This is a genomic window from Oceanobacillus alkalisoli, assembly GCF_022213125.1.
Lineage (GTDB): Bacteria > Bacillota > Bacilli > Bacillales > Amphibacillaceae > Oceanobacillus > Oceanobacillus alkalisoli.
This window is the reverse complement of sequence record NZ_JAKNRA010000001.1, coordinates 865,071-922,741: the sequence shown is the minus strand read 5'-3', so window position 1 is coordinate 922,741 and position 57,671 is coordinate 865,071. Positions and strand designations below refer to the sequence as shown.

The window sequence follows — 57,671 nt, the reverse complement described above, 5'->3', positions numbered from 1 at the left end:
AAATTGTCTACACCATTACAGAAAATACAGTAGAAGATTACACGCAAACCATCGATGGATTCGATATCACGAATGAATACACACCAGGTGAAACAGCAGTAACCGTAACGAAAGACTGGGATGACGCCAACAACCAAGATGGTATCCGCCCAGAAACGATTGAAGTTCAACTAACAGCTGATGGGGACGACCAAGGCGAACCGGTAGAGCTTTCTGAGGATAACAACTGGACACACACTTGGACGGAACTAGATGAAAAGGCTGCAGGTGAATCAATTGTTTATTCCGTTGTTGAAGTTACCGAATTACCAGAATATGAAACAAGTGTAAACGATGAAAACCATGGCAACATCATCATTACAAATAGCTACACACCAGAAACAACAGAAGTAGCTGGAACGAAGACTTGGGATGATGCGGATAACCAAGACGGTATTCGTCCTGAATCCATTACAGTAAACTTGTTATCAAATGGCAATTCAATTAAATCCGTAGAAGTAACCGCAGAAGAGGATTGGAGCTATCAGTTCAACAACTTGCCGAAATACGAAGCAGGTGAAGAGATAGCTTACACGATTACGGAAGATGCAGTGGAAGGCTATGAAGCATCGGTGGATGGATTCGACCTAACGAATACACACACACCTGAAGTAATCGAATTAAATGGCACGAAAACATGGGATGACGCTGATAACCAAGACGGTATTCGTCCAGCGTCCATTACAGTAAATCTTCATGCAAATGGAGATGAGGAAGCAATTGATTCTGTAGAAGTAACAGCAGATGACAACTGGGAATACAGCTTTGATAACTTACCGAAATTTGAAGCAGGCGAAAAAATAACCTACACGATTACAGAAGATGTTGTAGAAGGCTATAACACAATAATCAATGGCTTCAACATTACAAACAGTTACACACCAGAAACAACAGAAGTAGCTGGCACGAAAACATGGGATGACGCTGATAACCAAGACGGTATCCGTCCTGCATCCATTACAGTGAACCTAGTTGCAAATGATGAAAAAGTTGATTCTGTAGATGTAACCGAAGAAACTAATTGGAGTTACCATTTCGATAACTTGCCGAAATACGAAGCTGGTGAAGAAATCGTCTATACGATTACGGAGCAACCTGTAGAAGGCTATGACACCATAATCAACGGCTTCAATATCACAAACAGCCACACACCAGAACTAACCGAAGTAACCGGCACGAAAACCTGGAATGACGGTGACAACCAAGATGGCATCCGTCCAGACTCAATCACGGTCAATCTTTTAGCAAATGGTGAGCCAGTTGATTCCGTCGTAGTATCAGCAGAAGATAACTGGAACTACAGTTTCACGGATCTACCAAAATACGAGAATGGCAAGGAAATAAAGTATACGGTAACCGAAAATACAGTCAAAGATTACTCACAAGAAATCAATGGTTACGATATTACGAACCACTACACACCAGGCGAGACTGCAGTAACCGTAACAAAACATTGGGATGATGCCGCTAACCAAGACGGCAAGCGTCTCGAAGTGATTGAAGTTCAGTTAACAGCAAATGGCGATCCGGTAGGTGACCCTGTTGAATTATCAGAAGCGAATAACTGGACACATACATGGACAGAACTTGATGAGAAAGCAGCAGGCGAAGCAATTGTTTACTCGGTGGAAGAATTAACAGAGGTACCGGAGTATGATACAGAAATAAATGATGAAAATCATGGCAGCATCGTTATTACGAATTCCTATACCCCAGAAGTTATAGAAGTTTCTGGTGAGAAGACGTGGAAAGATGCAAATAACCAAGATGGGATTCGTCCAGACTCGATTATGGTCAATCTTTTAGCAAATGGTGAGCCAGTTGATTCTGTCGAAGTATCAGCAGAAGACGATTGGAGCTATAGCTTCATAGATCTGCCGAAATACGAGAATGGCAAGGAAATCAAGTACACTATAACGGAAAACACGGTCACAGATTACTCGCAAGAAATCGATCGTTACGATATTACGAACCACTACACACCAGGTGAGACAGCAGTATCTGTAACAAAACATTGGGATGATGCGGGTAACCAAGATGGCAAGCGCCTTGATGCAATCGAAGTACAATTAACAGCAAACGGCGATCCGGTAGGTGATCCTGTTAAACTATCAGAAGAGAACAACTGGACATACACATGGACAGAACTCGACGAAAAAGCGGCAGGTGAAACAATCATCTACTCTGTCATCGAACTTACGGAAGTGCCAGAGTATGACACGGCAGTAAATGACGCAGATCATGGAAATATCATCATCACGAATGCTTATACGCCAGAAGTTATAGAAGTTTCCGGTGAGAAGACGTGGGATGATGCGGATAACCAAGACGGTATTCGCCCAGACACTATCACGGTGAATTTATATGGTGACGGTGAGTTTATTGCATCCGTTGAAGTGACGGAAGCAGACGACTGGAGATATAGTTTTACAGATTTACCGAAATATAGTGAAGGCACAGAAATTGAGTACACGATCACTGAAGTTCCGGTAGAAGGCTATGAAACGGAAATTTCCGGATTCGATATTACAAATATTCACGAACCGGAAGTTGTAGACGTTTCTGGCACGAAAACGTGGAATGACGAGAACGACCAAGATGGTGTACGGCCAGATTCCATCACGGTCAATCTTTTAGCGAATGGCGAACTCGTTGATTCTATAGAAGTAACCGCAGAAAATGACTGGAGCTACGAGTTCAGTGACTTACCGAAATACGAAAATGGTGTAGAAATTAAGTACACCATTACAGAAAATACGGTCGCAGATTACTCGCAGGAAATCGATGGTTATGATATTACGAACCATTACACACCAGGCGAGACAGCCGTAACCGTAACAAAACAGTGGGATGATGCGAATAACCAAGATGGCAAACGACTTGATGCTATCGAGGTACAGTTAACGGCAAATGATGATCCGATTGGGGACCCTGTTGAATTATCAGCAGCGAATAACTGGACATATACATGGACAGCGCTTGATGAGAAAGCAGCGGGCGAAACAATCGTCTATTCCGTAATTGAGTTAACAGAAGCAGCAGATTATGTAACGGAAATCAATGATGAAAATCATGGCAATATCATCATTACAAACAGCTACACACCAGAAACTATGGACATTTCCGGTGAGAAGACGTGGCTCGATGGTGACAACGAAACGAATGATCGACCGGAAGAGATTACAGTTAATCTCTTGGCAAATGGTGAAGTTCTTACGAGCACGAATGTGACGGAGGCAGATGACTGGAGCTACCAGTTTACAGACTTGCCGAAGTATAGCGCTGGTGAAGAGATCACCTACACGGTTGAAGAAGTACCGGTAGAAGGTTATGAAACTATCATTGATGGTTATAACATGACGAACCTTCGAGTAGGTACGATTGATGTAGAAGGTGTGAAAACATGGGTTGGTGACAGCGAGGAAGTTCGTCCAGAATCCATCACCGTCCATCTTTTACAAAATGATGTCGTCATTGATACGGAAGAAGTAACAGTGGCAGATGACTGGAAATACAGCTTTACAGATCTTCCGGCGTTTGACGAAGTAGGTGCAGCTTATGTTTATACCATTGAAGAAGAAGCAGTAGAAGGTTACGAAACAACAATCAATAGCTATAATATTACGAACACGTATACCGTAGAAGTTGATGAAGGCGGAGAAGATCCGACAAGCGGAGATGAAAAAGATAAAGATAAAACTCCGAGCACACCAGTTGATAAAGAGGATACAGAAACATTAGCGGGTGTGGACAGTAAAGATTTAGACCCTGGAAAAGGAAGCAAGCTTCCGAAAACAGCGACAAACATCTTTAACCTGTTAGCAATCGGAATCGCCTTAATTGTATTAGCAATCGCGATTACAATTTACCGCCGTAGAAAAGCTGCATAAACAAACAAAAAGGACTCTAATCGTCTTAACGACGGTTGGAGTCTTTTTTTGTGCCGGACATGAGGTGGGGGCGGGACAAATGCTCTGATCCCAGTGTCCCGCTGTTTAAATTAAAATTTTTAGTAAAAGGTCTTGACAAATGTGGGGAGAGGTAATATTGTGGTGTTTAGAACATAATGTTGCGTGAGGGAAACTTTGGGGGAGGAAGTAAAAATGAAGGTGTTCAGTAAAAAGTTGTGTGTAGTTACAGCATTAGTTTTTACGCTTTTACTAGCCGCTTGTAGCGGAGAAGAAAAGTCGGCAAATGATTCTGAAGCCTCTTCAGATGAGAAGATTCAAGTTTTAACAACGATTGCTCAAATTGGTGAGCCGCTTTCGGCAATCGGGGGTGATCGTGTAGATGTCGAGAGTTTGATGGGGCCATCGGTAGATCCACATTTATACAATCCGACCCAGAGTGATATGACCAAGGTCGATGAAGCCGAAGTTATTTTTTATAATGGCTTGAATCTGGAAGCGAACATGGTAGATATGTTCCAGTCCATCCGTGATTCGAAACCGGCATTGGCGATTGGGGAAACACTTCCTGAAGAAAGCCTTTTAGATGATGAAGACGGGGCGCGTGACCCGCATATATGGTTTGATATTGATCTGTGGGAAGCGGCACTGGATGCGGCTGTAGAGGAGCTTAAAGCTTATTCACCGGATGATGCGAATTACTTTGAAGAGAATAAACAAAATTATTTTGCAGAACTGGATGAGTTGAGGGAAGAGGCGAAGAAGTTAGCTGAGATTCCGGAAGAAAACCGGGTTCTCGTAACTGCGCATGATGCTTTTGGCTATTTCGGAAATATGCATGATATTGAAGTTGTTGGTTTACAAGGTTTAAGTACAGAAGATGAGATTGGCATCTCTGATATTGATGAAACAATTGGAATTATTAAAGAACGTACGGTACCAGCGATTTTTGTAGAGAGCAGTATTAATTCCAATACGATTGAAGCAGTACTCGAAGGTGCACAAAGTGAAGGGGTTCCGGTTGAACTCGGCGGGGAGTTATTTTCCGATGCAATGGGAGCGCCCGATTCGGAAGAAGGCACATATATTGGTATGTACCGCTATAATGTGAATACGATTTATGAAGCACTAAGTGGAGAGTGAAGGAAATGAATGAAATCGTGTTAAACGTGAACAATTTATCCGCTTCTTACCGGAAGACGAATGTGTTGCACAGTATCAACTTTGATGTGCATGCGGGATCATTAACAGGGATTATTGGTCCAAATGGAGCGGGTAAATCCACTTTAATCAAAACAATATTGAATTTGCATCCACCGCTTACCGGTTCTGTGAAGTTTTTCAATGAACCTTTCCGGAAAGCGAAAAGGCGTATTGGATATGTCCCACAGCGCGGGGCGGTGGATTGGGATTTTCCGACCGATGCATTAGATGTCGTGACAATGGGGCTATACGGTAAAATCGGCTGGTTGAAGCGGCCGACGAAGAAAGATAAAGCGAAGGCATACGAAGCATTGGATAAAATGGGGATGGCTGACTTTGCTGATAGGCAAATCAGCCAGCTCTCAGGAGGTCAGCAGCAACGTGTGTTTTTAGCAAGAGCCCTTGTACAGGATGCTGATTTATATTTCATGGATGAACCGCTTGCCGGTGTAGACGCGGCAACAGAACGGGCGATTATGACGATTCTCCAGGAATTAAAGGCAAAAGGGAAAACCATGCTCGTCGTTCATCATGATTTACAAACCGTTGAGGATTATTTTGACCATGTCCTTTTGCTGAACCGTACAGTCATCAGTCATGGACGGACCGCAGAAGTTTTCACAAGGGATAAGATTGCGGAAACGTACGGCGGAAATATGCGCTGGATGGGAGCGAGCAGTTAAGATGCTGTCAACTTTATGGAATAGTAATCTTGGTTGGGTGCTTCTGAGTACGATGACTTTAGGGATTGCGGCTGGTGCAATCGGCTGTATCGCTTACTGGAAACGGCAGAACTTGATGAGCGATGCCCTTTCCCATGCGGCACTCCCGGGTGTAGTGATTGCATTTTTCATTTTGGGAGAGAAAAATCTCCTCGTTATCATTATAGGTGCTGCGATCAGTTCCTTGATTGGGGCGCTATTTATCCAATGGATCACCACCTCCAGCAGGATTTCAGAAGACTCGGCAATGGGCATGATTTTAGCTGTGTTTTATGGCTTCGGTATTATGCTTTTGACTATTGCGAACCGGTCAGCTGGAGGAAATCAGAGTGGACTGGATAGCTTTATCTTCGGTCAGGCGGCAGCAATGGTACGTTCGGATGTCATAACGATGCTTATTCTTGCGCTCATCGTATTGTTTATTGTGTTCATTGGATTTAAAGAGTGGAAAATATTTCTGTTTGATCAGCAATTTGCGGGGGGAATCGGCCTATCCGTTAAAGGGATGAATACGTTATATACAATTGTACTTGTGCTGACGATTGTGATTGGAATCCAGGCTGTTGGAGTGATTTTAATGGCGGCATTGCTTATCATTCCTGCGGTGAGTGCCCGTTACTGGACGCAATCCTTTCGAACGATGATTCTTTTATCAGCAGTAATTGGCGGTTTGTCAGGAGCAATTGGCACGTTGATTAGTTCCTATGGGCGTGGATTACCGACCGGGCCGTTCATCGTTGTGATCGGTGCAGGATTTTTTGTATTATCGTTAGTTTTTGGAAAGGAAAAGGGAATACTGATCCATTATGTACAGTATAAACTTCAGCGGAAAAATCAGCTGCAAGGTTGGAAACAGGAGGTGGGAGGACGATGAGTTATACAGCATGGATTCTGTTGACAGCTTCATTAGTAGGCTTATCTTGCGGTATTATCGGCGTCTTCCTCATCTTGCGGAAAACGGCGATGATGGCAGACGCGATCAGCCACACTGTTTTACTTGGAATCGTACTAGCGTTTATTGTAACAAGGGAAGTAAGCGGGACGGCGATGTTAATTGGTGGAATACTTGCAGGGTTACTGACAGCTTTTCTTGTGCAGGCCCTGCATACCCTCGATGTGCAGCATGATGCCTCGATGGGGATTGTGTTTACGACATTGTTTGCAATTGGTGTGATTTTAATTGCTACATCAATCGGGAATGCCCACTTGGACGTTCAGCATGCATTAATGGGGGAAATTACCTTCATTCCATTCCATACGATTACATTGCCGATTATCGGGGAAATTCCCCAAGCGACTGCGATGTTGTTATTTGTATTTCTCGTTGTTTTAATTTCGATTGTGGCATTTTATAAAGAGTGGAAGATTACCACTTTTGATCCAGCATTGGCAGCAAGTTTGGGAATTCCGGTGCTGTTGATGCATTATGTATTTATGGGGTTAGTTTCCGTGACAACGGTCGCTTCTTTTGACGCGGTGGGGGCGATCATGGTCGTTGCGATGCTCATCACTCCAGCAGCATCTGCCTATTTATGGACCGATAAATTGTCGCTTATGATTGTACTAAGCGGCGGTTTCGGAGTTGTGTCCGCTCTTGTCGGTTACTGGATTGCTGCATGGATTGACACATCGATTTCAGGCTCCATGGCCTTTGCTACCGGACTGGTCTTTCTATTAAGCTTCATCTTCTCACCAGCCCATGGCCTCATCGCCAAACGAATGAAACCAGAAATCGGGACATAGGGGGTCAGAGCATTTGTCCCACTGTGCGTCGGGACAAATGCTCTGACCCCGTGTCCCGCCTACCACAACTGGGACAGCTGCACTGACCCCAATGTCCCGCTTTAATATGGTTCGGCGTCGTGTCCTTTTTCGATTGCTTCTTTAACAGCTTTGTCTGCGTTTTTTGCGCCGAGGGGATGCATTTCTTCCGCAGCTTCCGCCATAGTGGAAGCTTTTTGTTTATTTGCTTGTTCCAGACCTTCGCGTAATCTTCTGCCATATTCTTCATCCGCTGCCTCCGCAAGAGCAATCATTTTATCCTGGATGACTTGCGCACAAGTTGCAAGGTCGTTCACGAGGTTATGGATGAGCTCATCTTTTTCCCATTGTTCGAATTTACGATAGGTTTCTCCAGCTTGTTTCGTATTATCATCCCGGTCGATCGATTTGCGGACAATATTACCTTCTACATATGGAGTGTACTCTTTCCCGGTCTGTTCAGCTTCTTCAAGACCGCCTAAGCTGGAAGGTTCATAGTTCACATGTAAGTTTTGTTTGGATCCTTTATCATTATCAAAACGCATTTGGCCGCCTTCCTGATTCGTTGCGACACGTCTTTTTGCGGCATTAATTGGCAATTGTAAGTAGTTGGCGCCAACGCGGTAACGCTGAGTGTCAGAGTAGGAGAAGGTACGTCCCTGCAGCATCTTGTCATCGGAAAAGTCTAACCCATCGACAAGTACCCCTGTTCCAAAAGCGGCTTGTTCTACTTCTGTAAAATAATTCTCCGGGTTGCGATTTAAGACCATTTTTCCAACTGGAAGCCACGGGAATTGGTCATCCGGCCATAATTTTGTATCGTCAAGCGGATCGAAATCCAGTTCTGGGTGTGGGCCGTCTTCCATAATTTGGACGAACAGCTCCCATTCAGGATATTCTCCTCGTTCAATCGCTTCATATAAATCCTGTGTTGCATGGTTAAAGTTTTTTCCTTGGACTTCTTGCGCTTCTTTCGTAGTAAGGTTCTTGATTCCTTGTTTCGGTTCCCAGTGATATTTAACGAGAACCGCTTTACCTTCCGCGTTTACCCATTTATACGTGTTCACGCCGGACCCTTGCATCATACGGTAATTGGCAGGAATGCCCCAAGGTGAATAAATAAATGTCACCATATGGAAAGATTCCGGTGAGTTCGCGCAGAAATCAAAGAAACGCTCACTGTCCTGAACGTTTGTCACAGGATCTGGTCGGAAAGCGTGGATCATATCAGGGAACTTCATCGCATCACGAATGAAGAATATTTTTATATGATTTCCGACTAAGTCCCAATTTCCATCTTCTGTGTAAAATTTTACGGCAAAGCCTCTTGGGTCACGTACGGTTTCAGGGGAATGATTCCCGTGTACAACGGTTGAGAAACGGACAAAGACAGGGGTTTGCTTCCCTTTCTCTTGAAAAACTTTCGCCCGGGTATACTTAGCAACAGGTTCATCTCCGACGGTACCGTATGTTTCAAAATAACCATGAGCTCCGGCACCTCGGGCATGTACAATCCGCTCCGGAACTTTTTCGCGGTCGAAGTGGCTGATTTTCTCAATAAAGTCATAGTTTTCAAGCATCGCCGGTCCGCGGTTTCCAACGGTTCGGATATTCTGGTTATTCGTAACCGGATGACCTTGCCGCGTCGTTAGCGTGTTCTCGTCTTCTTTATGTGTCTCGTAATTGTCTTTGGGTGGTTCTTTACTCATTGTTCATCCCTCATTTCGTAAAGTTAACAATGATTAGCCTGCCCTAGTAAGAAAAATTCATGCAAAAAGGAACGAGAGGCTCAGAGCAGTTGTCCCACTGGGACAGTTGCTCTGACCCTCACGTCCTGCTCCCAAATGGGACAAGTGCTCTGACCCCAATGTCCCGCTCAAGGGAACATTTTCCAGCTTTCGATGCCGAATGTTTCGTAGGGGACGCTGATGCGGAAGGCGAGATTGTTTTCCTTCAAGTCAAGACTTTCGACGGCAAGTTCGAAGTTACTGCGGATATCCATGTCTGTAATTGCAATATAAATTTCTTCTTCATTTGGATCGACAATGACCCAATCTGGCATTGGTAAATATCTGTCCAAGTATTGCATAATTCTTCGGTTCGGTAGTTCCAATAGTCCAAGTGAAATCGATTCCTGTCGCAAAATAATATCCCCGTTTTCCACGACTTCCGGTTCAAAGCGCATGGAAAGAGGAACGGTGGTTGAGAAAACCGGAAGTTCACCGATTAAATGCACATCCTCCTCTAACTCAATGCGGTACTTATGACGCGTATTTTCAGTTAAATGTTCAATATATGCGTTAATCAAGCTATTTAAATTTTCCTTGGATGTCCGGACGACGAATTCGGAGCTTTCCTGTTTCACTTTTTCTGTTTCGCTAGGCAGTTCCACATCTTCCGCCGGCCAAAAAATCAAGCTGATAAGCAGCAGGAAGCCGGCAATATTTAACGCTAGAATCAGGAAAAAACCTTTTTTCCAATTTAGTTTTGGTTTATGCTTATCGGTTCTTGTCATGAGTCAACCTTCTTCTCTAGAAATATAGTCTAACACGCGCTCTGCCATCAAATAATAACCAGCATAATTTGGGTGAAAATTATCATCGGCAAATATAGGATCCTCATTCCCGGCAAATAAATCGATGATCGGGATGAACGTAATATTATCCATTTCGTTCGCCAAGCTGCTTCCTGTCTCATTCCAGGTATTTACAATCTGATTTAATTCCTCGATATCTTGGAAATACCTTTCAAAGGGATTGTAAATTCCGAGCAGATAAATATCGGCATTCGAATTAATGTCAGAGAGCGTTTCAAGAATTTCCTCAAGCCGTTCTTCGTAATCGCTATGTTCTTGAATGAAGTCTTCTATTTCCAGGTTTGTAATATTTTCCTTCGCCACTTCCATAATGTCATTCGCACCAATTGTGACAAGAACAATATTCGCTTCTTCCAGCGCTTCAATGATTTCAGGTTGCCCTAAACGGATTAAAAGCTGATCCGTCCGGTTACCAGGTATACCAAAGTTTTCAAATGTCGCAATTTCTTCTTCCTGGTTTAATGAGCGTTCTAAAATTCCTACATAACCGCCGCTATTTGTCGTATCACCGACTCCGCGGGTGAGTGAATCCCCAATCGCGACTATTTTTACTTCACGCTGAAAAATCCTTCCGAACGTATCTTTAACGACGTGGGATAGCCGTTGGGAAAAGCTGTTTTCTTCCTCTGCCGTTTCCTCTACCTCATCCTGGTCATCTTGAATTGGTTCAGTTTCTTCCATTAATTCTTCTTCGTTCTCCTCAGGGATTAAAGGCTGGTTTAATGCCGGGGGCTGACTATCTATATAATAAAGTATTCCTATTGTTAAAAGAATGATTGCAAAAAGGATAAATAATATTTTTTTCATCGTATCACACCTATAATCTGTCTACTACCAGTATAAAACGTGGATTTAATTTGTCTACTATTCTCTACTTACCCTATTATACTACTCCTAAAAAACTTAAGTTAAACAAGAGGAAGGGAGGAGACAAAAAAAGAAACGAACGCACCTGGCATTCGTTTCTTTCTGAAAGCTCCATTTCTATATTTCAATTGTCTCTTTTGCTGCTTTACTGCCGCGAATACGGTCCAATTCACTCGCAATGGACTTGCTTTCAACCACCTGAATGCCTGCAGCTTGCGCATGTTCAGCTGTAGCGTCATCAGCGTTAGTTTCAAGCCAAAGAATCTTGCTTTCTTTATTGATAAGCTGCTCGATGATTTCTTTTGGAAGCTCCTCTGCGTTTACGACAAGTGCATCAAGGGATCCGGAAACATCGCTCAATTGTTCCGCATTTTCAACAGCTATTACTTCAAAACCGTAGTTCCTTAGTTTTTTCTCTGTCGCATCTTCAACGCCAGCAACCGCAATTGCTTTCTTGCGTAACCCTTCTGAACGATCAAAAGGCGAATGGAGCAGCCAGTTTACTGCATCTTCTGCTGTCGGTGTGATTTGCGGTGCCTCGCCAGTTGCTTTTGCAATTGCTTGGTCAAGGTCTTTTAAAATATCTTTTGTTGATTCAAGACCAATTGACAAGCGGACGAGTTCTTCCGGTGTACCGCTCTTTTTCAAATCTTCCGCATTTAGCTGCTGGTGTGTCGTTGAAGCAGGGTGGATGATCAAGGATTTCGAATCTCCAACGTTTGCCACATGGGACCAAAGCGTAATGCTATCGATGAGTTTACGTCCCGCTTCCCGACCACCTTTAATACCGAATGTAATGATGGAACCTGCACCGCGTTTTAAATATTTCTTCCCTAATTCATAGGAAGGGTGCTCTTCAAGACCTGGATAGTTGACCCATTCTACTGCCGGATGGTTTTTCAAATAAGAGACGACATCTTTCGTATTCTCCAAGTGACGGTCGATTCGCACTTGTAAAGACTCAAGCCCTTGGATGAACGTGAAAGCACTCTTTGGACTTAATGAAGCACCAATGTCACGTAATAGTTGGACACGTAACTTTGTTGCAAATGCAGCTGGTCCAACGTCAACGTATTTTAAGCCTTTATAGCTCTCGTCCGGTGTTGTGAACTCAGGGAAACGCGGGTTATCCCAGTTGAAGCGTCCACCGTCTACAACGACTCCACCAATAGTTGTACCGTGACCGCCAATCCATTTCGTTGCGGAATGGATGACGATATCGGCACCCCAGCTAATTGGTTTTGTAATGAATGGGGTTGCGAACGTGTTGTCGATGATGAGCGGGAGTCCATTTTCATGTGCGATTTCGGCAACTGCTTCAATATCGAATACGTTTAAGCTCGGGTTCGTGATCGTTTCACCGAAGATTGCTTTCGTGTTGTCGGTAATTGCTGCACGGAAATTCTCTGGGTTTGTCCCGTCGACTAGTTTGAAGTTGATTCCGTATTTTGGCAATGTATTCAGGAAAAGGTTATACGTTCCACCGTAAAGGTTGCTATCTGCAATAATTTCGTCACCTGTTCCAGCGATATTTAAAATAGCGAGTGTAATGGCAGCCATTCCAGAAGATGTTGCTACTGCTCCAACACCATCTTCAAGATCTGAGATTCGTTGTTCAAAAGCTGCCACCGTCGGGTTCGTGATCCGTGTGTAGACGTTTCCTGGAGTTGTAAGTCCAAAAACACCCTGCGCATGCTCTGTACTTGGGAAAACGTAGGAAGTTGTTTCGTAAATAGGTACTGCTCTTGCTCCGGAAGCTGAATCTGGCTCCTCTTGACCTGCGTGAAGGGCTTGTGTTTCTAAATCGAAAATATTGAATTCTGACATTGTATTTCCTCCTTGGTTTTTTAAAATATGTAGTTCGTTTGTTCTGGAGAGAGGGATAATGAAAACGCCCTCTTCCTTAAGAAGAGGGCGTATAGTTTACTATACATGTCCTCTTCTTATCTTCCAGATCAGGTTAGATCTGTAGGAATTAGCACCATTAAAAGTAAAAGTTGCTTACTTCAAGGTTGCCGGGCTTCATCGGGCCTAATCCCTCCGCCGCTCTTGATAAGAAGATTTCTAACTTAAAATTTTCAGGAAAAGCGCTAACTGCGCTACTTGAAAATCTTTTATAAATTTACTGATGATTATAACGCCTTCCTCAACCGAATGTCAACCCCTTTAGTTGGTTTTCTTAAAAAAGATTTTAGCGTGGGGACAGATGGAGACAAGGGGGTCAGAGATCTTGTCCCAGGCGTCGCGGGACATTGGGGTCAGAGAAACTGTCCCGCTGGTGACTGGGACAAATGCTCTGACCCCAAGACCCTAAGCAAAGTTTTTCCTCAGTTTTATGTTTTTGCACGTTTTTTTGCTGGGTGATGATAAACCGAACTTAAATAAAGAATGAGTGCAAACCAGATAAATAAGAAGGCGATAAAATTTTCCATTGAAAAAGGTTCATGATAGACGAACACACCGAGGAAAAGCATCATTGTCGGTGTGATAAATTGTAAGATCCCTACCATGGATAATGGAATTGCCCTGGCACCACTTGCAAATAATAAAAGAGGAATCGCAGTGGCAATTCCTGCTCCGACAAGTAACAGATTTGTCCCTGAAATAGCTGGTGAGAGTGTGAAAGCTTGAGCCGGAAGCAGGAAAAGATAGCCTGCTGCAATCGGGGTGACAAGCATTGTTTCAACCGTAAGCCCGTGAGTTGCACTAATGTTGATTTTCTTTTTTAACAGACCGTAAATTGCAAAGCTTGTAGCAAGGGCAAGAGAGACCCAAGGGAATACGCCGCTAGAAATTGTCAGATAGAGAACACTTACGATACAGAGCAAAAAAGCGAACCCTTGCCGCATCGTAACTTGTTCCCTTAAGACGACAATACCTAAGAAAATGCTCATTAATGGATTAATATAATAGCCGAGACTTGCTTGGAGGACGTATCCATTCGCGACTGCCCAAATAAATAAAAACCAATTGGTCGAGATGAGGACGGAAGCAGCTGCAATAGCTAATAAGTTCTTGGGATTTCGTAATAAACTCTGGCACGTAGCGAGGAATGACCAAAATTGCTTGAGTGTGAGCAGTAAAGCGATCATGAAAATGAACGACCAGACAATCCGATGGGCGAGCGTTTCCATCGGATTCACATGGTCAAGAAGTTTCCAGTATATGGTCAAGAAACCCCAGAGCAAATACGCGCTAAGCGTATATAGCGTACCTAACTTCATCTCCTTTGACTCCATCGCCACAACCTCCTTCCGATTCCTCTGTTAAGTATAAAAACAATATTAAGACTAATTACGCAAAAACTCAAGAATCGGGACACGGGGTCAGAGGTTTTGTCCCGGCTATCGTGGCGGGACATTGGGGTCAGTGTAGCCGTCCCACTGGGACAAATGCTCTGACCCCAAGTCCCACTTCCAACTATAGAAACCGCTTTCATTAAAGGCGTTTTTCTTGTATGCTAGTAATAGAAGTAATGCTTCATGAATTGTCATATTTTCGAGTAGGAGAATAAAGGGGAGGAAGCACATGGCAAACAAATATCAGAGATTTGAAACGGCAGTGATTCACGAGGGATATGATGAGTTGGAAATGCTCGGAAGTCTTTCCGTTCCACTCTTTCAAACATCCACCTATGTCTTTAATTCGGCGGAACAAGGCGAAAGACGCTTTAGCGGGGAAGAGGAAGGATTCGTTTATTCTCGTTTAGGAAATCCGACTGTTCGTGTTCTCGAGGAGCGGATTGCCCGGCTTGAAAATGGGGAGAAAGGTCTTGCGTTTGCTTCGGGTATGGCGGCTGTTTCAGCTGTTTTATTGTCTTTGACGAAAGCGAATGATCATGTTCTGTGCTCTGCAGGTCTCTATGGTTGTACGTATGGCTTGTTGATGATGCTGAAAGAAAAATACAATATTACTTCAGATTTCTCCTTGCTCGATTCAGAAGACGAAATCCACGCTAAAATAAAACCGGAAACTACATTGATTTATGTTGAAACCCCGATTAACCCGACAATGAAGCTCATTGATTTAGAACTTGTTAGCAAGGTTGCGAAACAATATGGTATACCAGTCGTCGTTGATAATACATTCTCTACCCCCTATTTACAGCGGCCGATAGATTTAGGATGCGATATCGTGCTCCATAGTGCTACGAAATATATCGGCGGTCACGGAGACGTGATTGCCGGTCTTGTCGCAGGGAAGGCCGATTTTATTGATGAACTTGCTATGTCTGCACGCAAGGATATAGGCGGGATTATGTCTCCATTTGATGCATGGTTGCTGCTCCGAGGTCTCAAAACTTTGCCAATCCGCATGGACCGTCACTGTAAGAATGCAACCCATATTTTTAAAAAGTTAAACGGACATCCAAAGATTGGTTCGATTTACTTCCCAGGGAATACCGATGCTGAAGACGGAAAAATTGCAGCAAAGCAAATGCATAAGGGTGGCGGGGTGATTTCTTTTGAAATAAAGGGAAGTAAACGAGATGCCCAGCGCTTTATGAATCGGCTCAAATTTATTAAAATCGCAGTGAGCCTTGGCGATGCGGAAACTTTGATTGAGCATCCGGCAACGATGACACATGCGGTTGTGCCGGAAGAATCGCGCTTGGAAATGGGGATTACCGATCAGTTGATCCGGCTTTCAGTTGGTCTGGAAGCATGGGAAGACATTTGGGATGACTTGGAACAAGCGTTAGCTGCGAGCACTTAAGTTATCCGTAGCATTTATTATAGTACGCTATGCAATAAAAAAACATCATATTCCAACCTGGATTAAGATGTTTTTTTGTGTTCATATTGTCTTCTAGGGGTATAGTAATTGGGACAAATACTCTGCCCCTCTTGTCCCAACCAAAACCGGGACAAATGCACTGACCCCCTGTCCCACCAGCACAGACCGGGACAAACACTCTGACCCCGTGTCCCGCTCGAAGTGGTGGGGGAGTTGTGCTATATTAGAGGTAGTTATGTTGGTTTGATTTGATTGATGAAGAGGGCTGGTTAGATGAGCTTAGTTGCAATTTTGTTGAATATTACGATATTAATTAATATCATTCTCGGGTTGTCGATTATCTTTCTGGAGCGGAAGAACGCTTCATCCACCTGGGCTTGGCTCATGGTTCTTTTATTTATCCCTGTTGCAGGATTTATTCTCTATTTAATATTTGGAAAACCAATCAGTAATGGGCGGATTTTCGTCTGGGATACGAAAAGCAAGCTCGGTCTAAAGGCTGCCGTCCAGTCTCAGCTTCGTGACATTGAGAATGATGAGCTTGAGTATAGTGACCAGGACATGAAGAAATATGCAAGCTTGACTTATTTAAATTTACGAACAGACTCATCCCTCTTCTCCCAGAATAATGCAGTTGATATCCTCCTTGACGGAAAGGAGAAGTTTGACCGTTTGATGCAGGACATGCGGCGGGCGAAAGAGCATATCCACTTGATTTATTATATTGTCCGGAACGATGAGCTCGGCACGCAACTAGCCGATGTTATGATCAAGAAGGCAAATGAAGGGGTCACCGTCCGTTTCCTTTATGATGCGATGGGTGCACGTCGGTTAAGTAAAGGCTATATTAAACGGCTCCGTGAAGCTGGCGTCCATGTCGAAGCGTTTTTCCCGGCGAAGGTCATCAACTTTAAAATCAATTACCGGAATCACCGGAAACTCGCAATCATTGACGGGAAAATCGGCTACATCGGCGGTTTCAATATAGGTGATGAGTACCTTGGTAAAGATAAAAAATTCGGTTATTGGCGTGATACCCATCTCCGTGTGAAAGGTTCTGCTGTAGAAGGGATGCAGACACGGTTTATCCTTGACTGGAACCAAGCAGCGAAAGATAATATTCATTACGAAGACCATTATTATCAATCGGAAAAAGCAGGAGATGCCGGTATGCAAATCGTCTCTAGCGGACCCGACCAGAATCTAGAACAGATTAAGAATGCATATATAAAGATGATCCTCGAGGCGAAGGAATATATCTACATTCAAACACCTTATTTCATTCCAGATGAAAGCTTGCGGGATGCGTTAAGAATCGCCGCCTTATCGGGCGTGGATGTAAAGGTCATGATTCCGAATAAACCGGATCATCCATTTGTTTACTGGGCAACATTATCCTACAGCGGAGATTTGCTCGAAGCAGGCGGAGAAATTTACATTTACCAGAACGGTTTCATGCACGCGAAGACATTAATTGTCGACGGAAAAATATCCACGGTCGGAACAGCGAATATTGATGTACGCAGTTTTCGCCTGAATTTTGAAGTGAATGCCTTAATTTATGATAAAGAAATTACTGAGGGGCTTGTTGAAGCATTCCATGACGATATTCGCCGCTCCACGCAAATGACGAAGAAATTGTACGAAAAACGTTCCATCGGAATTAAATTGAAAGAATCAATTTCGCGGCTTTTATCACCAGTTCTGTAAAAGCTTAAGGAGGACACCATGAAAGCAAAACCATGTGCCAATTCATTGGCGATTAAAACGACCCATGTTCACCCACCGGATACGAACGTCCATAACACATTATTCGGTGGAAAGCTTTTAGCACATATTGATGACCTTGCAGCAATTTCAGCTGTAAAACATTGCCGAAATCCTGTTGTGACAGCTTCAATTGACTCGGTTGACTTCTTAACTCCGGTTCGTGCAGGAGATGCGATCTTAATCGAATCATTTGTGACGTGGACACGGAATACATCGATGGAAGTCTTTGTCCGGGTCATTACGGAAAACCTTGTTACAGAAGAGAAGGAAGTATGTAACACTGCATTTCTCACCTTTGTAGCGATCGACGAATACGGCAGACCGACCCCTGTTCCGCCCGTTTACCCGGAAACCGATTATGAAAAGACGCTGCACGAGTCCGCACCAGAACGTGCTGAACAACGCGGGGAACGCCGAAGTAAATCGAAAACCTTCGCTCAAAAAATCGGTTCCGAATATATTTGGGACAGAAACTGAAAAAAGAGTGTGCCTAAGCACCTCTTGCATTTCTGCCTGAAAGCGATTACGGTTAAGTGTAACAACGACTTCATAGCCAAAAAACGAGGTGTTCTTATGTTTAAAAAACAAATTTCATACGCAATAATTCCAGGAGGCATCGGTTTTCAACCATTGCCTCCTTTTCTCATGCTTCTTTACTAAAGTAATGCCGTGGAGGTGTGAAAGGATGCGTCACATTCTTACCGGAAGCAAGCTTGTTACAAGACAAGGGGAACGACGGGTGCAGAATGCTTATTCTTTACGTTGCATCCCGCAAGTGCTCGGGGCATGCTCGCAGGCGTTACACTATGCAACAGAAAAGCTTGAAATCGAAATGAACGCCGTAACAGACAATCCGCTCATTTTTTCTGATACGAACGAAATAATTTCAAGGGGCAATTTCCACGGGGAGCCGATCGCTTTTGCAATGGATTTTTTAAAGCTCGGGATTGCCGAACTTGCTAGCATTTCCGAACGCCGGAATGAGCGCCTTGTTAACCCGCAGCTAAATGATTTGCCAGCATTTTTAAGCCCGAATCCTGGCCTGGAATCCGGAGCAATGATTTTACAGTATACAGCAGCACCCCTCGTCTCGGAAAATAAAACATTAGCACATCCGGCAAGCGTCGATTCCATACCTTCATCCGCCAATCAGGAAGATCATGTCAGCATGGGAACAATCGCTGCCAGGCATGCACATCAAATGCTTCAGAACACACGCCAAGTCATTACTATTGAACTCATCTGTGCCCTTGAAGCATGTACGTACCGCGGTCCAGAGAAATTAGCTGAAACGACACTAGCTTTCTATGAAAAGGCACGGGAAATTATCCCTGAGATCACCCCAGGTTTCCCGGCAAATGGACCAGGAGGAATGCATACCGATACGCTTATTGAAGCAATTGAAATCGCTGCAAAACATCCATTTGTAAAAGTGATGGACGTCGTGGAAATTGAGCCTACCCAGGATATCCGCGATATGACGAGTAAAACAGCTGCTTATCTCTTGTTAAGTTTAATGAATTTCATAGTACGTATTTAATGCTTCACCATCATCATATGTAGTTGAGTTAGTTCGTTCCCAACTACATATGGTGATGGAAAAGCCGACTTTGGTAATGATGAAATTCATTCAAGTTATATGAAGCATAAACAATAAATATAGGGCTTGGAGAACTACTGCATTCTCCAAGCCCTATGAATGTGCCCGGGACTGAAAAGCCAAGTGCACATCTGGTTATTTACTTCACCTTATCTGATTTTTCCGCTTCAACTTCTTCTTTCGTAATATGCCCTTCAGCCCAATTTTGAATTTCGCGGATGACTGGCTCTAAAGCCCAGCCCTTGTCAGAAAGCGAATATTCAATCCGGACAGGGAACTCAGAATATATTTTACGCTCAACAATACCTTCTTTTTCGAGCATCTTCAAGCGATCGGAGAGCAATCTGCCACTAATAGGTAAATCAGCTTCCATCTCTGAAAATCGTTTTGTCCCTTTCAGCAAGTCAAATAAGATTAAGCCTACCCAGCGGGTACTTAATAACCCCATCGCCTTTTCAAAACGTGGACATAAGATTTCCTCCATGTTGATCACCTCACTAATCCAATGTCAAGCCTTAAGAAAAGGAGTTACAGTAATTACAAAAAGTAACTTAATATTAGTTTACCATAAAATAGCTCTATTCGCAATAAGAGATAGGGTAAGACAAAGGGGTTCGCACACAAAAAAGTTGGTCAATTCCATAATATATGAAATAATAGGAGTTATATCATTTGAACTAATGGGAGGCTATAACATGGCAAGTATTGAATCGCAAGAAAAATATGCAGAACTCGCTTTAAAAACCGGCGTCAATTTACAAAAAGGTCAGGCACTCATGATCAATGCACCGCTTGAAGGCGCTGATTTTACAAAAATTGTAGCAAGAAAAGCTTACGAAATCGGAGCAAAAGATGTTCATATCAATTGGGTGGATGATGAGTTAACCCTCTTGAAGTACCAGCATGCACCGGATGAGGTCATTGCTTCATTCCCGGAATGGCGTGTTAAATTGCATGATGAATTTGCTGAAGACGGGGCGGCCGTACTTCATATCCGTTCGACAAACCCGGATTTATTAAAAGACATTGACCCATCTCGAGTTGCAGCAGCAAATAAAGCAGCGGCTGAAGCAATGGTGAATTTCCGAAAATATACGATGAATGACAAGATTCCTTGGTCGATCATTTCCATTCCATCCAAAGACTGGGCGCAAAAAATTTTCCCTGATAAATCCCCGGAAGATGCGGTAGAAAGCTTATGGAAAGCTATCTTGAAAATCGTCCGTGTTGACCAAGCCGACCCGCTAGCAGCGTGGGATGAGCATAACGCAACATTGCAGAAAGCCCGTGAAGTTTTAAATAACAAGAATTATAAAAAGTTAATCTTAAAAGCTCCAGGTACAGAATTAGATCTGGAATTACCAGAAGGGCATATTTGGAAAGGCGGCTCAGCAGTTGCGGAAACTGGTGTTACGTTCAACCCGAACATTCCTACTGAAGAAGTATTTTCCTTGCCGCATAAATATGGGGTAAACGGCACGGTCTCCAGTACGAAACCATTAAACTATGGCGGCAGCTTGATCGACAACTTCCAGCTTACATTCAAAGACGGAAAAGTAGTCGATTTCAGAGCCGAAGAGGGAGAAGAGGTGCTCAAGCACTTACTCGATTCCGATGAAGGAGCCCGTCGTCTCGGTGAAATCGCACTCGTTCCGGATGAATCCCCAGTATCTCAATCGGGACTCATTTTCTATAACACGCTATTTGATGAAAACGCATCCTGCCACATTGCATTAGGTAAAGCGTATCCGACCAACGTAAAAGGCGGTTCGGCAATGAGCGATGAAGAACTTGATCAACATGGGGTGAACGACAGCCTTATTCACGTAGACTTCATGATCGGTTCCGATAAGCTCGATATCGATGGCGTCAAACAAGATGGCACAACCGAAGCCGTTTTCCGGAGTGGTACATGGGCATTAAATGTAAAAGGTGAATAATAAAAGTGGGACAAGAGGGTAGCCCTTGTCCCACTACATCATTCCGTTTTTCACTAATACCGCTTTAATTTTCAAATACGTATATCCTTCAGGTAACGCTTCTTTCAGCGGTTTCAGCCGTTCTTCTTCGGTTTCTTCTTTTGCCTTCAGTATTTCCGCTTCTTCTTCCTCATTGAAAAAGATATTCCAAGCAAGGGTAAATCCTTCTTTATACGCTTTAAACAAATGATTCTCAATCGTCTGGTCCTTGAAGCCACGGATTGCAGCAATTTCTTTAATTGTTTTGCCTGATTGGAAAAGATTGTAGCTAGCGAGATGGCTCGGCCCTTCGTCATCGGTATTCTTTTTCCGGACAGCCGGTGTGTCGGCGGAAATGAGCACTTTCTCCTCCACATCTGGGTTACGTGCCCGCCAGTCTTGAAGCAAGGCAAGGAAGCTTTCCCCGTATTGCTCGAACTTCACTTCACCAATTCCCTTGATTTGCAGCATTTCTTCTTTCGATTGCGGGAAATATCGGCTTAGTTCTTTTAGCGTGGCATCGGAAAAGAGAATATACGGCGGTACATTTTTCTCATCGGCTTTTTCTTTTCGAAGTGCCCGCAATTCGGTGAACAATCCAACATGGAAATCGGAATCTCCTGTCGTTGGGATTGGGGCGGTATACATCTCAACTGGCCGCTCTCCCTTTAAAACGTCGACAGAATTCTGGTTCAAGCGGATTGTCGGATAACGTCCTTCTTCAATTGCCAGTATATTTTCCGCAATTAAAAAGTGAATCATTTCGGTGATCTCTTTCTCCGTATAGCGAGAAAGCAGTCCATATGTGGTGAGTCGGTTGAGATCGAATTGAATAATCTTTTTATCCCTGGAACCTTTCAGCACTTTCGCCGTCATACTGACACCAAACCGTTCATTCATTCGCTTCACGCAAGATAGAATCATCTGCGCCTCTTCCGTAATATCCGTTTTCTCCTGCAGTTCCGTACAATTGCTGCAGCGTTCACAGTTTACATGTTGCACGGTATCATCAAAATAATCCAGAATGAAAGTTGCGAGACACCCATGGGTGTGACAGTAATTAATCATCGCCTGAAGCTTGCGGTATTCATTTTGTTTCGCATCATCTTCCAGCATCGATTGTTCAATTAAAAACTTCTGAACTTGCACATCCTGCGGAGAAAATAAGAGAATACAGTCACTCGCTTCCCCGTCCCGGCCGGCTCTTCCAGCTTCCTGGTAATAGGATTCAATATTCATCGGCATTGCATAATGGATTACAAAACGAACGTTTGATTTATCGATACCCATTCCAAATGCATTCGTCGCAATCATAACCGTAACTTCATCATGAAGAAAGGCGGCTTGTGCTTCTTGCCGCTCGAGTTCTGTAAGCCCGGCATGATATTTCGCAACGGAAAATCCACGCTGGCTCAGCTGCGTATGTAGATTATCCGCTTGTTTCCGGGTCGCCGTGTAAATAATGCCGGGCTCATTTTTATGTTCAGTAAGAAAACTACGGATATACGTCTGTTTATCCTTCCCTTTTACGACATGAAAGGATAGGTTTTCCCTTGCAAAACCAGTGTTCACTGTCTGTTCGCCCGCAATGCCGAGAAGGGATTGGATATCTGCGACAACTTCCTCTGTTGCTGTTGCAGTAAGCGCGATAAAAACAGGAATATTACCAAATTCTTTTAACCGTGGCACAATCGAGCGGTAACTTGGCCTGAAATCATGTCCCCACTGGGAAATACAATGTGCTTCATCAAAAGCGACAAGGGAAATATGAATCCCTTGCATGAGCTCAGTGAAACGAAAGGACTCAAAACGTTCTGGTGCGACATAGACGAATTTATATCTGCCAGCAGCAATTTCCCGCATCCGCATATCCTGTTCAGCGGCAGACAGGGAACTGTTGATATAGGTTGCAGCAATTCCAAGGGATACAAGTCCATCCACCTGATCTTTCATCAGCGAAATAAGAGGGGAGATGATGATTGCAGTACCTTCCATGGATAATCCGGGGATTTGATAGATTAGAGATTTACCTCCGCCTGTAGGCATGACAGCAAGTGTGTTTTTTCGTTCGAGTATATAGCTGATTGCTTCTTCTTGCCCGGGGCGGAATGCACCGTAACCGAAGTAGGTTTGCAGAATGTTTTTTTCTTTGACAAGCATGTCCTTACACTCCTTTCTATGAAAATAATCGTATCATATTTTCGCGTAAAAAGAAGAGTAAAGTCGCAACTTTACTCTTCATCCTCGAATTCTTCGAGTTGTTTCCGTACTTCGGCAATTTCTCCCTCGAGGCGGACGAGTTGGCCTTCTGCTGAGGAGACTCTGCCTTTTACGTATTCCAATTTATCCATGTCACCTTGAATCCGGACGTAATCCGACTTCAGTTCATCCAATTTACCTAAAAGTTGCTCTTTGTTCATCGTTTCCCAATCCCCTTTCCCAAATCCTTCCTATTCTATTGTAATATGATTCCAGCTAGATTCCTAGGGAAAAAGATAATGTTGTCCGTTCAGGGTATGTGCAGCTTTCTTCTGGACTGCTACGAGAAAAAATCTTATCTGGCTCATTATTTAATGTTTCAAATTTCGGAAGTGCAATTTTCATTTGTGATTAAAGCTCTGAACAAAATATTTATGCTGAAATTGCTTTAAAACAACGCATCTTCTCTATTTCTCTTGGAATCAACATACGTTTCATAAAAGTGAATAATAATCGTCCGGACGACGGCATAGAAGGGAACAGCGAACAGGATGCCGAGGAAGCCGGCGATGCTTCCAGCGGCCAAAATCACTGTAATGATTGTCAGTGGATGCATATGCAACACTTGCCCCATCACATTAGGCGAAATCAAATTACTCTCAATCTGCTGCGCGACAATCATAATAATCGACACCCAAAAAATATTCAGCGGATCCTGGAAAGCTCCAACAATTAGTGCCGGCGTTACAGCAAGAAATGGTCCGAGATAGGGAATCACATTCGTTACCATTCCAAATAAAGCAAGTGCTAACGCATAATCCAGACGAATAATCGAGTATCCGATAAGCAGAAGCACGCCAACACAAAAACTTACAAGCAACTGGCCCTGAATAAATGCAGTTAAGACTTGATTAATCTTCAGCAGCAAGCTCCGGAGATTTGCAGCTTTCTTCGGTTTGAAAAACTTCGTGATAAACGGCAATAATTTTTCCCCGTCTTTTAACATAAAGAAAAGGAAAAATGGAATTAAAACAATCCCCGCAATAATACTGATGACCTGACCAATCAACCCGCCGACAAAGGTAAATAAATAATTAATGATATCTTCCATCCGAGCAGGAATATTATCAGTGAAGTCATCAATCGCCTGCAGTACCTGATCAGGAATGCTCGTATAATTTGCTTCCCAGTAGCTGATGAAATCTTCTACAACCTTTACCATTGCTGGAATTCCTTTTACCAGATTCGTTGTCTGATCTCGGACAATCGGCCAAATATAAATGACAAAGAGAAATGCCAAGAGCAAAATAATGATGAATACCATAAGAATCGCCACAATCCGGTGAATTCTAAACCGTTCAAAAAAGCGCATCAGCGGCTTCGTCAAATAATAAAGAATCCCCGCCCCAATAATCGGAAAAGCGACCGCCCCAACCAATTTAAACAATGGCATAAAAATAAAATCTGTAATCGACACGAGCCAAATCAGAAAGAAAATTAGAATCAATCCAATAACCACTTCAAAAAAACGTCTATTCCTCACCAAAATCCTCCCTCCAACTCATCTATTCTTCTAGCAAACTTACTAAGGTTTTTTATATCCAATTTCAAACTCAAAATTAACCGAAAAAACTACTAATTACTTTCATTCAACGTAAGTAGTTTGCTCGTTCACTTATTATGGAACTCTAATCACCGTTCAGTTGCCCGGTGGACGGATGCGCATCCTTAGGCACAGCTGAAGCCTCCTCGGGCTGAGCACTAAGGGATCTCCAGATGAAAGTGCACTTACGCTGAGTGGAGGCAACTAGGATTGAATTATACGTATACCCTCTTTTTTGTGCTTTTAACTTGAATGAATTTCATAATACGTATTTAATGCTTTCCCATCACCATATGTAGTTGAGTTGGTTCGTTCCCAACTACATATGGTGATGGAAAAGCCGACTTTGGTAATTATGAAATTCATTCAACTTATTAATATATAATAGTATTATTAACAAAAATTCATGATTTTATCCATGATTAATAGAATAAACGAATATGCTGTGTTACTATTCTCATATATATACATATTAGGGGGAGCGAAATGGCGAAACACTGGGAACAAACCTATGAGAAATGGCTTGCTTTCAAGAACTTGGATGTTAACCTCCAAGACGAATTAAAGGATTTAAAAACAAATCCGAAGAAATTAGAAGATGCTTTTTATCAGGAGCTGACATTCGGAACAGGGGGTATCCGCGGCGTGCTCGGTCCTGGCACGAATCGGATGAACATCTATACCGTTCGAAAAGCAGCCAATGGTCTGGCAAATTACTTATTGGAGCATGTTGTGAATGCAAAACAGCGTGGAGTTGCGATTGCCTATGATTCACGTTACATGTCCCAGGAATTTGCAGTTGAAGCAGCGAGAGTCCTAGGAGCATACGGGATTCGTGCATCCGTCTTTACATCAATCCGGCCAACACCGGTCTTGTCATACGCTGTCCGTTACTTAAGCGCTGCAGCGGGGATTATGATAACCGCAAGTCATAACCCGCCTCAGTACAATGGGCTTAAAGTCTACAATGAACAAGGCGGGCAAATATTGCTGGAAGAAGCGGAGCAAATCACTGCAGCCATTCAAGCTACGGGGGATGAGCTGCAAGTACCGGTCCGCGACAAGAAGGAATTAGAAGATGAGCTGCTGCTCCACTGGCTCGGCGAAGAAGTCGACCGGGCTTATTTGGAAAAACTCTACGGCATGACGAAGATGGATGAAGAAGGGCTCAAACAGGAAAAAGACTTGAAAATCGTTTACACCCCACTCCATGGAACGGGGACAGACCTCGTTGCACGCGGATTTGAACAACTGAATTTCCCAAATGTCACAATTGTGGAGGAACAAGCAGTGGCAGACCCGGAATTTTCAACTGTCGAATCACCGAACCCGGAAGAACATCAAGCATTTAAACTTGCAATGCAATACGGGGAAAAGGTGGGTGCTGATGTTTTACTTGCGACAGATCCGGATGCAGACCGGCTCGGAGCAGCTGTTAAAAATCAGTCAGGCGAATATGTCGTTCTTACCGGGAATCAGCTTGGCTCTCTGTTGCTCGACTATATTTTATCCCATAGTAATCTGAACGTTTACCGGAATGCCCGTATGATCAAAACGGTCGTCACGACAGAACTTGGCCGGGCGATTGCTGATGCGTATGGTGTGGAAACGATTGAGACACTTACCGGTTTTAAATATATTGCAGAGAAAATTGCTAGGTTTGATTCAACAGGCGAAACATTTATGTTCGGTTATGAAGAAAGCTACGGCTACCTAGCAAGCGGATTTACCCGTGACAAGGATGCGGTTCAAGCAGCAATGCTAACGGCAGAAATGGCTCAAGATTGGAAGAACAAAGGGAAATCGGTGTTAGATGCCCTCCATACTTTATATGAAAAACATGGCTATTACTTGGAAGGTCTTACTTCCTTAACACTGGAAGGAAAAGAAGGATCAGAACAGATAGCGAAAATTATGGAAGAAATCAGGGAGCGGCCAATGGAAGAAATTGCTGGTATCCGCGTGGAAAAGATCGAGAATTACGTAACGAGTGAACGTACGGATACAGCGACTGGTCGGATAGAAGCCATTCACTTGCCGCAAGAGAATATGATGAAATTTATTCTGGAAGAAGACGGCTGGATTTGCTTCCGCCCGTCAGGCACCGAACCGAAATTAAAGTATTACTATGGTGTCCGGAGTGCGAGTCACGGGGCAAGTACAGAAAAACTTGAAACGATTAAAGCCGCACTAGATAAATCTTTGGCTGAAATAATCGAGAAGTAACAGGGAGTTCTATTCAGGTATAAATATTTTTGTTTGGGGAATAGTAGAGTATCTCCAATATTTCACCAACCAAATATGTTTTACCCTGTATGGGCAAGTGATTGACATTTTATCCGAAATAGTGTTTAATATCTCTATTGATTGATTCCTAAAGGGGAGTAGCTGTACAATTTAAGTCGTCATTACGAGATACCCATCTCCGGCTTGATTGGCAACAACTGTTGTTAGCGAGACCTTTACCCATCACAGGTAAAGGTCTTTTTCTGTGGCCTTTATCTGTAAAAAGGCCATTTTTTTGTGGCTAAAACAATGCTGAAAAAAGCAGGAGAAGGAGTGTGTACGAATGGGTGCAGATTTAATTTTAGAATATTTATGGGTATTGATCGTATTAATCGGTCTAGAAGGTCTGCTTGCTGCAGACAATGCGCTTGTCTTAGCTATTATGGTAAGACATTTACCGGAAAAACAACGGAAAAGAGCTTTGTTTTATGGACTGGCTGGTGCCTTTGTCCTTCGGTTCGGTTCCTTATTCGTTATTTCGTTCCTCGTGGAAGTTTGGTGGATTCAAGCGTTAGGAGCTTTATATTTACTTGGAATTTCATTTAAAAACTTATACGACCGCTTCAAACCGAAACGTCAAGAAGAAGCGGATGTTACAAAAGACACGGAGCCGCTTAAAGAAGCAACACCGAAAGAGTTTTGGCTCACGGTACTTAAAGTGGAATTTGCTGACCTTGCCTTTGCGGTCGACTCCATCCTTGCTGCTGTTGCACTAGCTGTTGCGTTACCAGCCACTGGGTTAGGTGAGATCGGAAGTCTTGACGCCGGTCAGTTCGCTGTTGTGTTTATTGGCGGAATGGTAGGATTAATCATTATGCGTTTTGCTGCAAATGTTTTCGTCGGATTACTTGCCAAACGTCCAGGGCTGGAAGTTGCGGCGTTTCTCATTGTCGGTTGGGTTGGTGTGAAGCTTGCTGTTCTCGTCCTAGCCCATCAAGATGTCGCGCTTATTCCACAAGGATTCCCGCATACAACAGGCTGGAAGCTGGCATTTTATATCGTACTTGTCCTCATCGCAGTCATTGGCTGGTTCTCATCGAAGAAAACGACGATGGATACGAAAGAAATTTCATAACCGCTTGTTAGACAAGCTATTGGAGATAAAAACCGTGGGTATTCCTCGGTTTTTTCTCTTTAAGCAACCTGCTAAGGAAATAGCAAAAATTATGCTACAATCTAACCGAAGAGGTGATTACATGGCGGAGCATCATTTTTATTTAAAAGCGGACTGGCCGGGTGGAAGAAATAGTGTCGGCCGGATTGATGCTGGAAATTTAAAGGCCGAGATTTCAATCCCACCTGAGATGGATGGTCCTGGTGTCGGCACGAATCCGGACGAAATGCTGCTCGGAGCAGCTGCAACTTGTTATGTCATCACACTCGCGGCCATGATCGAACGGGCCGATTTGCCGCTGAAAGAAATGTCCCATGACGCAGAAGCGGTTGTCGATGTGACGAATGGCATATTTACGTATAAAAAGATTATCCATAAGCCAACCGTTGTCTTAAAAGCTTCTGCAACGGATAAGGAACATGAGAAATTAAAAAAACTAGTCGAAAAAGCAGAAACAAGCTGTATGATTTCCCGTGCGATTAAGGGGAACGTTGAGCTTGAACTCCAGCCTGATTTAAGTTGAACCAGTGATTCCGCCTCTTTACAGTGCGGGATCATTTCTTTTGCTTGAAAATAGGCCTTATTTCTTTAAATAAGGGAATAGCGTTTGATAACGGTGAGAAGCTAATCAAAAGTCAAGTTTCCCTGATAAACTAATTTCTTGCACATCTTTTTAATTCATAGTATAGTCTATACCGTATTAATTCCATAGGAATTAATGAATTTCATAATACGTCTTTAATGCTTCATCATCACCATATGTAGTTGAGTAGGTTCGTTTCCAGCTACATGTGGTGATGGAAAAGCCGACTTTGGTAATGATGAAATTCATTCGAATAATGAAAATAGGAGGAACACGATGGATATTGTCTTTATTATTATAAATATTATTGTTTTATTGGCGATTCTCGGGCTGCTGTATATGATGCAGAAGAAATACGTATCCTTTGCGAAACGCGTGTTTACCGCAATGGGACTTGGAATCGTGCTTGGCGCCGTTTTACAGATTATTTACGGAGCAGGTTCGTCTATATTAACTGGAACACTCGATTGGTACGGAATTGTAGGGAGCGGTTATGTCCGTCTTCTCATGCTCATTGTTGTGCCACTTGTGATGGTTTCTATTATCCGGGCAATCATTAACTTAGAGAAAACAAAGCAACTTGGCAAAATGGCCGGGTGGGTCATTGGAATTTTAATTAGTACAACGATGGTCGCAGCAATAGTCGGAATCGGTTCTGCTCTTGTCTTTGACCTTTCTGCTGATCAAATTGAGGCGGGACAGGAAGAGAACGAGCGATCAAGTTCCCTGGAAGAGCGTTATGCAGGTATGGAGGAACAGACAACACCACAGCGAATTTTAAACTTTATTCCGAATAATATATTCCTTGATATGACAGGAGAACGCCCGACATCTGTTATCGGGGTCGTTATTTTTTCTTTTATAACAGGTATCGCTGTTCTCGGCGTCAGAAGGAAACAGCCGGAACAGGCAGAGCTTTTCGTTAAAGGTGTGAATGCAATTTATACGGTCGTCATGCGGATCGTTACATTGATTCTGCGCTTGACACCATACGGAGTGCTCGCACTGATGACAAATATGGTTGCAACAACGAACTATGCAGGAGTGATTGAACTTGGTAAATTCGTTCTTGCCTCTTATGTAGCATTAATCGTTATGTTCGCGATTCACCTTATTCTTGTATCAATCGGTGGCTTGAACCCGCTAATCTATGTGAAAAAAGCTTTCCCTGCGCTTGCCTTTGCATTCACATCCCGTTCTAGTGCTGGAACAATCCCAATTAATATTCAAGCACAGAAAAACGGACTTGGAGTGGATGATGGAACAGCCAATATTTCCGCGTCATTTGGTGCGACGATGGGGCAAAACGGCTGTGCTGGAATTTATCCGGCTATGCTTGCCGTAATGATTGCACCAACTGCTGGGATCAATCCATTAGCATTGGATTTCCTGATTCCACTTGTAATCATTACAGCAATCAGTTCATTTGGTGTAGCTGGAGTTGGCGGTGGAGCGACATTCGCAGCGATTATCGTTCTTTCATCCATGGGACTTCCAGTAGGTCTAGCTGGTCTCTTGATCTCTGTTGAAGCATTGATTGACATGGGACGTACTGCACTGAACGTGAACGGAAGCATGGTGGCTGGAACATTGACATCCCGTGTTCTTGGTACACATGATCCGAGTATATTTAATGATAAAGATTCCGTTGCAGACGAAGCAACGATATAAGATTACGATCCAAAAACCGTCTCTACAAAGGGACGGTTTTTTGATTTCAATTTTATTACATATTGTCATCTAGTTTACATAGGGCTAACAAATCGGTGAAAACGCTGCATCATTCCAGTTATTTAGGATAGGAGCGGGTACAATGGTTTTACCCACGAATAAAATAATCATGAACAAAAAGGATGAAGAACAATGGAAAGAAATGCGTATTTTGATAATGCAAGAACGATATTGATCTTCCTCGTAGTGTTTGGTCATTTGATTCAACCGTTTGTAGCAGACTCACTTGGTATGAACACGTTATATACATGGGTTTATATTTTCCATATGCCAGCCTTTATTTTAGTCTCTGGCTTTTTCGCGAGGGGAGCAGGGGATAGCAAATATATCTGGAAGCTCGTCAACAAATTGCTTATGCCATATGTTATTTTTCAAACACTGTACACGGGTTTTTATTACCTCATTGGTAAAACGGGGTGGCAGGCCAGTTTAATTTATCCGCAATGGTCACTCTGGTTCTTAATCAGTCTGTTTTGCTGGCATTTATTACTCGAGTATTTTAAGAGAATGAAGCCAGCAATAGGCATTAGTCTCGCCTTGCTTATCGGAATTGTAGTTGGTTATTTTGGCGAGATTGGTCATACACTTAGTTTATCGCGGACATTTGTCTTTTTCCCGTTTTTCCTAATCGGTTACTGGCTGACGGAAGAACAATTAATGCTAGTGAAGAAGAAAGCTGTCAAAATAGCAGGTATTGCCATTATGGTCCTGTTCGCTGTCTTAATCTATTATCTGCCGGAAATTAATACTGGCTGGTTGCTCGCTTCGAAATCGTATGGTGATTTAGGGGTGGAGAGTTATGGAGGGTTTGTCCGCTTGCTTGTTTATGCAGGGTCGGCATTGATGGTTATCAGTGTCCTTGCCTGGATTCCGCAACAACGGATAAAAGGTGTTACCCATCTCGGGACGCGAACACTCTACGTCTATTTATTACATGGATTCTTTATCCAGTACTTCCGCGAGGCAGGGATCTTCTCTGTTGACGGTCCAATCGACGTTATCGGTCTAGCTGCCATCTCAGCGGGAATCGTCTATCTCTTAGCGTGGAAACCAGTACTCGGCATCTTCCAACCACTTATCGAAGGCCGAACCACCCTCCTAAGAGAAAAGCTGAATTAATGGGACAATGGGGTCAGAGGCAATGTCCTACTTTAAGTACTAGATATTGGTACTAGATATTGGGATGAAAAATGAGAAAAGCAGTGAATCTGGTGTGGATTCACTGCTTTTTTCGACTTTTGTAATCGGGGCGGGGGTGGGCTGCTTGTTCGGGTAGCCGTTCTGTCTTGCTTAAATCCGATGAACGTAGCTTGAATGGTCGTTTATAAGTCTCATCATCGGCTTGGCCATAAGCCTAGCGCCACCGGTCGTTTATAAACTCTCTCACCACCTGAACCACCAAAAAGTTCTCGTTCATTCGGTAAAAGCATTCCGTATCCATTCCATCCTGATTTTAAAACAAGAAATGCGCGATTAGTGTAATGATCGGCAGTGTAATAATCGTCCGTAGTAGGAAGATAACGATTAGGTCGATGAATGATACTGGAATCTTGGAACCTAGTAATAATCCACCAACTTCTGATAGGTAAATGAGCTGTGTCACCGATAAAGCAGCAATGATGAATCTTGTCATCTCAGATTCGATACCCGAGCCGATGATTGCTGGTAAGAACATATCCGCAAAACCAATCAGAATGGTTTCGGATGCTTCAACAGCATGTGGCACCTGCATCAGTTCCAAAAGCGGAATAAATGGAGCGCCAATCCAGCTGAAGAATGGTGTATATTCGGCAACAATCAGGGCGATGAGACCGAACGCCATCACGACAGGAGCAACTCCCATCCACATATCTAAAATATTCTGGAAGCCTTCTTTAAAGAATTTATACACATTCGTTTCTTTCTTCGCACGGTCCAACGCATTTTTCATCCCGTAACTGATTGTGTTATAGCCTTCAGGAATCGATTCATCCAGAACATCAATACGCCCGTCGATATAGCTATCTTTTTTTCGGGAAAGGGGTGGGATCCGCGGCATAATAAGTGCGGCCACAAAGCCGGCAATCACAATCGTAATGTAATACGGCACAAACATATGCTCCAGACCGACCTCGGATAACACGACTAAGGAGAATGTGATCGATACGATGGAAAATGTCGTCCCAATGACGGTCGCTTCCCGCTTCGTATAAAAGCCGTCCTCATACTGCTTGCTCGTAAGAAGGACTCCAATCGTCCCGTCTCCAACCCAAGAAGCGAGGGCATCAATCGATGAACGTCCCGGCAGCTTGAACACAGGGCGCATGATTTTCGTCATTAATGTGCCGAAGAATTCAAGTAAACCGAAGTTCGTTAACAGCGGTAAAAATAAGCCAGCGAAGAAAAAGACTGCGAATAAGGTGTGGAGTAGTCCATCCAACAATGTCCCGCCTGTATCCGGGCTGTAAAATGCTTCATGACCAAGTTTGAAATAGACCATGATTGCAAACACTGCAGCGAGTGTACGGGTTACGGTCCAAAATAATGAAGTAGTAAATAATTGCTCAAAGAATGGTGTTTTTGCATAAACTTTACCTTTTGATATAAAACCAATTAGCGTAAAAACTGCTGTAATCACAATGATCAACATCATAATCAATGATAGATAAGAAGCTAATGCTTCCTCAACAAATCCTGCGAGCAGTGCAATTGGTATTGTCGTCCCGTCTCCTGTTGAAACTGGGGTAATAAATAAAAGAATCCCGATTAGGGAAGGGATAATAAATAATAAATAGTTCTTCCATGTATATCCTTTTAACATTTCTTCATCCTCCAAACTAACATACTGCATAATTATACAACTAGGTGATAAAACATGCAATAGCCTAATTAATTTCAATGAATTCTTAACTTTGCGTTTGTGTAAATCAGATGGTTAAGATAAGGTGAAAGTAGGGAATATAGGAACAGAGGTGATTGGTTTGCGGAAGCTGCTCAAGTATAATTTTTTGTATCGCTATGTAGTAATTATCACCCTCACGATTTCCTTTATAACGAGAATATATGTGTTTCTGCTTCTGCACTCTGTATGGGATGAACAGACGAAGAAGAAGTGGAACAATTTATTATATAAGCTTGCGAGGAAATATCGGGAGACGGCAGAACGTCTCGGCGGTGTGCTTATTAAAGTAGGACAATTTTTAAGTACGCGAACCGACTTCCTTCCTGATGTTTTCATCCAGGAGTTAACCGGACTTGTCGATCATGTGCCGCCAATGCCCTTTGAAAATGCGGAAAAGATTCTCCTGGAAGACTGGGGAAAAAACATGGAGGAACATGTGAAATATATCAAGAAGCAATCCGTCGCTTCCGCATCGATCGGTGAAGTGTATTACGGTATTTTAAAGGGTGGCCAGGAAGTTGCGATTAAAGTTAGACGCTACCGGATAGAAGAAGTTTTCCATAAGGATTTCGTCGCACTCCGCATGGTGTTCTGGATTCTTAAAGTGTTTACAAACTTTGGAAAGAAAGCAGATTTAAAAGCACTGTACCATGAACTTGTCACCGTTATGGAACGAGAACTTGATTATGGCCAAGAACTTGAATTCGGTCAATACTTTACGGAGCGTTACGGTGACATGGAACATATTCATATTCCGCATTTTTATGAAGAATTAAGCACGAGGCGTATTCTGGTGATGGAATGGATTCAAGGGGAAAAGATTACGAACACCGAATTCTTCGTAAACAATCGTTTGAACAGGGAACAGATTTCTAAAAATCTCTTCGACTTCTATATCGATCAATTTCTTAATCCTGGAAAATTCCATGCGGATCCACATGCTGGAAATATTCTCCTGCGTAAAGACGGAACGGTTGCCATTATCGACTTCGGAATGATAGGCGAGATTAAAAAGCAGGATACGGATAATTTTAAATTGCTTATCCAAGGGTTTATTATCGATAATTACGATATTGTTATCGATGCATTGGATAAAATGAATTTTCTCCTGCCGCATGCAAATAAAAAGAAGATTAAAGAAGTGATTATTGATGCAGTGGAAATGTATTCCGCTGGTTCATTAAAAAACTTAAATACCCAGACGATTAATCAAGTTTTCGATGAGGTAAGTGAAGTTGTGAAAGAACAGCCAATCCAGCTGCCCGCCGATTATGCTTACCTGCTCCGGGCAATCTCGATTGTAGTAGGAATTTTATATGCGATTAATCCGGAGATTGATATCGTAAAATGGGGGAAAGATGAAATTAAGGATTGGTTCGGCATGAAGAGTATCGTCGAATCCGTTACAAAGCAATATGTGAAAAATGCGACCGATCCATTGCTGTCCTATCCGCGAGCGCTTCTCAATTTCCTTGAAAGCGGGGAACGGGACAGGGTTTGGGATAAAGAGAAACTTCATATAAAAATGAAACATCAATACTATTTACTATTAGAGGTTTTTTCCTTTATTATGGTAGTAGCAGGAACATTCATCAGTATTTACAGCTATACGATTGGTGAAGTTGCTATCCGTTACACCGGCTGGATGATTGCCGCTGTTTTTCTTATTTTATTGAATATCTTATTACTATTCCATCGCAGAATGATACGCAAGCAAAATAAAAAGGGGGTGTAAGTGATGGCAGATTACTTAAAAAAAGGTTTCTTACTCGGTCTTGGAGCTGCAATTGCCAGCAAAGAGAAATTACAAAGCAAGCTCGATGAACTCGTTTCAAAAAATGAAATTTCCCAAGAACAGGCGAAACAGATGATGAATGATTTCATTGAAAAGGGTGAACAGAAAACCGAAGAATGGTCTGTAAAACAAGATGAACAGAAGCGTAAGGCAGCGGAAGAGCTTGGTCTTGCTACAAAAGAAGACATCGCAGCGCTAAATGCACGAATTACAGAACTGGAATTAAAATTGGAGAACCAAGAATAAATTAAAGAGAACTGGTTGAATAATCAGCCGGTTCCTTTTTTTCTGTGAAGTTCTTGAAAAAGAAAAGAATGTACTTTATAATTGACCCAAACACTCGACCTTTCAGAGGGGGCAGTAAAGCTTTGGAAGAATATAATCAGTTTTGCTTAAACACGGAGACAAGCTTGGGAAGGGCTTTAGAGCAAAAAGAACTGGAATTTTTATCATGGCTTTACAATCGGTATGTAGAGGAACAGCAATTAGGGGAAGCGGGTAACCCTCGAAAATCCGAGCAGGAGTCTTAGCGGCATGCTGAGGCTTTTTTGTGTGTCTCAACTCATGCTATAATGAAAGGAACTGCAGAACACTTAAAGGAGTGACAAGATGAGCATGCAGAATCAAACAGTCCTAACAAAAATGATGAAGGAACTTAACGCTGCAATGGAAAGAGAAGAGAGCGGCCAAGATTTTCTTACAAATATAAATAATATTAAATTGCTCGCTGAATTATTTCTTGAAGAAGCAGGTGAGCCTGTCAGAGAAGTCCGGGCATCACAATCACAAAACACGTTTTCCGAACAAGAAATTAAGGCGATGCTTGGGAATAAGAAGAGCTCGGTAATAGGAGATCAGAATGCGCCTGCGAAACCAGATTACGGGGAAGCAAATGGCGATTCAATTTTTGACTTTTAAAGGGGATAAGTGAAAAATGAAAGCATTATTACTAATCGGTGTCATTAACGGGTTTCTAGCCGTTGCTTTAGGAGCTTTTGGTGCGCACGGTCTTGAAGGCAGACTGACGGAAAAACAATTAGGAACATGGGAAAAAGCGGTTAATTATCAAATGTTTCACACGTCAGCGATTCTTGCAACGGGAATCTTAATGTTGAAAGTTCAGGCGGCAAGTATTACGTGGGCAGGCTGGATGTTTGTCCTCGGAATCGTTCTGTTTTCCGGCAGTTTGTATTTGTACTCAATGACAGGTGTTCGGACGCTGGCAATGATTACGCCATTCGGTGGGGTTTCTTTCCTTGTTGGTTGGGTCTTGCTTGGCACGGCCGTAGTAAAACATTTATAGAGGATGTTCAAAAAAGTCCGGTAAAAATGACACTTCGTGAATGGGGGGTTCTACTAAGACCGTCCACGTCCTGTGGACAACGTAGAACTCACCACTTCCTGTGGAAGCTCGTTGGCTCGCTTTTCCGCTCCTCATGTACCTGCGAACGTACATTCCGGCGCCGGGAGCTTCGCCGCCTCGAATTTCGACGCACAGGATGTGCTAGTGTCGGCGTTGCAACAGGACGATGCTTATTTAGCCGACCTCGGTCCTTTTTTTCCTCCTTTTTGAACACACATTTATAAAAGGAAAAGAGCGCTAGCGAGCAGGAGGATGACAGCTGCACGAATGAGCTGCTTCTTGCCTTGGAGCATGCGGGATGATGTGTACTGATGGCTGTATGCGTCACAGATTAAGCTGATGCCGAGCAGATAAAAGGAAAAAATGACGAGGAAGATGGAACTCTGGAAAAGGGCGATGAAACCAAGCACAACGGACAGGCCTAACGTCAGGAGCTCAAGCTGTATGACCTTTTCATAAGTCTGTTTCACTGGTTTCACCCCTTTAATTGAAAATGAGGATGGCAAATCAACTTGCCATCCTTTTGTTATCTGGAAAATAATTTTTTACCGTGGTGAGTAGTTGGCTAATTGTTGGTCGGTTGCGGCGAAGGGATAGTCGTAGTTGATTTCTTCGTTAAAAGTGACATAATCCAAGTAGACCATGAGGAGAAGCACGCGACGGCCGGTTCCTTCTTCGCTTAAGATAATATGGTCTCTCCCGGCAGCTTCGATGATCCCTGTAAAGGTGCGGCTGTTATTCCCTTCAAACGTCATGTGAACGGTTGCCATCTTCCCGCGGTTTAAACGCAAAATATTTTCAATATACGATTGCTCGAGCGGGAGCATACCTTGGTTTCCTGCTTGCTGCTGGGGGGGTGCCATTTGCCGAACAGCAGGATACATTGGATAATATCCATACATCTGCTGTTGCTGCTGCGGATAATACGCCTGATTTGAATACGAATAAAAGCTTTGTTGCTCCTGATTCTGATTTGTTTCTTTTTCTTCACTCATTTTTGAAAAACCTCCTCATCTTATAAAACAAGATTAATAAACAGTCGGACAACACTTACCTCATTTCTGTAACGATCGGGATGAATATTCACTAATTATATGTATGTAAGTTGGGCAAAATGATGACAAAAAAGCCCGGAACTTTTTTAAGTCCCGGACTTTTTGAAACATCTTATAAACTAAAATATGCTGCGAAATCTTCATTCGGCAAGTAAGCACCGATGATAAAATCACCAAATTCGCCGTATTTCGTTGTTACTTCATCAAAACGCATTTCATAAACAATTTTTTTGAACTGTAACGGGTCATGTGCAAACAACGTCACACACCATTCCCACTCATCAAGTCCAATGGAGCCGCTAATAATCTCCTTCACTTTTCCAGCATACTTCCGACCTGTCATTCCATGCTCATAAAGCAAACGAGTACGCTCTGCTTTTGAAATTTCAAACCAGTTCGCATGCTGTTCGCGGCGGCGATTCATCGGATAGAAACAAGCATATTCCCATTTCGGTAAAATTGGCTTCAGTCTTGCTTCTACTTGAGGGGATAGCTCCCGGTCTTTCCCTTCCTCCATCGGATTATGCATCGTCATTTCAACGATGGATACATACGAATGACTCGGGATAAGGAAATCCCCTAATCTTGATCTATTGATATCACGTTTAATTTCTTCCAATTCATCCATTGTCGGACGCAGGAAAATAAAGAGTAAATCTGCTTTGTTTCCAATCACTTTATAAACGGATTGACTGCCTGCTTTATCTGCTTCAACAGCATCCCATTTCTTCATTAATTCTTGAAATTCTTGAATTGCTGCGTTTCGTTCTTCTTCTGATGTTAATTTCCATGTCGGCCAATCAAATGTACGTGTATCATGTAACTTGCACCAACCATCCATGGTTACTACTGCTTCAGCCATTATGATCTCTCCCTTAAATTAATGAATTCTGGTCTTACTATAGCATACTTGCGAATGTTGATTCACCTGGGAACGTCTCTGTCATTACTTTGTCAAAAATCTCGCACCCCCAATGGTTATTTCTTTTAATATCTAGTTGAATCGCGTAAAATGAAGTTAAAGTCATTTTTAATGGAGGCAATAAAATGAGCGATATATTCGAACAGTTAAAACCAAAAGTAACAGCTGCAAATAAAAAAATTGTATTCCCGGAAAGCTTGGATGAGCGTGTTCTTGAAGCAGCATCGAAGCTTGCAGGTGATGGTGTTATCACACCGATACTGATCGGGGAAGAAACTGCGATTCAAGACAAGGCAGCATCTTTATCTCTTAATATTAGCGGGTGTAAGATTGTTGACCCAACGAATTATTCAGGATTCGACGCGATGGTGGATGCTTTTGTCGAACGCCGTAAAGGTAAAGCTACTCCGGAAAGTGCAAGAGAAATTTTACAGACCGAGAACTATTTCGGCACGATGCTTGTGTATCAGGGAGAAGCAGACGGCCTTGTAAGTGGAGCGGTTCATTCCACATCAGACACGGTGCGCCCTGCATTACAAGTCATTAAAACGAAACCTGGAGTGAAGAAAACTTCCGGTGTATTCATTATGGTCCGAAATGAGGAAAAATATGTATTTGCCGACTGTGCGATCAATATTGCACCTGACGCAAACGATCTTGCAGAAATCGCCGCAGAAAGTGCAGCTACAGCAGATCTCTTCGGAATTGATCCACGTGTAGCAATGCTAAGTTTCTCCACAAAAGGATCGGCAAAATCAGAAGAAACAGAGCGTGTAGCTGATGCACTTACGATAGCGAAAGAAAATAACCCAGAGCTCGTAATTGATGGTGAGTTCCAATTCGATGCAGCCTTTGTACCAAGTGTTGCAGCGAAAAAAGCCCCGGATTCCGAAATCAAAGGGGACGCAAATGTTTTCGTGTTCCCAAGTCTTGAAGCTGGAAACATCGGCTACAAAATCGCAGAACGTCTCGGTAACTTCGAAGCGGTAGGACCGATCCTGCAAGGATTAAACCAACCAGTGAACGACCTGTCCCGCGGCTGCAGCACAGAAGACGTCTACAAACTAGCAATCATCACCGCCGCCCAAGCACTGAACGAATAAACTGGTACAGGGGGTCAGAGGCGTTGTTCCGCTTGAATCTAGACATGTCTTTACTCCAATTTATTTATTCGTTTGAATAGATCGGTCACTTTGGTTGATGTTATAGTTTATAAAAAAAAGCAGTGGACCAGGTGGTGGTTCACTGCTTTTTACTTCTTTAATTTTATGAGTGAAGGGTGAAGGATGTTGAATCGGAGTTAGGGTATTTTCTTATTTCCCGGAATTTCTCTTACTTCCGCTCCCTCGGTCGTTTATCAGTCCTCTTATCGCCCAACCGGCCGTAGCCCAAGTTCACCCGGTAGTTTATAAACTACTCGTCCACTTCCGATACCGCTTTAATTAATCCGTTCATTCCGTTTTAACATTTGCTCATACCTTTTTACAAACGTTTCTTTTTCCATTTCGGAAAACGCGGTCGTAATGATTTCTCCGCTCAATTCTTTTAAAGCATCATAAGTCCGCTGCTTTACATCCTCGACCGTCAGCGGATAACCCAAGAGATCGGAAAGGGATCCCATCACTTCTGGCTTCACCTCAGGATAGACGAATGTCGTTTTTTCATGCTTCTTACTCAACTTGTAAAACTCCTGAATATGACGTGCCCGCTCTTTACTATTGCCACTTACATCCAAATAAATCTGAATGGCGGCAGCATCCTTAATCCGGCGCTGGGAAATGCCGGCGAATTTTCTGCCAGCAATACTTAAATCATAATCCCCTGGACAATATGAACCAACAATCTCAAAAGCTTCGATATTTGCCGTCAAATCGCGGAACATATGCTGGACAAACTGAAACATCGCATCATACGCATCATGAATGGAAACATGCTTTACATCGGGAATGACAAGGGATAGATTCAGCACGTGCTCATCAAGCGCCACTGCAAGCCCGCCGGAATTCCGGATCATCACGTGATATCCTAAGTTTTGTAAATAAGTAACACCTTCATCAATAAAAGGGAGCCTGCCGTCCGGGATCCCTAGTACAATTGTTTTCGGGTGTGCCCACAGTCGAATTGCAGGGGGAGACTCTTTCTCACTTACCGACGTTGCAATCGCGTCATCAATCGCAAAAGAAGTAATCGCGGTATTCGGTTCCCCATGAAACTCCTTAAGTCTGGTATGATCGATATAGCGAAATGTATTATAACTTATAATTTTATCCCAATTTTTCATCGTTATCTCCTTATCCTTTTTTCCTGTACGAATCTATTATATAATAGATTGAACAATGACCGAAAAGAAACGGGTGGAAAATTTGGCATATAAAGATGAAAAGTTATCAGAGGAGAAGGTTTTTAAAGATCCGGTCCACCGATATGTTCATGTTCAGGATCGCGTCATCTGGGATTTAATCGCTACTCCCGAATTCCAGCGGTTGCGTCGCATCAAGCAGCTTGGTACGACCAATCTGACGTTTCACGGAGCGGAACATAGTCGTTTTAACCATTCTCTCGGGGTCTATGAAATCGTCCGGCGGATCCTGAATAATTTCAAAGACCGCGAGCATTGGAATAATGAGGAGCGTCTGCTTTGCCTTTCTGCAGCATTGCTTCATGACTTAGGTCACGGTCCGTTTTCCCATTCCTTTGAGAAGGTTTTCAGACTGGATCACGAGGATTTTACACAAGCAATCATTGTGGGGAAAACAAAGGTAAATGAAGTTTTGCGGCGGGTGGCCCCTGACTTTCCTGGTCGTGTTGCCGATGTTATTGGGAAAACATATGAAGACCAACTTGTTGTCAGCTTGATATCCAGTCAGATTGATGCGGATCGAATGGATTATCTGCAGCGGGATGCTTATTATACTGGAGTGAGCTACGGTCATTTTGATATGGAACGGATTCTCCGTGTTATGCGGCCGATTGAGGACCAAGTTGTAATCAAATCGACGGGGATGCATGCGGTGGAAGATTATATCATGAGCCGCTACCAGATGTACTGGCAAGTATACTTTCATCCGGTAACCCGCAGTGCTGAGGTGATTTTATCAAAAATCTTCCAGCGGGCAAAAGCACTATACCAAGATCCGGATTATGACTTCAAGCTGGAACCGACTCATTTTATTTCCTTTTTCGAGGAAAATGTAACGCTGGCAGATTATGTGAAGCTTGATGAAACCATCGTCCAATATTATTTCCATCTCTGGCAGGAGGAAGAGGATGCTATATTAAGCGATCTCTGCGAGCGATTCATGAATCGCAGGCTGTTTAAATATGTGGAATTCAACCCGAATTTACAAATGAATGACTACCTGGAACTCATCACACTATTCAAGCAGGCTGGTATTGATCCGGAATATTATTTAGTCGTCGATTCCTCCTCTGATTTACCGTATGATTTTTACCGGCCGGGGGAAGAGGAAGAACGATTGCCGATCCACTTGCAGATGCCAAATGGGGATTTGAAGGAATTATCCCGGCATTCCGATATTGTTGAATCCATATCAGGGAAAAAACGGACCGATCATAAATTATATTTCCCCGGAGACTTGCTGAAGGGCCTGGCAGATAGGCGGGTTAAAGAAGCAATTATGGAAATTCTTTATGGGCAGGGAGAGACTAGTAATGTTGATTAATCATGCAAAACTGATTCACTTTTTTCGCGTGACAGGTGGGATTACGGGGCGGAAAAAATTGCAAAAAATGATTTATATTTTACAAAAATCTGCGGTCCCATTCGAAGAGAAATATCAATTCCATTTCTATGGACCATACTCTGAAGAGCTGACCTTACGGGTGGAAGAGCTTTGTAATCTTGGATTTATAGAGGAGACACGGGAAGATAAAGCAAATTATTTCCAATATCATTACAATGTCACACGAGCGGGCGAAGGTTTTCTTGAACAATTTACCCTTGATATGCCGGACATGACAGATAAAACGGAACTGCTGCAATCACGTAGCTCCAGATTTCTCGAACTTGTCTCGACCATCCTTTACTTTGAACACCTGGAAAAATGCGAGCAAATCGAAAAACTGCATAAAATGAAACCAAAACAAAACTTCACCGAAGCAGAAATAACCGAAGCCTACCAATTCATCAAACAAATACGCAGCACGTGACTGGATTGTGGGGTCAGAGCACTTGTCCCACCCGGAAGTGGGGCAGATGCTCTGACCCCACGTGCCAAATCAAAAATATCAGGAAGGGAGTTATTCAAATGGACGATGAACAGAAGAAAAAGAAAAATCGTTTTACGATCATTAAAGATGACTCAACCGATGGACACGGTGGATATGGAGCAGGGGTGATCAGCCTCGAAAACATGTCGTCCGTTATTGTCGACCCGAATGAAAATAAAGCATATGTTGACATGAACGCGATGCATGCCCGCAGTGATGTCGAGCGCCGGGTGAAATGGATTCGAAATAAAGAAGAAGTGCCGAACGGGAAGCTGTACTGGATCGTGTGGGTGAACCTTGACCGTAACGAACAGGGGACCTATTATGGAGGAGTTGCCGCAAGCGAAATCCGTGTGGACAGGGAGATTAAACGCGCCTATAAATCGATGGGGGAGCATGTCAAACATATGGAACAATCCTTAAAAGGAAAAATTGTCGTTGATCATATGGATGCCCACTCCAAGCAATTACTGCGCGATTACTTAATCGATTTCAACGAAGAAATGTGGAACAACTCGTCGGATGAATTGAAAACTGCTTTCGATCTCTAAAAGTGAACAAATTGTGACGAATATTGAAAATGAAGATAAAAAGTTGTACTTTAACGTGGAACTTTGTAAAATGAGTATGCACGGACGTTTATGTATTACTAGGACAAAAAAGTAACCAACAGTAGCTGAACTGGACATTCACTGCTTGTTGGTTATTTTTTATCTAAAATCCTATCTTTGTTTACACTTGAATGAATTTCATTAACTTTATTTTCATTCAGCGTTAGCGCAACATTCTTTCGGGAGTCCGCAGTCCAGACACCTCTCGCTTTTCGCAGGGCGCCAGCCCGAGGAGGCTCTAGCAGTTCCTAAGGGTGCGCATCCGTCCTCCGGCAACTGAACGACAATTAGAATGTTAAATAAGGTTGATTTGCTTTCCTATTTTAGGTGCGAAAGTTGGTTTTTTATAAATACGCCATCATAGAGGTTGCGATTGAAAAATAAATAAGAAGACCGACAATGTCATTGACCGTTGTAATGAAAGGACCGGATGCGATTGCTGGGTCAAGTTTCAGCTTATTAATGAGTAACGGAATGGTTGAGCCAATGACAGCCGAAATACCAAATGTACAAAGAATGGAAACACCAACAATTAACGCTAGCATCCAATTGCCATATAAAATAGTAATCATAATGCTGATAAGCACCATGCAAATAATTCCAATCATAAATCCGGTACTGAATTCCCGCCGGATCATTTTCCAAAAACCGCCATCCTCGATCGTTTCAAGTGCTAACCCGCGCACGGCAACAGCTAGTGACTGGGTTCCGATATTCCCGGCAGATCCCATAATCATCGGAATAAAAGCAGCAAGCACGACGACGGCTTCCAGTGTTTCCTCGAATTGTCCGATCACACCCCCGGTAACTAATCCAAAGAACATGAGCACGATAATCCAAGGTGCACGTTTTTTAGCAGCTGTAAATGGACTTAGCGTCAGATCTGTTGCTCCTTTAGTGGCTGAAATTTCTCCAAAGTCTTCGGTAACTTCTTCTTCCAGGATATCCATAACATCATCAAATGTCACAATACCGAGCAGATGATTATCTTTGGAAACAACAGGAACAGCAAGGAAGTCATACTTCTTAATCAGTCTCCCAACATCTTCCTGATCCATATCCTCAGGAACGGACACTGTTCTTGTCGTCATCATATCTTTGACAATCTCGTTTGGTGAAGCGATGATCAGGTCTCTTAAAGAGACGACCCCTACAAGTATCCCGTCCCCATCGACTACATAAAGATAATAAATGCTTTCGGCGCTTGGTGCCTCTTTTCGGAGCATATCCAATACATCGGCAGTCGTATCCGTAGAGGAAATGCTGATCAGTTCTTTTGTCATAATCGCTCCAGCGGTTTCCGGAGCATAGGACAGCAAACTTTTTATTTTCTCGGCTTTTTCTTCATGCATTTGCAGTAAAATATCTTCCGCTCGCTCGCTGTTAATTTCTGTCAAAAAGTTCACAACATCATCTGTAAACATTTGATTAAACATCCGAATCGAATAGTTTTCATCCAACTCTAAAAAGAAGAGTTTTTGGTCGGATATGTCTAACCCGCCAAAAATCTCCGCAAATTCCTTTGGTGTAAGATAGGAATAACATCGTCTCCTGGCGTCACTGTCCAATGTTACGAAAATATCAAGCTGATCGGATGGATGTAAATCCAAGAAGGTATTGCGAAACATTTCCTTTTCGCCAGCATTTAACTCATCTAAAATTAACTTCGTATATTGTTCCCGTGTTTTTTTTGTTAGTTTAACCATCATCATTTCCTCCTTGGCAGGAGTCAATCTGCTGTATTAAAATCTTTATGTGAGAATAGACTCCTGAATTGTTTAATCTTTTCCATCATGCTGCAACAATATGATTCCGAATTGGGTTCGGGAAGAAGATCCAATCTATCCCACATCCTTTCTAAGTAAAATTAAAAATACACCTTCTACGGCTAGAAGGTGTATTGAAAAAAGCATTATTAAGAAGAGTTCCGATTACGAACACAGTTAAAAAAGCTTATCAAATTTCCTCCAATCGTAGAGCTTTAGCACTGTGTGGCATAGGAATGATATCCAGCTACATTAAAAACCACCTTATGTCGATGGAACTTGTTGACCCATTGGCGTCTTTGGACATTTTTGGGCAGTAGCGTATCTCCAACACAGGAGCCTTACCTAACGAAGGTCTATTTACATCGCATACAATGGTACAGGTATTCTCGGTATTCGTCAACCTTACCCGCGTAACAGCTACTCAAATAACAGATCAAACCACTTTTTAAACAACCCGTCATCAGGATTTTCATCTTCCGGTTCTGGAGCAATGGTTGGCTCACAATAATCAACTGGCTCCGTCCCTTTTTCAAAATACATCATCAGATTCTCCCCACAATAGGGAGTCGCTCGTAAACCTGTCTCAAGATCAATCGGGACGCCAACGACTCCATTTGGCATCGGGAAATTTTCCTGTGCTTCACCTTCATGCGCTTTTTCCATTACACGTGCCCAAATTTCCTTCGCATACGTCGTTTCCTGAACCGCTGTAATGTCCCGGTGGTCATCATACCCCGTCCAAACTCCAGTCGCGATGCTGGGACTATAGCCAATCATCCAGTTATCCGCTTTTGTCGTCCCTGACTTCCCCGCGTAAATCCTTGTTAGCTGGTCAGAAATTGTACTTCCGGTAACTGGCATATACCCATTCAGCTTCGGTTCAAAAATACCGGCAAGGAGCTGGGTCAAAATAAAGCTTGTCCGTTCATTTAACACTTGCTGCAGGCTTTCATTTTCTCGTTCGTAAAGCACTCGTCCATTTTTATCTGTAATTTTCTCAATCGTATATGTCTCAAGCTCCTTGCCGCCATTTCCAAGCATCCCGTAAGCCGTGACGAGCTCCTCTAATGTAACAGACGCGGTTCCAAGGGCGAGGGAGGGGACGGCTGGCAGTTCTTTTTCAAATCCGAAAACTTTAGCTGTCTGTGCGAATCGTTCCACCCCGAGCTGCAAATTCGTGCGGACAGCATACACATTATCAGAAAGCGCGATTGCTTCAGCGAGTGTAATCGGTCCGTATGCATAATAATGATTGAAATTTCCTGGCTCATACACCTTCCCATTCCCGAGCCGGAATGTAGTCGGTTCGCTCATTAATTTTGTCAGCGATGTAAAGCCGTTCTCCAGTGCAGCGTAATATAAAAATGGCTTAAAACTAGAGCCCGGCATCCGAAAAGCATGCTGCACCCGGTTGAATTCACTCGTCTGATAGCTTCTTCCACCAGCAAGAGCGAGGACTCCTCCAGAATGGATATCCACCGAGAAGACCGCCGACTCAAGTTCCGTCGTTTCTGGAATAATTTCCTTCATGGCCGTTTCTACCTGTTCCTGAACGGTTTCATCCATCGTCGTATAGAGCTCATAACCACCTGCGCGAATCAATTGCTCCGTCACTCCTAGAATCTTAGCTGCCTCTTTCACCGCCATATCCTGAAAATGCCCGGCAAATTCTTCATGTACCCCATCTCTATCTGTCCGGTACTCGAGATTTTCTCGTATTGCTGTATGATATGTCGCGTCATCGATTATCTTTTCCTGCCATAAACGTTTTAAAATCAGTTCCTTCCGTGCTTCAGCGTTCTCTTCGTTATTAAAAGGTGAATAATACGTCGGTCCTTTAGGAATCCCGACAAGCATCGCGGCCTCCGCGTAAGAGAGGTTAGTTTGCGTTTTCCCGAAGAAATACTCACTCGCAGCCTCAATCCCATAAGCCCCATGCCCGTAATAAATCGTGTTCAAATAACCTTCTAAAATTTCATCCTTCGTATAATGCATCTCAAGTCGAACCGTATAATAAGCTTCCTTCAATTTACGGATCCATGTTTTTTCATGGGTCAAATATAAATTCCGTGCAAGCTGCTGGGTGATCGTACTCGCGCCCTCCCGTAGTGATCCGGACCGGATATTGTTAATAATCGCTCCGCCAATCCGTATGAAATCAAAACCATGATGATCATAAAAATGATGGTCCTCAATCAAAACTGTCGCTGCCGTCACTTTTTCCGACATGTCATCCAGTTCGACCCAATTCCGGTTCTCCATCCCGCTCTCTACCCCAATTACCGTCTCATTCTTGCTGAAAATCTCCGTATTCTCTTCCCCTTCCATCGGGGGTGGACCTATGAGATAAACGAACGCTAAGAAAGCAACTGCGCAAAGAATCAATCCAGCGACCATATAAAAACCAACACGCACCAGCCGCCACAGCAACCGAAATTTCCTCCGCCTCTTCACCACGCCCATCTCCCTAAACTTGGCTTTTCTCACAGTATGGGAAGAACGCAGCTTTTTTAAACTTTTCAACTCAACTTTCACAATCTACAACAATTAGCTGATTCCTAGTGTCATTAGAAAAAACACCCCAACACCTATCCCTTTCATTCAGCGTAAGTGATCTGCACTTTCTCATGGTTCGCTCTCTAATCACCGTTCAGTTGCCCTGCCCGGTGGAGGATGCGCATCCTTAAGCACTGCTAAAGCCTCCTCGGGCTAAGCACTAAGGGGTCTCCAGGCTCGTGCTGTTCCCGCAGGAGTCACCGTCCACTGGGCAACTGAACTGGTAAGATGGTTATGATGAATAGAAATTAATCCGTCTCAATGCAGGTTATATTCCAGGAATATCAAATACAACTTGCAGGTTTACTCTTGCACAATCGTTGTGCATCCTTCTGAAACCCTTATGAATCAAGGATAAACCGGATTGACGCCACTGAACACCAATAGTTTTGCCCTTCTGTTGTTTATCCAACATAGCTTGGAAAATGTCCAAAAAGTAGCCAGCAGAGCGTCGGTAAAAGAAAAACACAGCTTTTTATTGAAACCTTAGCCAACTTACCGATATAATAAGGACATTATTCAAAAAGGAAAGGCGATAGGATGAACGAGCCAGAAAAGCGAGTTGCGATTCAACTAAAGATGAAGATTCAGGATGCTTCGGATAAGGAAGTAAATCATATAAAATCAACCGGCGTATTTTTTCGGAAAGGTAAGCTGGATGTGCTAAGGTTTGAAGAAAAAATAGATGATGTGGAAATCTCAACCCTCGTCACCATCCAGAAAGGGAAAGTGACGATTAAACGAAGCGGTGGAATCTCGATGCATCAGCAATTCCGCCTCGGTCAAATAACGGAAAATGTCTACAAACACCCACACGGAAACCTTCATATGGAAACATTTACGCAACTGATGATGTATCAGCCATTGGGGCACGGCATACCAGCACGGCTGAACCTGGATTATACGGTTAAGCTAAATGGACAAGACGAACGAAAGCATACATTAGAGTTAATGATGATAGAGGAGGATCCTGAATGAACGTATTGGAACAGACAGAACAGAAGCTGAAACAGGCAATTTCGGAAGCCGTGCTCGCCTCAAGGTTAGCAAGCGCAGAAGAACTTCCGGAAGTTATTTTAGAGAAACCAAAAGATAAATCCCATGGTGATTTTGCGACGAATATTGCGATGCAGCTAGCCCGGATTGCCAAGAAAGCACCACGGCAGATTGCAGACGAAATTGTAAAACAGATTAACGAGACAGAGGCATCGATTGAAAAAATCGAAATCGCCGGACCTGGGTTTATTAACTTTTTTATGAAAAATGATCTTCTCGAGCAAATCATCCCGACAATCTTGAACCAGCAGGAGAATTACGGGAAAAGTGATGCTGGAAAAGGCGAGCGTGTTCAGGTTGAATTTGTTTCGGTGAACCCGACTGGGGACCTTCACCTCGGACATGCCCGCGGTGCAGCTTATGGAGACGTGCTCAGCAGTTTGCTTGCAGCGGCTGGCTATCATGTCGAACGGGAATATTATATTAACGATGCCGGCAGTCAAATCGATAAGCTAGGGTTCTCGGTTGAGGCACGCTATTTGCAGGAGCTCGGTAAAGATGTCAAGATGCCGGAAGACGGCTATCATGGTCAAGCCATCATCGATATGGCAAAAGCAATTGTCGCTGAAGACGGTAATAAGTGGCTGGATAAAACGCATGAAGAACGCTTTGAATACATGAAGGAATATGGATTAAAAGCTTCACTGCGCAATATTGAACGTGACTTGAAAGACTTCCATGTTGTATTCGATAATTGGTTCTCGGAGCGCACGTTATATGAAGATGAGCAAATTCCAAATGCCATAGAGAAGTTAAAAGACGGTGGATATGTTTACGAAGAAGACGGGGCAACTTGGTTCAAGACGACTGAATTCGGTGATGATAAGGACCGTGTCATTATTAAACAGGACGGAAACTACACGTATTTGACACCAGACATCGCCTATCATAAAAATAAATTGGATCGTGGCTTTGATAAGCTCATCAACGTCTGGGGTTCCGACCACCACGGCTATGTCGCCCGTATGGACGCCGCGATTCAGGCACTTGGTTACCCGGCAGACAAGCTGGAAGTGAAGATCATTCAAATGGTGAATCTCTTTGAAGGCGGGGAAAAGGTCCGGATGAGTAAACGTACCGGAAAAGCAGTGAGCTTGCGTGAACTGATGGAAGAGGTTGGAATTGATGCGACCCGTTATTTCTTCGTTGCCCGCTCAAACGATTCCCAGCTTGATTTCGATATGGATCTGGCTCGTTCGCAGTCGAACGAAAACCCGGTCTATTACGTGCAATATGCCCATGCCCGGATCTGTACGATGCTTTCTCAGGCGGAAACGAGAGGGTTTAATACGGATGGGGAGTTTGACTTTGCACAGCTTACATCGGAGAAAGAGCAGGAGCTCCTCATGAAACTTGGTTCCTTCCCGCAAACGATCGCTGACGCAGCGGAGAAGCATGCACCGCAACGCGTAACGAATTATGTGTTCGAGCTCGCAGCCCAGCTCCATAGTTTCTATAACGCGGAAAAAGTGCTGGATTCCGACGCGCCAGAACGGACTACTGCAAGAATCGCTTTAATGAAAGCAGTCCGCATCACCATCGCCAACGCACTTAACCTGATTGGCGTAACAGCACCGGAGAAGATGTAAAGCTCAAAGGGCGCTATGGAGTCAAATCAATTTCTATTGTGTAGGGAATTGATTTGGCTCTTTTTCTGTTCTTGTGATAAAACAAGTTAGTAAATATGTTAAATTAACATTTATAGATTTGTAATTAAGATGTTGGTTACTTTCATTCAGCGTAAGTGTCCGAAACTTTCTACTGGAGGTCCGCAGTCCAGACACCTCTCGCACCTGCTGAGCGGTCGTCAAGCCTCCTCGCGCTGAGCACTAAGGGGTCTCGCCAGGCCTATCCTCCCGCAGGAGTCTCGAGGTGTCTGGACTGCTACCAGGAAAGACCATATTTGGATCACTGTTTAATGTTCTGGAAATGGTATACTCCCTATCATGACGGAGCAATTTCTATTTAAAGAATCATCTAACCAGTTCAGTTGCCCGGGGGAACGGTGACTCCTACGGGAAAAGCACGTGTCCAGACCTGAGCAGGAAGCGGTTTTCTTACGAGGAGGCTGAGGCGTGCCCGTGGAAAGTATCCGTCCCCCCGGGCAACTAAACGGCGATTAGTGCTCTAAACTAGTGAATGCGCAAAACACTTACGCTGAATGAAAGCAATAAACAGTTCACTCCCTATCTTTCAAAATAAACTAAAATAATTTCATACAGACTATTGACTGAATGGTCATTCACCTATAAAGTAGTATGTACTATAATGATATATATCTGCAGCTAATCAAGACGAGAATTTTTTTTAAAACATCATGTAATCGCTATCATTCCAAACGAATGAAAGAAGGGGGCATTTAAATGGATACATTTCAAATCATTAACTGGATCGCATTCTTAGTTGTAACCATCTATGCAATCTATTTATTTGCTAGAGTCATCGCAACGAGAATGTCCTATATCAAACTTGGGAGAAAGTCAGAGTTTGATGGCGAAATCAAATTACGCTTGGGGCGCGTAGGAAAAATTGTGTTCGGGCAATCAAAGCTGCTGAAGGATAAGAAGTCAGGAATTATTCACGTCATGATGTTCTATGGCTTCATCCTTGTCCAGTTCGGCGCTATCGACATGTTCATCAAAGGACTGGCGCCGGGCAACCATTTGCCGCTTGGAGCCCTTTATCCAGGGTTCGTCTTTTTCCAGGAACTCGTCACCTTGATGATTCTTGTAGCGGTTGTTTGGGCATTTTACCGCCGCTATATGGAAAAGCTTGTCCGGCTGAAGCGCGGTTTTAAAGCGGGACTCGTGCTTATTTTCATCGGGACGCTTATGCTTTCTGTCCTTGCTGGAAATGGTATGCTCATGCTCTGGCAGGAACGGGCAGTGACCTGGACAGAGCCTGTTGCGAGTCTCATCGCATCAGCCTTCAGCTTCCTGTCGCCAGAAGCAGCTATGGTCCTATTTTTCATCGCTTGGTGGGTGCATACAATCACTTTGCTTTCCTTTTTAGTGTACGTCCCGCAATCCAAGCACTTCCACTTGATTGCAGCACCAATCAACGTATTTTTAAGTAAAAAGGTACCTGGAAAATTAGAAAAAATTGACTTTGAAATGGACGCGGAGGACGAGGAAGAAGAAATTTCCTTCGGTGTTGGGAAAGTTGAGGACTTCAGCCAACACCAGATGATCGACTTTTACGCCTGCGTGGAATGTGGCCGTTGTACGGACGTCTGTCCAGCAGCAGGTACCGGAAAGATGCTTTCCCCGATGGATATTATGATTAAGCTCCGTGACCATCTCACGGAAAAAGGGGCTGCAGTAACTGGAAATTCCCCTTGGGTACCAAGTTATGCATTCTCGAATTCTGCTGGAAATATCGCTAGTGGCGAGGGAGAGGCTGCAGCTACCATTCAAAATATGAGTCTAGCAGGGGACGTTATTACAGCAGAAGAACTTTCTGCATGTACGACTTGCCGGAACTGTGAAGATGCTTGCCCGGTAAATAATGAACACGTTGGAACGATTATCGATCTGCGCCGTTATTTAGTGATGACGGAAGGGCAGATGGATTCCGATATCCAACGTGCCGTGCAAAACATCGAGCGCCAAGGAAACCCTTGGGGACTATCAAAAAAAGATCGCGTGAAATGGCGCGATGAAGATGAGTCGGTTTATATTCCGACAGTAAAAGAATTAAAGAAAGAAGATAAAGAGTTTGAATACTTGTTCTGGGTGAGTTCGATGGGAGCTTATGACAGCCGTAGCCAAAAAATCGCGCTCGCCTTTGCGAAACTGATGAACCGCGCTGGCGTCAGCTTTGCCATTTTAGGAAATACCGAAGCAAACTCTGGAGACACAGCCCGCCGGATTGGAAATGAATTTCTTTTCCAAGAGATTGCGGAAAAGAATATTAAGCAATTCACCAAATACGATGTGAAGAAAATCGTTACGATTGACCCGCACGCCTATAATATTTTTAAAAACGAGTATCCGGACTTTGGTTTTGAAGCGGAAATCTACCATCATACACAATTACTCTATGATTTAATCATGGAAGAAAAACTGCAGCCAACCGGGCAGATTAATGAACGCCTGACGTATCATGACTCCTGTTACCTCGGTAGATACAATGGTGTATATGATCCGCCAAGGGAAATCTTGAAATCAATTCCGGGTCTTGAATTAGTAGAAATGGTTCGTAATCGGGAAAATGGTATGTGCTGCGGGGCTGGAGGTGGCTTGATGTGGACAGAGGAAACAACTGGAAACCGCATCAATGTTGCCCGGACAGAACAAGCATTACAAGTGAGCCCATCGATGATCTCGACAGGCTGTCCATATTGCTTGACGATGATCAGCGACGGAACAAAAGCAAAGGAAGTCGACGAAGACATCAGCACGCTTGACGTAGCAGAAATTCTAGCAATCTCCGTTTTTTCTGAAGAAGAAGCGAAAAGAGCGTAAGATTAGATTGAGGTTGGATACCGCTTTGAGTTAGGCTGAAAATCCGAACAAAATCATATATTGAGCGTCAGCCGCCGCTCCGGGAATATACTTCGCGCATCCTTTGGCGGCTGGTGAGCCTCCTCGGGCTGTCGCCCTGTAGGGTGTCACCTATGCCTCCTGCGGGAGTCTCCGTATATTCCCGGAGCTAGGGAAGAGGTATGTTCGGATTTTCTCTACATTAGAGGATCGGTATCTTTTCCTCTTGTTTCTAACTAAATTAATGAGCGAGCGTTCGTTCAATCAAATGAATGTTAAAATAAGATTAACTTAATGAACATCTATTAAACTTCGACGTATCTAACTAGTCCGAGTGAGTGCAGGGCGGTGACTCCTGCGGGAAAAGCACGAGTCCTGACCTTAGCAGGAAGTGCTCTTCTTCCGAGGAGGCTGTGGCCGTGCCCGCAGAAAGCATCCGCCCGGAACGAACTCGGACGGTAGGTAAAGCAGAGTTACTTTAGGAAAAATACAATCACTTAGGAGGATTATGATGAGAAAATCAGTAATTGTGTCGGGAGCAAGAACCCCATTTGGAAGATTCGGGGGTGGATTACAACCTCTCCAAGCATCTGACCTCGGCGGAAAAGTAATCGCCGAAGCAGTGAAACAAGCAAACCTGGAAGGTGACCAAATCGATGAAGTAATTATGGGAACCGTACTTCAAGGTGGTCAAGGTCAAATCCCTTCTCGCCAAGCAGCAAGAAAAGCTGGACTCACGTGGAACGTGAAAACAGAAACAATCAATAAAGTCTGTGCCTCCGGACTCCGTGCGGTTACGCTTGCCGATCAGCTTATTCGTCTAGGGGATGAGGACACAATCGTAGCAGGTGGGATGGAAAGCATGAGTAATGCTCCATATATTTTAAAAGATGCTCGCTGGGGACACCGGATGGGCGACAAACCTGTTGTTGATTTAATGATCCATGATGGACTCACCTGCGCTTTTGATGGTGTCCATATGGGGAATTATGGAAACAGTACAGCAGATCAATTCAATGTCAGCCGTGAAGCTCAGGATGAATGGGCTTACCGCAGTCATAAGCGGGCAGTCGAAGCAATTGAAGATGGGAAATTCAAAGATGAAATTGTCCCAGTTAAAATTCCGCAGCGAAAAGGGGACCCCGTCTTAATATCTACAGATGAAGCACCGCGGAAGAATACGAGCATCGAAAAACTTGCTCAACTGCGCCCAGCTTTTGATAAAGACGGAACAATCACAGCAGGTAACGCACCGGGAGTAAACGACGGAGCCTGTGCATTTGTCGTGATGGGTGACGATAAAGCAGAAGAACTTGGGAAAACACCGCTCGCGACAATTCTCGGTCATGCGGAAGTTGCGGTTGAAGCAGCGAATTTCCCGCAAACGCCAGGTCTTGTCATTAATGAACTTTTAAAGAAAACGGGTTATACAAAAGAAGATATCGATCTTTATGAAATCAACGAGGCATTTGCTGTTGTGTCGCTTGCAAGCGGGGAAATTGCTGGGATTGATATGGAGAAGGTAAATGTTAATGGCGGGGCAGTTGCACTAGGCCACCCGATTGGAGCAAGTGGCGGAAGAATTATTTTAACGCTTATCCATGAACTGAAAAGAAGAGGTGGCGGTCTTGGAATCGCCGCGATTTGTAGTGGCGGCGGTCAAGGAGATGCGATTCTTATCGAAGTGAAATAAAGGGGGAACGATGATGGCAATTAAACGCGTAATGGTAATTGGTGCAGGGCAGATGGGGGCAGGTATCGCTCAAGTCGCAGCTCAAGCTGGTTTTGAAGTTCTGTTACACGATGCAAATGAAACAGCCCTTGATAAAGGGATGCAACGAATCGAAAAACTGCTCATTCGCGCCGTCCAAAAGACGAGAATCACGGATGAAGAGAAGACATCAACGCTGAACAATCTGAAGCGGGCAGAGAAACTAGAAGATGCGCGTACGTGTGATTTAGTCATCGAAGCTATTGTTGAAAATATGGACGTGAAAACAAAGCTTTTCCGTGAACTGGATGAAATTGCCCTGGCTCATACGATTCTAGCGACGAACACATCATCATTACCGATTACGGAAATTGCAGCTGTAACGAAGCGCCCGGAGCAAGTTATCGGCATGCATTTTATGAACCCGGTCCCGGTGATGAAGCTCGTCGAAGTCATTCGCGGAATTCAAACGAATGATGAAACGTATGAAAAAATTGCTCAGATGGCAGATAAACTCGGGAAAACGGCTGTTGAAGTTGCGGATTTCCCAGGCTTTGCAGCGAACCGGATTTTAATGCCGATGATCAACGAAGCGATTTATGCGGTTTATGAAGGTGTCGCTTCACCAGAAGACATTGATACGGTGATGAAGCTCGGTATGAATCACCCGATGGGACCGCTCGAACTCGCAGACTTCATCGGACTTGATACATGCCTCTACATTATGGAAGTGCTCTATGATGGTTTCGCAGACAGTAAATATCGTCCGTGCCCATTACTAAGAAAATATGTGAAAGCAGGCTGGCTCGGTAAGAAATCCGGTCGCGGTTTTTACGTATATAACTAATACAGCGTGAGAACAGTTAAGGGGGTAACCGGAATGGACTTGACGTTTACCGAAGAACAGGAAATGATGCGTAAAATGGCCCGCGATTTTGCTGAGGCAGAGATTGCAAGTGAAGTGGAACGGATGGAGCGGGAAGACCGCTTTCCAGAAGAAGTGGTCCGGAAAATGGGTGAGCTCGGTTTAATGGGAATCCCGATTCCAGAAAAATACGGTGGAAGTGGAATGGACTTCACATCTTACATTATCGCGATTAATGAAATATCAAAGGTGAGTGCCGGTGTTGGTGCTATTTTATCTGTCCACACATCCGTTGGTACGAACCCGATTTTAAAATTTGGTACAGAAAAACAGAGAGAGAAATATATTCCGAAGCTCGCAAGCGGAGAATATGTAGGAGCTTTTGCACTCACGGAGCCAGGTGCTGGGTCAGATGCCGCAACTATTAAAACGACGGCGAAACGGGACGGGGAACACTATATTTTAAACGGCTCGAAACTGTTCATCACGAATGGAACCCATGCAAATACGTTTATTACATTTGCGAGAACCGGTGAAGGGACGAAGGGGATTAGCGCTTTTATCGTGGAAAGGAACACTCCCGGTTTTTCCATCGGGAAAGCAGAAAAGAAAATGGGACTGCATGGTACCGGGACGGTCACATTGAATTTTGACCACTGCAAAGTGCCGAAAGAGCAGCTCCTCGGAGAAGAAACGGAAGGCTTTAAAATTGCGATGGCGAACTTGGGTGTCGGGCGTATCGGGATTGCCGCTCAAGGTCTTGGTATTGCAGAAGCGGCACTTGAACATGCAATCCATTATGCGAAAGCACGTGTTCAATTCGGCAAGCCAATCGCACGTCTCCAAGGAATCTCTTTTAAACTCGCTGATATGACAACAGAGGTCGAAGCTGCCAAGCTATTAGTCTACCGGGCGGTGGATCATGTCGAAAATAATCTGCCGCTCAGCAAAGAAGCATCCATGGCGAAAATGTATGCATCAAATACGGCAATGAAGACGGCAATTGAAGCGGTCCAAATCCATGGCGGCTACGGCTATACCGAAGATTACGCCGTCGAACGATTTTTCCGGGAAGCGAAAGTTACTCAGATTTATGAAGGTACCAATGAAATTCAACATGTTGTCATCTCGAAAAACTTACTGGAATAGGAGTGAACAAGAATGAATTTTCAACTGACGGAAGAACAGGAAATGCTGCGGAAAATGGTCCGTGATTTCGCGATAAATGAAGTGGAACCGACTGCTGCTGAGCGGGACGAAGAAGAACGCTTTGACCGGGAGATTTTCGATAAAATGGCTGAACTCGGCCTGACTGGAATCCCGTGGCCGGAAGAATACGGTGGAATCGGTGCAGACTTTGTAAGCTATTGTATTGCGGTTGAAGAATTATCCCGCGTCTGTGCGTCAACGGGAGTGACATTATCCGCCCATCTATCCCTTGCCAGCTGGCCGATTTATAAGTATGGCACGGAAGAACAGAAGAAGACGTTTCTTCAGCTGCTTGCGACTGGTGAAGCGCTTGGTGCCTATGCTTTATCAGAACCAGGTGCAGGAAGTGACGTCGCTGCAATGAAGACTGTTGCGAAAAAAGATGGCGACGATTATGTGTTGAATGGTAATAAAGTTTGGATTACAAATGGTGGAGTTGCCGATCTTTATATTGTTTTTGCGAAAACGGATCCTGCGGCAAACCACA

The 57,671-nt window shown here is 43.6% G+C and carries 48 protein-coding genes, 1 pseudogene and 2 riboswitches (2 of these 51 cut by a window edge); of the genes and pseudogenes, 32 read left to right on the top strand and 17 right to left on the bottom strand.

Translation table 11 applies throughout. The features are described 5' to 3' along the window. The 5 genes from L3V42_RS04130 to L3V42_RS04110 all read left to right on the top strand — a co-directional run. Positions 1-3,929: the end of a Cna B-type domain-containing protein gene (locus tag L3V42_RS04130; RefSeq protein ID WP_238471392.1), read on the top strand. 6,511 nt of this gene lie to the left of the window's left edge; the window shows 3,929 of its 10,440 coding nt (coding positions 6,512-10,440); its start codon lies off the left edge, out of view; its stop codon occupies positions 3,927-3,929. A 213-nt stretch (positions 3,930-4,142) separates the two neighbouring features. Next, on the top strand, positions 4,143-5,090 hold the full coding sequence (locus L3V42_RS04125) for a metal ABC transporter solute-binding protein, Zn/Mn family (protein ID WP_238471391.1): 948 nt from the start codon (positions 4,143-4,145) through the stop codon (positions 5,088-5,090). 5 nt (positions 5,091-5,095) lie between these two features. After that, positions 5,096-5,833 carry a metal ABC transporter ATP-binding protein gene (locus L3V42_RS04120; RefSeq protein WP_238471390.1) on the top strand — a complete coding sequence of 246 codons (738 nt, stop codon included), beginning with the start codon at positions 5,096-5,098 and terminating at the stop codon, positions 5,831-5,833. 1 nt (position 5,834) lies between these two features. Continuing rightward, entirely contained in the window at positions 5,835-6,746 is a 912-nt protein-coding gene (locus L3V42_RS04115) for a metal ABC transporter permease (protein WP_235762645.1), read from the top strand. Continuing rightward, positions 6,743-7,615, top strand: coding sequence for a metal ABC transporter permease (locus tag L3V42_RS04110; protein ID WP_238471389.1), 873 nt, complete (start codon positions 6,743-6,745; stop codon positions 7,613-7,615). The genes L3V42_RS04115 and L3V42_RS04110 overlap by 4 nt, the downstream gene beginning before the upstream one ends. 101 nt (positions 7,616-7,716) lie before the next feature. On the opposite strand, the gene L3V42_RS04105 is transcribed toward L3V42_RS04110, so the two are convergent. From L3V42_RS04105 to rarD, 5 genes are all read right to left on the bottom strand, one after another. Next, the gene (locus tag L3V42_RS04105; RefSeq protein WP_238471388.1) at positions 7,717-9,342 is read right to left on the bottom strand and encodes a catalase; all 1,626 of its coding nucleotides are present in this window, start codon (positions 9,340-9,342) and stop codon (positions 7,717-7,719) included. Positions 9,343-9,509: 167 nt separating this feature from the next. Further along, positions 9,510-10,148 (bottom strand): YpmS family protein, encoded by a 639-nt coding sequence (locus L3V42_RS04100; RefSeq protein WP_238471387.1) that lies wholly within the window; start codon positions 10,146-10,148, stop codon positions 9,510-9,512. 3 nt (positions 10,149-10,151) lie between these two features. Continuing rightward, positions 10,152-11,036 carry an SGNH/GDSL hydrolase family protein gene (locus tag L3V42_RS04095; RefSeq protein ID WP_238471386.1) on the bottom strand — a complete coding sequence of 295 codons (885 nt, stop codon included), beginning with the start codon at positions 11,034-11,036 and terminating at the stop codon, positions 10,152-10,154. A gap of 177 nt (positions 11,037-11,213) precedes the next feature. Beyond that, entirely contained in the window at positions 11,214-12,923 is a 1,710-nt protein-coding gene (locus tag L3V42_RS04090) for a PLP-dependent aspartate aminotransferase family protein (protein ID WP_238471385.1), read from the bottom strand. A 113-nt stretch (positions 12,924-13,036) separates the two neighbouring features. Beyond that, positions 13,037-13,155: riboswitch (SAM riboswitch) on the bottom strand. A gap of 274 nt (positions 13,156-13,429) precedes the next feature. Beyond that, entirely contained in the window at positions 13,430-14,335 is a 906-nt protein-coding gene (gene rarD, locus L3V42_RS04085) for an EamA family transporter RarD (protein ID WP_238471384.1), read from the bottom strand. Positions 14,336-14,624: 289 nt separating this feature from the next. Between rarD and megL the strand changes: the two genes are divergently transcribed. The 5 genes and pseudogenes from megL (at position 14,625) to L3V42_RS04060 (ending at position 19,143) form a co-directional block, all read left to right on the top strand. Continuing rightward, entirely contained in the window at positions 14,625-15,812 is a 1,188-nt protein-coding gene (gene megL, locus L3V42_RS04080; protein WP_235762638.1) for a methionine gamma-lyase, read from the top strand. A 294-nt stretch (positions 15,813-16,106) separates the two neighbouring features. Continuing rightward, positions 16,107-17,543: a cardiolipin synthase gene (cls, locus tag L3V42_RS04075; RefSeq protein ID WP_238471383.1), complete on the top strand. Its 1,437-nt coding sequence runs from the start codon at positions 16,107-16,109 to the stop codon at positions 17,541-17,543. Positions 17,544-17,561: 18 nt separating this feature from the next. Further along, positions 17,562-18,080 carry an acyl-CoA thioesterase gene (locus tag L3V42_RS04070; protein WP_235762636.1) on the top strand — a complete coding sequence of 173 codons (519 nt, stop codon included), beginning with the start codon at positions 17,562-17,564 and terminating at the stop codon, positions 18,078-18,080. A 205-nt stretch (positions 18,081-18,285) separates the two neighbouring features. Then, positions 18,286-18,945, top strand: a pseudogene (locus tag L3V42_RS04065) (aromatic amino acid lyase); the annotation flags it as partial. Then, positions 18,928-19,143: an arginase family protein gene (locus tag L3V42_RS04060; RefSeq protein WP_438822757.1), complete on the top strand. Its 216-nt coding sequence runs from the start codon at positions 18,928-18,930 to the stop codon at positions 19,141-19,143. The pseudogene L3V42_RS04065 and the gene L3V42_RS04060, both read left to right, overlap by 18 nt. Positions 19,144-19,342: 199 nt before the next feature. Here the strand turns inward: L3V42_RS04060 and L3V42_RS04055 are convergent, their stop codons facing one another. Further along, complete coding sequence (locus tag L3V42_RS04055) at positions 19,343-19,687, bottom strand: winged helix-turn-helix transcriptional regulator (RefSeq protein WP_255770988.1); 345 nt, start codon at positions 19,685-19,687, stop codon at positions 19,343-19,345. A 211-nt stretch (positions 19,688-19,898) separates the two neighbouring features. Between L3V42_RS04055 and L3V42_RS04050 the strand changes: the two genes are divergently transcribed. Further along, complete coding sequence (locus tag L3V42_RS04050) at positions 19,899-21,143, top strand: aminopeptidase (protein WP_235762635.1); 1,245 nt, start codon at positions 19,899-19,901, stop codon at positions 21,141-21,143. A gap of 33 nt (positions 21,144-21,176) precedes the next feature. Here the strand turns inward: L3V42_RS04050 and recQ are convergent, their stop codons facing one another. From recQ to L3V42_RS18260, 4 genes are all read right to left on the bottom strand, one after another. Continuing rightward, positions 21,177-23,321, bottom strand: a complete 2,145-nt coding sequence (gene recQ, locus L3V42_RS04045; RefSeq protein ID WP_238471382.1) for a DNA helicase RecQ — start codon at positions 23,319-23,321, stop codon at positions 21,177-21,179. A gap of 71 nt (positions 23,322-23,392) precedes the next feature. After that, positions 23,393-23,581 (bottom strand): SE1832 family protein, encoded by a 189-nt coding sequence (locus tag L3V42_RS04040; protein WP_235761920.1) that lies wholly within the window; start codon positions 23,579-23,581, stop codon positions 23,393-23,395. A 227-nt stretch (positions 23,582-23,808) separates the two neighbouring features. After that, positions 23,809-24,903: an AI-2E family transporter gene (locus tag L3V42_RS04035; RefSeq protein ID WP_238471381.1), complete on the bottom strand. Its 1,095-nt coding sequence runs from the start codon at positions 24,901-24,903 to the stop codon at positions 23,809-23,811. Between the two features lie 303 nt (positions 24,904-25,206). Beyond that, positions 25,207-25,329: a hypothetical protein gene (locus L3V42_RS18260; RefSeq protein ID WP_255783383.1), complete on the bottom strand. Its 123-nt coding sequence runs from the start codon at positions 25,327-25,329 to the stop codon at positions 25,207-25,209. A 120-nt stretch (positions 25,330-25,449) separates the two neighbouring features. Between L3V42_RS18260 and L3V42_RS04030 the strand changes: the two genes are divergently transcribed. From L3V42_RS04030 to L3V42_RS04010, 5 genes are all read left to right on the top strand, one after another. Further along, positions 25,450-27,189: a phospho-sugar mutase gene (locus L3V42_RS04030; protein WP_238471380.1), complete on the top strand. Its 1,740-nt coding sequence runs from the start codon at positions 25,450-25,452 to the stop codon at positions 27,187-27,189. Between the two features lie 343 nt (positions 27,190-27,532). Then, on the top strand, positions 27,533-28,324 hold the full coding sequence (locus L3V42_RS04025) for a TerC family protein (protein WP_238471379.1): 792 nt from the start codon (positions 27,533-27,535) through the stop codon (positions 28,322-28,324). A 121-nt stretch (positions 28,325-28,445) separates the two neighbouring features. Continuing rightward, positions 28,446-28,886 (top strand): OsmC family protein, encoded by a 441-nt coding sequence (locus tag L3V42_RS04020; RefSeq protein WP_235761916.1) that lies wholly within the window; start codon positions 28,446-28,448, stop codon positions 28,884-28,886. 336 nt (positions 28,887-29,222) lie between these two features. Next, on the top strand, positions 29,223-30,617 hold the full coding sequence (locus L3V42_RS04015; RefSeq protein ID WP_255783382.1) for an L-cystine transporter: 1,395 nt from the start codon (positions 29,223-29,225) through the stop codon (positions 30,615-30,617). A 192-nt stretch (positions 30,618-30,809) separates the two neighbouring features. Next, positions 30,810-31,796: an acyltransferase family protein gene (locus L3V42_RS04010; RefSeq protein WP_238471378.1), complete on the top strand. Its 987-nt coding sequence runs from the start codon at positions 30,810-30,812 to the stop codon at positions 31,794-31,796. 334 nt (positions 31,797-32,130) lie between these two features. On the opposite strand, the gene L3V42_RS04005 is transcribed toward L3V42_RS04010, so the two are convergent. Next, positions 32,131-33,477, bottom strand: a complete 1,347-nt coding sequence (locus L3V42_RS04005; RefSeq protein WP_238471377.1) for a YjiH family protein — start codon at positions 33,475-33,477, stop codon at positions 32,131-32,133. A 124-nt stretch (positions 33,478-33,601) separates the two neighbouring features. On the opposite strand from L3V42_RS04005, the gene L3V42_RS04000 reads away from it, so the two are divergent. The 5 genes from L3V42_RS04000 (at position 33,602) to L3V42_RS03980 (ending at position 36,656) form a co-directional block, all read left to right on the top strand. Then, positions 33,602-35,293 (top strand): ABC1 kinase family protein, encoded by a 1,692-nt coding sequence (locus tag L3V42_RS04000; RefSeq protein WP_238471376.1) that lies wholly within the window; start codon positions 33,602-33,604, stop codon positions 35,291-35,293. Positions 35,294-35,296: 3 nt separating this feature from the next. Next, the gene (locus L3V42_RS03995; RefSeq protein WP_238471375.1) at positions 35,297-35,599 is read left to right on the top strand and encodes a phasin family protein; all 303 of its coding nucleotides are present in this window, start codon (positions 35,297-35,299) and stop codon (positions 35,597-35,599) included. A 122-nt stretch (positions 35,600-35,721) separates the two neighbouring features. Beyond that, on the top strand, positions 35,722-35,883 hold the full coding sequence (locus tag L3V42_RS03990) for a hypothetical protein (protein ID WP_235761911.1): 162 nt from the start codon (positions 35,722-35,724) through the stop codon (positions 35,881-35,883). A gap of 79 nt (positions 35,884-35,962) precedes the next feature. After that, positions 35,963-36,271, top strand: a complete 309-nt coding sequence (locus L3V42_RS03985) for a DUF5327 family protein (protein ID WP_235761910.1) — start codon at positions 35,963-35,965, stop codon at positions 36,269-36,271. A gap of 16 nt (positions 36,272-36,287) precedes the next feature. Next, positions 36,288-36,656: a DUF423 domain-containing protein gene (locus L3V42_RS03980; protein WP_238471374.1), complete on the top strand. Its 369-nt coding sequence runs from the start codon at positions 36,288-36,290 to the stop codon at positions 36,654-36,656. Between the two features lie 278 nt (positions 36,657-36,934). On the opposite strand, the gene L3V42_RS03975 is transcribed toward L3V42_RS03980, so the two are convergent. From L3V42_RS03975 to hemQ, 3 genes are all read right to left on the bottom strand, one after another. Then, positions 36,935-37,186 (bottom strand): hypothetical protein, encoded by a 252-nt coding sequence (locus L3V42_RS03975; RefSeq protein ID WP_235761908.1) that lies wholly within the window; start codon positions 37,184-37,186, stop codon positions 36,935-36,937. Positions 37,187-37,261: 75 nt separating this feature from the next. Further along, positions 37,262-37,711 carry a spore coat protein GerQ gene (gene gerQ, locus L3V42_RS03970; RefSeq protein ID WP_235761907.1) on the bottom strand — a complete coding sequence of 150 codons (450 nt, stop codon included), beginning with the start codon at positions 37,709-37,711 and terminating at the stop codon, positions 37,262-37,264. Between the two features lie 172 nt (positions 37,712-37,883). Then, on the bottom strand, positions 37,884-38,633 hold the full coding sequence (gene hemQ / locus L3V42_RS03965; protein WP_235761906.1) for a hydrogen peroxide-dependent heme synthase: 750 nt from the start codon (positions 38,631-38,633) through the stop codon (positions 37,884-37,886). 185 nt (positions 38,634-38,818) lie between these two features. Here hemQ and pta point away from each other — a divergent pair, with 185 nt between their 5' ends. Further along, entirely contained in the window at positions 38,819-39,796 is a 978-nt protein-coding gene (pta, locus tag L3V42_RS03960; RefSeq protein ID WP_238471373.1) for a phosphate acetyltransferase, read from the top strand. Positions 39,797-40,131: 335 nt separating this feature from the next. Here pta and L3V42_RS03955 read toward each other — a convergent pair whose 3' ends face one another. Further along, on the bottom strand, positions 40,132-40,974 hold the full coding sequence (locus L3V42_RS03955; protein WP_238471372.1) for a lipoate--protein ligase family protein: 843 nt from the start codon (positions 40,972-40,974) through the stop codon (positions 40,132-40,134). A gap of 82 nt (positions 40,975-41,056) precedes the next feature. Between L3V42_RS03955 and L3V42_RS03950 the strand changes: the two genes are divergently transcribed. From L3V42_RS03950 to L3V42_RS03940, 3 genes are all read left to right on the top strand, one after another. Then, complete coding sequence (locus L3V42_RS03950) at positions 41,057-42,376, top strand: HD domain-containing protein (protein ID WP_235761903.1); 1,320 nt, start codon at positions 41,057-41,059, stop codon at positions 42,374-42,376. Then, positions 42,366-42,863, top strand: a complete 498-nt coding sequence (locus tag L3V42_RS03945; protein WP_235761902.1) for a YwgA family protein — start codon at positions 42,366-42,368, stop codon at positions 42,861-42,863. The genes L3V42_RS03950 and L3V42_RS03945 overlap by 11 nt, the downstream gene beginning before the upstream one ends. Before the next feature lie 98 nt (positions 42,864-42,961). Next, positions 42,962-43,474, top strand: a complete 513-nt coding sequence (locus L3V42_RS03940; RefSeq protein WP_235761901.1) for a YwhD family protein — start codon at positions 42,962-42,964, stop codon at positions 43,472-43,474. A 404-nt stretch (positions 43,475-43,878) separates the two neighbouring features. On the opposite strand, the gene mgtE is transcribed toward L3V42_RS03940, so the two are convergent. Then, on the bottom strand, positions 43,879-45,240 hold the full coding sequence (gene mgtE, locus L3V42_RS03935) for a magnesium transporter (protein ID WP_238471371.1): 1,362 nt from the start codon (positions 45,238-45,240) through the stop codon (positions 43,879-43,881). A gap of 253 nt (positions 45,241-45,493) precedes the next feature. Continuing rightward, positions 45,494-45,660, bottom strand: a riboswitch (M-box (ykoK) riboswitch). Positions 45,661-45,720: 60 nt separating this feature from the next. Beyond that, positions 45,721-47,733: a transglycosylase domain-containing protein gene (locus L3V42_RS03930; RefSeq protein ID WP_238471370.1), complete on the bottom strand. Its 2,013-nt coding sequence runs from the start codon at positions 47,731-47,733 to the stop codon at positions 45,721-45,723. Between the two features lie 666 nt (positions 47,734-48,399). On the opposite strand from L3V42_RS03930, the gene L3V42_RS03925 reads away from it, so the two are divergent. From L3V42_RS03925 to L3V42_RS03895, 7 genes are all read left to right on the top strand, one after another. After that, positions 48,400-48,837 (top strand): YwiB family protein, encoded by a 438-nt coding sequence (locus L3V42_RS03925; RefSeq protein WP_235761898.1) that lies wholly within the window; start codon positions 48,400-48,402, stop codon positions 48,835-48,837. Continuing rightward, a complete protein-coding gene (gene argS / locus L3V42_RS03920) occupies positions 48,834-50,504 on the top strand; it encodes an arginine--tRNA ligase (RefSeq protein WP_238471369.1) in 1,671 nt (556 codons plus the stop codon). The genes L3V42_RS03925 and argS overlap by 4 nt, the downstream gene beginning before the upstream one ends. A gap of 774 nt (positions 50,505-51,278) precedes the next feature. Next, positions 51,279-53,381 carry a (Fe-S)-binding protein gene (locus L3V42_RS03915; RefSeq protein ID WP_235761896.1) on the top strand — a complete coding sequence of 701 codons (2,103 nt, stop codon included), beginning with the start codon at positions 51,279-51,281 and terminating at the stop codon, positions 53,379-53,381. Positions 53,382-53,910: 529 nt separating this feature from the next. Further along, positions 53,911-55,092: an acetyl-CoA C-acetyltransferase gene (locus L3V42_RS03910; protein ID WP_238471368.1), complete on the top strand. Its 1,182-nt coding sequence runs from the start codon at positions 53,911-53,913 to the stop codon at positions 55,090-55,092. A gap of 13 nt (positions 55,093-55,105) precedes the next feature. After that, positions 55,106-55,957, top strand: coding sequence for a 3-hydroxybutyryl-CoA dehydrogenase (locus tag L3V42_RS03905; protein ID WP_235761894.1), 852 nt, complete (start codon positions 55,106-55,108; stop codon positions 55,955-55,957). A 33-nt stretch (positions 55,958-55,990) separates the two neighbouring features. After that, positions 55,991-57,124 (top strand): acyl-CoA dehydrogenase, encoded by a 1,134-nt coding sequence (locus tag L3V42_RS03900; protein WP_238471367.1) that lies wholly within the window; start codon positions 55,991-55,993, stop codon positions 57,122-57,124. Between the two features lie 12 nt (positions 57,125-57,136). Further along, a protein-coding gene (locus L3V42_RS03895) for an acyl-CoA dehydrogenase (protein WP_238471366.1) crosses the window boundary here: on the top strand, positions 57,137-57,671 show its start. The gene runs 605 nt beyond the window's last position; 535 of the gene's 1,140 nt are visible here — the first part of the coding sequence; it begins with the start codon at positions 57,137-57,139; its stop codon lies off the right edge, out of view.

What these genes read in the sequence shown, in the direction of transcription:
- L3V42_RS04025 (WP_238471379.1), top strand. Translation starts at nt 27,533, where the DNA reads ATGGGTGCAGATTTAATTTTAGAATATTTATGGGTATTGATCGTATTA.
- L3V42_RS04015 (WP_255783382.1), top strand. Translation starts at nt 29,223, where the DNA reads ATGGATATTGTCTTTATTATTATAAATATTATTGTTTTATTGGCGATT.
- L3V42_RS04055 (WP_255770988.1), bottom strand. Translation starts at nt 19,687, where the DNA reads ATGGAGGAAATCTTATGTCCACGTTTTGAAAAGGCGATGGGGTTATTA.
- L3V42_RS04125 (WP_238471391.1), top strand. Translation starts at nt 4,143, where the DNA reads ATGAAGGTGTTCAGTAAAAAGTTGTGTGTAGTTACAGCATTAGTTTTT.
- L3V42_RS03915 (WP_235761896.1), top strand. Translation starts at nt 51,279, where the DNA reads ATGGATACATTTCAAATCATTAACTGGATCGCATTCTTAGTTGTAACC.
- L3V42_RS04050 (WP_235762635.1), top strand. Translation starts at nt 19,899, where the DNA reads ATGGCAAGTATTGAATCGCAAGAAAAATATGCAGAACTCGCTTTAAAA.
- L3V42_RS04020 (WP_235761916.1), top strand. Translation starts at nt 28,446, where the DNA reads ATGGCGGAGCATCATTTTTATTTAAAAGCGGACTGGCCGGGTGGAAGA.
- L3V42_RS04095 (WP_238471386.1), bottom strand. Translation starts at nt 11,036, where the DNA reads ATGAAAAAAATATTATTTATCCTTTTTGCAATCATTCTTTTAACAATA.
- L3V42_RS03955 (WP_238471372.1), bottom strand. Translation starts at nt 40,974, where the DNA reads ATGAAAAATTGGGATAAAATTATAAGTTATAATACATTTCGCTATATC.
- L3V42_RS04070 (WP_235762636.1), top strand. Translation starts at nt 17,562, where the DNA reads ATGAAAGCAAAACCATGTGCCAATTCATTGGCGATTAAAACGACCCAT.
- L3V42_RS04030 (WP_238471380.1), top strand. Translation starts at nt 25,450, where the DNA reads ATGGCGAAACACTGGGAACAAACCTATGAGAAATGGCTTGCTTTCAAG.
- L3V42_RS04110 (WP_238471389.1), top strand. Translation starts at nt 6,743, where the DNA reads ATGAGTTATACAGCATGGATTCTGTTGACAGCTTCATTAGTAGGCTTA.
- cls (WP_238471383.1), top strand. Translation starts at nt 16,107, where the DNA reads ATGAGCTTAGTTGCAATTTTGTTGAATATTACGATATTAATTAATATC.
- argS (WP_238471369.1), top strand. Translation starts at nt 48,834, where the DNA reads ATGAACGTATTGGAACAGACAGAACAGAAGCTGAAACAGGCAATTTCG.
- L3V42_RS04005 (WP_238471377.1), bottom strand. Translation starts at nt 33,477, where the DNA reads ATGTTAAAAGGATATACATGGAAGAACTATTTATTATTTATTATCCCT.
- L3V42_RS04010 (WP_238471378.1), top strand. Translation starts at nt 30,810, where the DNA reads ATGGAAAGAAATGCGTATTTTGATAATGCAAGAACGATATTGATCTTC.
- L3V42_RS03900 (WP_238471367.1), top strand. Translation starts at nt 55,991, where the DNA reads ATGGACTTGACGTTTACCGAAGAACAGGAAATGATGCGTAAAATGGCC.
- L3V42_RS04100 (WP_238471387.1), bottom strand. Translation starts at nt 10,148, where the DNA reads ATGACAAGAACCGATAAGCATAAACCAAAACTAAATTGGAAAAAAGGT.
- L3V42_RS04090 (WP_238471385.1), bottom strand. Translation starts at nt 12,923, where the DNA reads ATGTCAGAATTCAATATTTTCGATTTAGAAACACAAGCCCTTCACGCA.
- hemQ (WP_235761906.1), bottom strand. Translation starts at nt 38,633, where the DNA reads ATGGCTGAAGCAGTAGTAACCATGGATGGTTGGTGCAAGTTACATGAT.
- L3V42_RS18260 (WP_255783383.1), bottom strand. Translation starts at nt 25,329, where the DNA reads ATGAATTTCATAATTACCAAAGTCGGCTTTTCCATCACCATATGTAGT.
- L3V42_RS04040 (WP_235761920.1), bottom strand. Translation starts at nt 23,581, where the DNA reads ATGAACAAAGAGCAACTTTTAGGTAAATTGGATGAACTGAAGTCGGAT.
- L3V42_RS03945 (WP_235761902.1), top strand. Translation starts at nt 42,366, where the DNA reads ATGTTGATTAATCATGCAAAACTGATTCACTTTTTTCGCGTGACAGGT.
- L3V42_RS03905 (WP_235761894.1), top strand. Translation starts at nt 55,106, where the DNA reads ATGGCAATTAAACGCGTAATGGTAATTGGTGCAGGGCAGATGGGGGCA.
- L3V42_RS03910 (WP_238471368.1), top strand. Translation starts at nt 53,911, where the DNA reads ATGAGAAAATCAGTAATTGTGTCGGGAGCAAGAACCCCATTTGGAAGA.
- L3V42_RS03995 (WP_238471375.1), top strand. Translation starts at nt 35,297, where the DNA reads ATGGCAGATTACTTAAAAAAAGGTTTCTTACTCGGTCTTGGAGCTGCA.
- L3V42_RS03980 (WP_238471374.1), top strand. Translation starts at nt 36,288, where the DNA reads ATGAAAGCATTATTACTAATCGGTGTCATTAACGGGTTTCTAGCCGTT.
- L3V42_RS04120 (WP_238471390.1), top strand. Translation starts at nt 5,096, where the DNA reads ATGAATGAAATCGTGTTAAACGTGAACAATTTATCCGCTTCTTACCGG.
- mgtE (WP_238471371.1), bottom strand. Translation starts at nt 45,240, where the DNA reads ATGGTTAAACTAACAAAAAAAACACGGGAACAATATACGAAGTTAATT.
- L3V42_RS03940 (WP_235761901.1), top strand. Translation starts at nt 42,962, where the DNA reads ATGGACGATGAACAGAAGAAAAAGAAAAATCGTTTTACGATCATTAAA.
- megL (WP_235762638.1), top strand. Translation starts at nt 14,625, where the DNA reads ATGGCAAACAAATATCAGAGATTTGAAACGGCAGTGATTCACGAGGGA.
- L3V42_RS03985 (WP_235761910.1), top strand. Translation starts at nt 35,963, where the DNA reads ATGAGCATGCAGAATCAAACAGTCCTAACAAAAATGATGAAGGAACTT.
- rarD (WP_238471384.1), bottom strand. Translation starts at nt 14,335, where the DNA reads ATGGAGTCAAAGGAGATGAAGTTAGGTACGCTATATACGCTTAGCGCG.
- L3V42_RS04115 (WP_235762645.1), top strand. Translation starts at nt 5,835, where the DNA reads ATGCTGTCAACTTTATGGAATAGTAATCTTGGTTGGGTGCTTCTGAGT.
- pta (WP_238471373.1), top strand. Translation starts at nt 38,819, where the DNA reads ATGAGCGATATATTCGAACAGTTAAAACCAAAAGTAACAGCTGCAAAT.
- L3V42_RS04105 (WP_238471388.1), bottom strand. Translation starts at nt 9,342, where the DNA reads ATGAGTAAAGAACCACCCAAAGACAATTACGAGACACATAAAGAAGAC.
- recQ (WP_238471382.1), bottom strand. Translation starts at nt 23,321, where the DNA reads ATGCTTGTCAAAGAAAAAAACATTCTGCAAACCTACTTCGGTTACGGT.
- gerQ (WP_235761907.1), bottom strand. Translation starts at nt 37,711, where the DNA reads ATGAGTGAAGAAAAAGAAACAAATCAGAATCAGGAGCAACAAAGCTTT.
- L3V42_RS03925 (WP_235761898.1), top strand. Translation starts at nt 48,400, where the DNA reads ATGAACGAGCCAGAAAAGCGAGTTGCGATTCAACTAAAGATGAAGATT.